The sequence below is a fragment of the Sphingomonas sp. 2SG genome (assembly GCF_005503285.1).
In the GTDB taxonomy this organism is placed as follows: domain Bacteria; phylum Pseudomonadota; class Alphaproteobacteria; order Sphingomonadales; family Sphingomonadaceae; genus Sphingomonas; species Sphingomonas taxi.
The window spans coordinates 1-57,671 of the sequence record NZ_SCMZ01000009.1; the positions used below are offsets into that span (position 1 = coordinate 1).

The following is a 57,671-nucleotide window of genomic DNA, read 5'->3' on the forward strand; positions in this document are numbered from 1 at the left end:
ATTCTTCGCCATTGCCGCCTCCCCCGCCGCCACCGCCACCGCCGCCCCCGCCAGCGCCGATGGCTCAGGAAATCGTCGTTACTGGCGCCAGAATCGCGATGCAGGAGGAACTTGGCGACCTCAAGCTCTACCGCTTCCCCGACCGGGTCACCGTCGCGGCGAAAGCGCAGAAGCAGGTGGCATTCCTCGCCCGGCAAGGCGTGGCGATGCGCGCGGTGTATGTCAGCGACGTCTTCGACGCCGATGCGAGCGCCCCCCGCCTGATCCTGCGCGCCCGCAACACCACCACCGGTGGCCTCGGAGCGCCATTGCCGGCGGGGCAAGTCGAAGTGTTTCAGGAGATGGGCGGTCGACGGTTGTTGATCGGCTCCACGAGGACCGACGACAAAGCGGTGGGCGAGGACATCGAGTATCGGCTCGATGCCGGCCCCGGTGTTTCGGTGGAGATCGCCGATCGGCCGGCGCGCCGTCACGCGGGCGGTCATCTGCTGACGGTCACCAACGCCAACCCATGGCCGATCGAGTTCGAGGCCAGGCTCGGGACCAACGGTGACGACCAGCATCTGCGATTCCGGCAGCCGCTCCGTCGGCGCAACGACCGCTACGTCTGGGCGACGACGGTGCCGGCGAACGGGCTGGCGACGTTCGATTACGAGATGCTCGGTTCTGATTAGAATGCCGGACGTGCTGACCCAGAAACCGAGCTGATCGCGGTGTCCCCCCTACTCGCCCCAGCCGCAAACATCGCGACCTCCAAATACATGCGCCGAATGGCGAGCGACGCCAGCCCGGCGCTGAAGCCGGGCGGAGGAGCGCTTACCTCATCCAATCGTGCCATCTGTTCGTGGTCGAGCGTCAGCGGGGCAGCGGTCAAGTTGCCGGTCAGCTGCTCGACGGTCCGCGCACCGATCAGTGGCGAGGTGACGCCCGGCTTCGCCATCGCCCAGGCGAGCGCCACCTGCGCGACGACGCCAGCCACGGCCCCGGCTATTGAATGCGGGGACGACGGGCGGCGTCGGGAAGCGCATAGTTCGCGAACGAGCCGAGTCGACGGCCGTCGCTACGATGGAGAGGACCTCAACCATGCCCAAGATGATCTTCGTCAACCTGCCGGTCGCCGATGTCGCGGCATCGACCGCTTTCTACGAGGCGATCGGCTTCGCGAAGAACGCGCGGTTCAGCAATGCGCAGTCGTCGTCGATGGTGTGGTCGGACGCGATCTACGTCATGCTTCTCGCCAAGCCCTTCTTCGCGACATTCACGGAGAAGACGATCGTCGATGCGGCGACGCACTCGACCGGCCATTACGCGCTGTCGTTCGACAGTCGCGAAGACGTCGACGCGGTCACGCGCGCGGCGGTCGAGGCGGGTGGACGCGAACTGTACGAACCACAAGACATGGGTTTCATGTACAGCCGCGCGTTCGAGGACCTCGATGGCCACGGATTCGGGCCGTTCTGGATGGATCCCGCCGCCGTCGAGGCGGGGCCGCCGGATCAGGCTTAGGCATCAGCCCCCGGGTGGCGGCCGGACATCCGGTACGGACGGCGCGCGGCGTCATCCGTCGCCAGTGAACACCGACGGGCCGGGCGGGGCGACGTCGGTCGGCGACAGCAGCCGGCCGGTGTCGGGATCGTAGCGGAAGGTCTCGCGGATCGCGTCGGTGTCGACGGTCAGCAGGCCGCGCGCGAGGTCGTCGGCGACGGTGATCCGCCGTGGCGGCTGCCCCGGACAGGCGACGATCGCACCACCCGCGAAGCCGCCGGCGCCGGCCGGGCGGATATGGCAGGGCGGCCCGTCCGCCGCGCCGAGATCGAGCCAGCCTTCGGCGGTGATGCGGTGGGTGTAGACGGCACGCCCGTCCGCACCGATCGTCGTAAAGGCCTCGCCGCGGCCGAAGTGCCGCTGCGGCGCTCCCAGCCCTTTCACCCCAACGACATTGTGGCTCAGCAAGCCGTCCGGCCCGATATAATAATGGCCGATCTGCGTGCCGATATTGTCCGGCCAGCGCAGATGCATGTGGACGTGCGGCGGGGAGTCGCGATGGTCGTGGGGGGCGTTGGTGTCGAAGCCCATGATCTGGATCGTCCCCAGCCCCGCCCGCCCGACATGCGCGCCCAGCCCGAGTTCGCGCACCACCTCGCGCTGCGCGAATTCGAGCGTGTCGGCCGCGGCACGCTCGACCGAGGGGAAGCGACCGCCGGCATAGTCGCCCGCGCGCCGTGCCGGGTCGGCATGTTCGAAGCGCAGCACCATGCCCGGCTCGACGATATGCGTCGCGACCTCGCCGGCGGTGATCGCATCCGCCGGCACCGGCGGCAGCGCCACGACCAGCCGCGCACCCGCGCGCCGGAACGGCAGGTCGCCGCCCTCGAGGATCACCCGCCGGATCGTCGCGGCCTGGCCGGCGAAGCGGAGCTCCAGCGACCGCATCCGCGGCACCGACACGGCGACGACGGTCTCGCGGGCGTTGTCGGCGTTCCAATTGGCGTCGGTGACGATCCGGCACGCCGGACAGCTCGCCGGATCGAAGCGGACGCCCCCGCCCGCGCCGCGCTTGACGAATTTGAGCACGACGCGGACCATCGGTTCGGCCGGCACCCGACCGGCCTCCTGCGCCGCAGCCGCGGTGGCGGCGAGCATCAGGGCCGCCACCATCACCCCCGGCAGCGGCCTCATAGCTTCGGCGTCCACGACAGGCCGAGCCAGATCGTCCGCCCGACCGGGAAGAAGTAATTGACGTCCTCGCGTCGGCGCCCCTGGCGGACGACGAACGCCTCCTTGGTCAGATTCTGCACCTGCCCGACGAGGTCGAGCCCGTCGCGCACCGCGAAACGCGCCTGCACGTCGAATTGCTGGCGCGGCTCCTGATAGAGGTCGCGCAGCGGCGTATCGCCGTCCGCCGATTGCAGCGCGCGACCGATGCGATTGTACGAACCGCGCAGCTCGACCGGGCCGGTGGCATAGAAGACGGTGAGGTTGGCGATATAATCGGGCTGCTGGATCAATCCGCTGGTCCGCCGCGTCGCGGGCAGGCCCGTCTTGATCCCCGCCGCGCTGACCGGCTGGCGATACGATCCGTCGAGCAGCGTGACGTTGGCGTTGAAGCCGAGGCCCGGCACCGTGGCGATCCGGTCGATCGTATAGCCGATCTCCAGCCCCTTCACCCGCGCCGACGCGGCGTTGCGCGGCGTGGTGACGAAGACATTCTGGTAGGTGACGCCTTGGAACAGCGTCGCCGGCCCCTGCTGGCTGCTGGTGAAGATCTCGTTGCGGATATCCTTGGTGAAGGCGGCGACCGAGATCATGCCCGCGCCGAGATACCATTCGTAGGACAGGTCGTAATTCCACGCCTCGCGCGGTTTCAGGTCGGGGTTGCCGGTGCTGATCGTCAGCGTGCCGTCGGTGCCGATCCCGAACGTGTTGCGCACCGCATATTGATTGTAATCGGGCCGGCCGATCGTCTTCGACACGCCGGCGCGCAACCGCATGCCGTCGCCGAGCTGATAGGTGGCGAGCGCCGAGGGCAGCCAATAGGCATAGCCGGTGGTACGCCGGATCGCGCGATAGGCGGCCGCCGCGGCGCTGGTCAGCTGGTTGGTGTCGACGACGACATGCGTATCGTCGTAGCGCACCCCGGCCTGCACGTCGAAGCGATCGGTCCGGAACAGCGCCTGCGCATAGGCGGCCTTGGCCGTCTCCAGATCGCGGAAATCGTCGGCGGCATTGTTGGCCACCTGGTTGGTCGCGACGAAGGCGCTGCGCGTCGCCGCGAACCGCTGCCACGCCGCCTGCCGGTCGATCAGCAGATAGGCGACGTCGGGCGTCATATAGGCGCCGGGGCGCCGGTCGTAGAGGATGCCGCGCATCGACCCGATCGTCGTCTGCCCGGCGGCATTGGCCGGGACATATTCGGCGTAGCGCTGATCATAGGCGAGATCGGTGCGCGTCACCGCCGCGCCGACCCTCGCGCCGAAGCCACGATCGGCCGCCGCGGCGTTGAGGCCGAGATCGACCCTGGCGAAATCCACCGTCGAATCGAGATCGCGATCGATGCTGCGATAGTAGAGCGCGCGATAGCTGTCGGGGTTGTTGGCCGCGGCGGTATCGTTGAGCGTCAGCCGCGGCCGCGCTTTGACGACGCGATAGGCATAGCCGAATGCCGGCAGATAGCCTGCCGTGGCGCTGCCCGCCTGCGGATTGGTGTCGTATTTGATCATCTCGCGCAGCTCGCGATAGGTCGCCTGCGAGCGCGCGAGCGTCGTGTCGAGCACCACGCCACCGCCGAAGTCGTGATGCCCCTTGGCATCGACCAGCCAGGTGTCGCGCGTCACCGGCTGATAGGTCAGCCCCTGTTGGAGGTCGCCGCGCGCGAAGCGGCCGCTGGTCGGCGTGACGTCGGTCGGCGCGCCGGTCGGGACGGTCAGCATCTCGTACCGGGTCTCGGTATCGGTGTCGTGATAATAGCCGCCGAACAGCGCCAGCGCGGTCGCATCGTCGGGTCGCCATTCCAGCTTCAGGTTGCCGCTGAGCCGGGTGCGCATATTCTCGAAGAAATAGTCCTGGTTGCGCACCGGCACCGGATAACCGGTCGACAGCGTGGCGAACGGCGTGCGCGCCCCCGCGGCGGTGAAATAGGACCAGCCCGCGCCATTGCTGTCGCCGGGCAGCTCGGCGCGCGCGGTCGACGGCAGGCGCTGGTACTCCGCCGAGGCGACCACGCCGAAATCCCGGTTGGCGCCGAACCGCGCCGCGGCGGTCGCATCGGTACGGATCGTCACGCCACCGCTGCGGACGAGCTTGCCGGCGGTGTCGTTGTCGCCGGCATTGGCGTTGAGCACGAGGCTGCGGTCGCCGCGGCCGTCGAAGGCGCTTTTCGACACGATGTTGATCTGGCCGCCCAGCGCGTGCGGATCATATTGCGCGCTGACGCTCTTGATCGCCTCGATCCGCGAGACGAGCGATGCCGGCAGCATCTCGAGCCGCGCACCGCGATAGACCCAGTCGGGCGAGGCGAGCGGAATGCCGTCGATCGTGACGAGATTGTAGCGCGGATCGAGGCCGCGGATCGTCGCGCGCTGGTAGATGTCGCGGTTCTTGGTCGCGTCCGCCCCGCCGACCACCGACACGCCGGTGATCCGCCGGCTCGCCTCGACGATGTTGAGGTCGGGCAGCCGGCCGACATCATCCTGCGCGACGGAATCGAGGATCACCGCCGCCTCGCGCTTCGCCTTGGTCGCCGAGCGCTGCGACGCGCGGAAGCCGGTGACGACGATGTCCGGCTGGTCGCCGTCGCTGTTCGCGTCCGGCGCGACGGCCGCGCCGTCCCTCACCTGCGCCTGCGCCTGCGCCGGCATTCCCGCCAGCATCGTGGCAGCCGCCAGCGTCAACAGCATGGAATGCCTCGATAGATATGTCATGAGCCCCCTCGACTTCGTCTAATACATATCATCCTGTACGATATATATTTGACAGTCTGAAGACGCCGGGGCTAACGCCAGGTAGGTCGTCCTGTGCGTGAGGTTAGTGAAGATGAACCGCCTCTCCCTGACCCCGCGTGCACGCCGCGTGCTGACCCTCGTCAGGCGGCACGGCAGCCTGTCGCGATCGACGCTGATCCGCGACACCGGCCTGTCGGGCACCGCGATCTTCCGCGCCACCGAGGAGCTGGAGGCGGCGGGGCTGGTCCGCGCCGGCGAGGCGGTGGCGCAGGGCCGCGGCCAGCCGAGCGCGACGATCCACATCGTCCCCGATGCCGCCTTCAGCCTCGGCCTGTCGGTGATGACCGACCGCGCGGACGTGCTGCTGCTCGACCTCGCCGGGGCGGTGCGCGCGCGCCGCGAGATCAGCCTGCCGGGGATGCCGCGCGACGGGCTGCTCGACGCGGTCGTGCGGTTCCGTGACGAACAGTCCCTGCCCGACCGGATCGTCGGCATCGGCGTGGCGATCGCCGGCTTCTTCACCGCCCCGCGCACCGTCAACCCCGCCCCCGAGCTCGACGACTGGGCGCTGATCGATCTCGAGGCGCTCGTCAGCCGCCGCCTCGCCTTGCCCGCGATGGTCGAGAACATCGCCGCGGCCACCGCGATCGGCGAGCACCTGCTCGGCGTCGGTGCCGACTTCGGCAGCTTCTGCTACGTCAACGTCGCGGCCGGCTTCCGCGCCGCGACGGTCGTCGACGGCCAGCTGCTGCGCGGCCATCACGGCAATGCTGGCGAGATCGCCGGACTGTTCCCCTTCGCCGGCCGCGCCACGCCGAATCTCGGCGACCTTCGTGCGATGCTCGCGGCCCACGGCACCGAGTGCGACGGCATCGGCGATCTGGTGGCGCGGTTCGATCCGCGCTGGCCCGGTGTCGAGCCATGGCTCGACGCGCGCCAGGAGTCCTTCACCTGGCTGTTCCAGACGCTGCGCTACGCCTTCGACTGCGAGGCGATCGTGCTCGGCGGCCGGCTGCCGCGCGCGCTTGCCCGCCGGATCGTCGACGGCGTGCAATGGCCGGAACTCACCCTGCCGGAACGGCGCGGCGTTCGCGAACCGCCGGCAAAGCTCGCGGTAGCGACGCTGGCGCCCGATCTGGCGGCACCGCTGGGGGCCGCGGCGCTGATCCTCCACCACCGGATGTTCGACTGATCGAACCGCCGTCGCAAGATCGCCCTCCCGCATGACGTACGATGCCGTCCGCTCGATTGGGACGATGCCGCAGATCCTCCCAGTCTTACGGCGTGCAAGACGGTCGATCCACATTCCACTCCCGACCGCTCTCAAAAACCGATCGCCGGCGAATGACTTACTATGTGACGGCCCTCGACGCGGGCGTTGTCGATCATTATATACCGAGCGTTATGCAATCTGCTCCTGCCGTTGCGACGCGTGGCCGGCCGCGCGAATTCTGCACCGAAGCGGCGCTGGCCGCGGCGCTCGGCGTGTTCTGGGCGAAGGGCTATGACGGCGCGTCGATGGCGGATCTGACCGCGGCGATGGGCATCACCAAACCCAGCCTCTACGCCGCGTTCGGCAACAAGGAGCAGCTGTTCCATCGTGCGCTCGATCTCTACGGCGCCGAGAAGATGGCCTATACCCGCGATGCCCTCAAACAGCCGACCGCCCGCGCGGTCGCCGAGCATCTCATGCGCGGCGCGGTCGTGGCGCAGACCAGCACATCCGATCCCAAGGGCTGTCTGGGCGTCATCAGCGCCACCGCCTGCGGCGCCGAGGCCGAGTCGATCAGAGGCCATATCATCGAGCGTCGCGCCGCCGCGCATGCAGCGCTGGTCGAGCGCTTCCGCGCGGCGCAGCGCGATGGCGACCTCGCCCCCGGCGCCGATCCGGAAGGACTCGCGCAATATCTCTACGCGATGCTGCAGGGCATGGCGGTGCAGGCCGGCTCCGGCGCGACCCGCACCGATCTGGACCGCGTCGTCGACATTGGGCTGATGATGTGGCCCAGCCGCTGAACGCGAAATAAATTACCGCCCGGTACAGAAAGACGTTGATCTTCGCGGAAGCGGTTAATATACCATGCGGTACGGAATGAAACGCCACGCCGGCGGTTCACGATCGAAGGAGCCGACATGGATCCTGGACTGACCGGACGACCCGACGCGACCTGACGGTCGCGCCCGCCACTTCTCATCACGACCTGCCGCAACGGGCCGCCAGCGCCCGCCGGCTCCGTGCGCCCGCCACCGATCGATCGGTGTGCCCCGTCGTCGTCCGCGATGCCGGGCGGTGTTCGCGCACGTCCAATTCAGGGATCTCGCATGGCCTATCTGATGCTCGACGCCGACCGCCTCCCCGCCCTTCCCCCTGCCACACCGGCCGCGGTGCCGGCGATCGACGACCAACCTGCCGCCCGACTCACCGGGCTGGAATGGTCGGTCGTCGCCCTGGCACGCAAGGACGCCTTGTCGTCGCTCCGCCGCCCCGGCCGCATGGCCAGCGCGCTCGGCGCGCTGTTCCGGCAGCCGCACAACCCGATGCTCGCGGACGAGCGTCTGGAGGCGCTGCGCCGGATCGCGGTCTTCGCGTGGCATTACGGTTATACGATACCGAGCGCCGAGCTGACCCGCTTCCTCAACGCCGGTTTCTCGCCGGCGCAATATGAGCTGATGACGGACAGTATCGGCGTCGCCCGCCGCAAGACGATGGGAGCGCGTCGATGACCGTGCACGCCCCCGTGGACACGACCCACGCGACGCCGCTCGCCCCGCCAGCCGCGTCGTCGCCGCTGCTGCGCCGGTCGCTGTGGATCGGCGTCCCCGCCTTGCTCGCGATCGCCGCCGGTGTGGCGGTCAATCGCAGCGAGCCGGCGATTGCCTCGGCCGCCCCCGCACCGACCGTCACGGTCGCCGCGCCGCTACAGCGCGACGTCGCGCAATGGGACGATTTCGTCGGCCGCTTCGAACCGAGCCGCACCGTCGAGGTGCGCGCGCGCGTGTCCGGCGCGGTGACCGCGCTGCACTTCACCGACGGCGCGACCGTGCGACCGGGCCAGTTGCTGTTCACGATCGATCGGCGCCCGTTCGCCGCCGCGCTGGCCGAGGCCCGCGCCGGGCTGGCAAGCGCGCGCAGCGACCTCGCGCTGGCCCGCGCCAACCTCGACCGCGCCAACCGGCTGGAGGCGGAGGATGCGGTGTCGAAGGGCGAGCTCGACCAACTGAGCGCCCGCGTCCGCGCCGCCACTGCGGCGATCGCCGCCGCGGAGGCGCGCGTGCGCGCCCGCGCGCTCGACGTCGAGTTCACGCAGGTCCGCGCGCCGATCGGCGGGCGGATCTCAAGCCGCCGCGTCGACCCCGGCAACCTCGTCGCGGGTGGCGACACCAGCGGCACGCTGCTCACGACGATCAACGCGCTCGATCCGATCTATTTCACCTTCGACGGATCGGAGGCGCTGTTCCTCAAGGGCAAGCGCGCGCGCGTCGCCGGCAATGTCGCCCCGGCGGTCGACGTACGGTTGCAGGACGAGAGCGATTATCGCTGGCACGGCAAGCTCGACTTCACCGACAACGGCTTCGATCCGCGTTCCGGCACGATCCGCAGCCGTGCCGTGCTCGCCAACCCGGATATGTTCCTGACCCCCGGTCTGTTCGGCAACATGCGGCTGGCCAGCGGCGGCACCACGCATGCGCTGCTGGTGCCGGATGCGGCGGTGCAGACCGATCAGGCGCGCAAGACGCTGCTGACCGTCGCGCGCGATGGCACGGTGGTGGTCAAGCCGGTGACGCTCGGCCCGGTCCTCGACGGGCTGCGGATCGTCAGCGGCGGGCTGTCGCGCGGCGATCGCGTCGTGATCGGCGGCACGCAAATGGCGATGCCGGGGACGAAAGTGCAGGTGCGCGCAGGCCGCATCGCGCCGGTCGTTGCCGCCCCCGCCCCCGGCGGCCTGTCGCCGACCACCGGCGAGGCGACCTTCACCTCCTGACGCTTCGCCGACCCACGTCCCGGCCGTCTTCATCCTCGTAAAGGGGGAGCCTATCATGCGCCTGTCGCGCTTCTTCATCACCCGCCCGATCTTCGCGGGCGTCATCGCGGTCATCATCACATTGGTTGGCGCCATCGCTTACTGGGGGCTGCCGGTCGCGCAATATCCCGACATCGTGCCGCCGACCGTGACGGTCTCCGCCAGCTACCCCGGCGCCTCTGCCGAAACCGTCGCGGAGACGGTCGCCGCGCCGATCGAGCAGGAGATCAACGGCGTCGACAACATGCTGTACCAGTCGAGCCAGTCAACCGGCGACGGCAACGTCATGATCACGGTCACGTTCAAGATCGGCACCGATCTGGATGCGGCGCAGGTGCTGGTGCAGAACCGGGTCGCGATCGCGGTTCCCCGCCTGCCCGAAGAGGTGCAGCGGCTGGGCGTCGTCACGCGCAAGACCAGCCCCGACTTCCTGATGGTCGTCAATTTGATCTCGCCCGACAATTCGCTCGATCGCGGCTATATCTCCAATTACGCGCTGACCCAGGTCCGCGACCGGCTCGCGCGGATCGACGGGGTCGGCGACGTTCGCCTGTTCGGCAGCCGCGACTATGCGATGCGCGTCTGGATCGATCCCGGCCGCGCCGCCGCGCTGAACCTCACCGCCGGCGATATCGTCGCGGCGCTGCGCGCGCAGAACGTGCAGGTCGCCGCCGGTTCGCTCGGCCAACCGCCCTATTCGCACGGCAGCGCCTTCCAGCTCAACGTCGAGACGCAGGGCCGCCTGCTCGAACCGGGGCAATTCGCCGACGTCGTAATCCGTACCGACGCCGACGGACGGCAGGTGCGCGTCCGCGACATCGCGCGCGTCGAACTGGGTGCGCAGGACTATAATTCCAACACCTATCTGTCCGGCCAGCCGACCGTGATCGCGGCGGTGTTCCAGCGTCCCGGCTCCAACGCGCTCGCCGCCGCGGAGAAGGTCGAGGCCGAGATGCAGGCGATGTCGAAATCCTTCCCCAAGGGACTGGAATATCGCGTCATCTACAATCCCACCGAATTCATCGCGCAATCGGTGGATGCCGTGATCCACACCCTGTTCGAGGCGATGGTGCTGGTCGTGCTCGTCATCCTGGTGTTCCTCCAGAAATGGCGCGCGGCGATCATCCCGATCGTGGCGATCCCGGTGTCGCTGGTCGGCACGTTCGCGGTGCTCGCGGCGGTCGGCTATTCGCTCAACACGCTGTCGCTGTTCGGGCTGGTTCTGGCGATCGGCATCGTCGTCGACGATGCGATCGTGGTGGTCGAGAATGTCGAGCGCAATCTGGCGCGCGGCCTGCCGCCGCTGGAGGCGGCGATGGTGTCGATGGACGAGGTGTCCGGCGCGCTGGTCGCGATCGTGCTGGTGCTCTGTGCGGTGTTCGTGCCGACCTTGTTCCTCACCGGCCTCTCCGGCGCCTTCTATCAGCAGTTCGCGGTGACGATCGCGACGGCGACGGTGATCTCGCTGATCGTCTCGCTGACGCTGTCGCCCGCGCTCGCCGCGATCCTGCTGCGCGCGCACGACACGCACGAGGGCGGCAACCGCGCGACGCGGCTCGTCCGCGCCGCCGGCGACCGCTTCAACACCACGTTCGAGCGGCTCAGCCAGCGTTACGGTGCGCTGACAGCGCGGCTGGTGCGACGGCCGAAGCGGATGATGGCGGTCTATGCCGGGCTGATCGTCGCCACGGTCGGTCTGTTCTGGGCGACGCCGACCGGCTTCATCCCGGCGCAGGATCAGGGTTATTTCCTGACCATCGTCCAGCTCCCCGCCGGCGCCTCGGTCGAGCGTACCGACGCGGTGGTGCAGAAGGTCGCCAAGCGCATCCTGCCGCTCGCCGGCGTCAAGGGCGTGGTGATGCTGGCGGGCTTCGACGGCCCGTCGCAGACGCTCGCCCCCAACACCGCCGCCGCCTATGTGCCCCTGAAATCGTTCGCCGAGCGCGAGAAGCTGGGCGTCACCTTCGCGGGGCTGATGGACGCGACCCGCAAGGCGACCGCCGACATCGACGAGGCACGCATTCTCGTCGTCCCGCCCCCGCTGATCCAGGGGATCGGATCGGCGGGCGGCTATCGGCTGATGGTGCAGGACCGGCAGGGTGCCGGCTACAAGCAGCTCGACGCCACCGCGGGCGCATTGATCGCCAAGGCCAACCAGACCGAGGGGCTGGCGCAGGTCTATACCTTCTTCAACACCGCGACGCCGCGCATCTTCGCCGATGTCGATCGCCCCAAGGCCAATATGCTCGGCGTGCCGCCGGCGCGCGTGTTCGAGGCGTTGCAGGTCTATTTGGGCAGCGCGTTCGTCAACGACTTCAACCTGATCGGCCGCACCTATCGCGTCACCGCACAGGCCGACGCGCCGTTCCGCTCGACCCCCGCCGACATCGCCGACCTCAAGACGCGATCCGACAAGGGCGGGATGGTGCCGCTTGGGTCGGTCGCGACCTTCCAGGACCGCACCGGACCGTATCGCGTCACGCGCTACAATCTCTATCCGGCGGTCGAGGTCGATGGCGACACCGCGCCCGGCTATTCCTCGGGACGGTCGCTGATCGCGATGGAGAAGCTCGCCGCCGACACGCTGCCGCGCGGTTATGGCAGCGAATGGACCGGCATCGCCTATCAGCAGAAAGCGGCGGGCAGCACCGCGGGGATCGTCTTCGCGCTGGCAGTGGTGTTCGTCTTCCTGGTGCTGGCGGCGCAATATGAGAGCCTGCTGCTGCCGCTGTCGATCGTGCTGATCGTGCCGATGTGCCTGCTGGCGGCGATGATCGGGGTCAATCTGCGCGGGCTCGACAACAACGTCCTGACGCAGATCGGGCTGGTCGTGCTGATCGCGCTCGCCGCCAAGAATGCGATCCTCGTCGTCGAATTCGCCAAACAGGCCGAGGAGCAGGACGGCCTCTCGCCGGTCGAGGCGGCGGTACAGGCCGCGCAGGTGCGGCTGCGCCCGATTCTGATGACCAGCTTCGCGTTCATCCTCGGCACGGTGCCGCTGCTGGTCGCCAGCGGTGCGGGCGCGGAGCTGCGACAGGCGCTGGGGACGGCGGTGTTCTTCGGGATGATCGGCGTCACCGGTTTCGGGCTGATCTTCACGCCGACCTTCTACGTCGTTTGCCGCGCGCTCGGCCTGCGGCTCGCCGCGCGCCGCACCCGCCATGGTGCCGCCGATCCCGCGCTCCAGCCTGCCGAATGAGGAGGGCCAAGATGCTCAAATCCCTGACCGCCGCCGTCTCGCTGCTCGCGCTCGCCGCCTGTGCTACCGGACCGGACTATCGCCTGCCGGTGACACCGCCGACCGCCGCCGCGCCGTTCGTCGCGACGAGTGCCGCGACCAGCGTCGCCGCACCCGACGATCATTGGTGGCGGCTCTACGACGACCCCGTGCTCGACGGGTTGGTGACACAGGCGCTGGCCGCCAACACCGATCTGCGTGTCGCGGTCGCCCGCCTCGCCCGAGCGCGCGCCACGCTGCGCGAGGTGCGTACCGACCGCACCCCGCGCGCCACGCTGGGCGCTGGCGCCGGCTACAACCGTTTTTCACAGGCGCAGCGCCCGCCCGGCGTCGGCAGCGAGACGTGGCTGATCGACGGCGGACTCGACCTGTCCTACGAAGTCGACCTGTTCGGCCGCATCGCGCGCAACGTCGCGGCCGCGCGCGGTGACGTCGCGGCCGCCGATGGCGACGCCGATGCGGTCCGCGTCGCCATCGTCGCGGACACGACCCGCGCCTATGCCGACGCCGCGGCCGCGGCCGAGCGGATCGCGGTGGCCGAGCGCATCGTCGCTTTGCTCGACCGGCAGGTGCGCACCACCGAACGCCGCGTCGACGTCGGCATGACCACCCCGCTCGACACTGCGCGGATCGCCGCGCTCCGCGACCAGCGCAGCGCCGACATCCCGCTGTTGCAGGCCGAGCGGCAGGCGGCCTTGTTCCGCCTTGCGACGCTGACCGGCCGCACGCCGCAGGAGCTGCCCGCGATCGCCGCGCAGCGCACCGCGACGCTGCGCCTGACGCAGCCGATCCCGGTCGGCGACGGCGCCACGATGCTGGCGCGGCGCCCCGACGTGCGCGCCGCCGAGCGCCGGCTGGCAGCGGCGACCGCGCGCATCGGCGTGGCGACCGCCGACCTCTATCCGCGGATCACCCTGGGCGGGTCGATCGGGCAGACCAGTACCGGGCTGGGCAATCTGTTCGGCGCCGAACCGCTCAACTTCCTGCTTGGCCCATTGCTCAATTGGACGGTCAACCGCGACCGCGCGCGGGCGCGGATCGCCGGGGCGGAGGCCGATACGCAGGCGGCGCTGGCAACCTTCGACGGCACCGTCCTTTCCGCGCTCGGCGAAACGGAGACGGCCTTGTCCAATTATGCCCGCGCCCTCGACCGCCGCACCGCGCTGCAACGTGCGTTCGAACAGGCCGACCGCGCCACTCGCATCACCCGCGCGCAACGCCGCGAAGGGCGGATCGACAGCCTGTCGCAGCTCGACGCCGAACGTACGCTCGCCGATGCGCAGGCCGCGCTCGCCGGGCAGGACGCTGCGATCGCGACCGCGCAGATCGACCTGTTCCGCGCCCTGGGCGGCCGCTGGGCGCGCGAGACGGCGGGAGGCGGGCGGCAATCCTAGACGATCGGTCTAGCCGATGATACGTCAGGTCCATGTCACCTCCGCCTCCCGATACCAGTACGCGTGCCACGATCCTCGCGACGGGCCAGACGATCATGAGCCGCAAGGGGTTTTCGGCCGTCGGTCTGACCGAGATCCTGAAGGACGCCGGCGTGCCCAAGGGCTCCTTCTACCACTATTTCGCATCGAAGGACGCGTTCGGCGAGGCGATGCTCGCCGCCTATTTCGACGAGTATCTCGCCGAGATGGATGCGCTGGTCGCGCGGCCCGGCCTGACCGGTGCCGAGCGGCTCAGCGCCTATTTCGCGGCCTGGCGCGACAATCAGGGCGCGTTCGACTGTCAGGGGCGCTGCCTGGCGGTCAAGCTCGGGGCCGAGGTCGCCGATCTGTCCGAGCCGATGCGGCTGACGTTGAAGACGGGTACCGCCGCGATCATCGCGCGTATGACCCGCATGGTTGGAGATGGCGTCGCCGATGGCTCGGTCGGCGTGACCGGGGCGGCCGAAGACGTGGCCGCGTCGCTCTATCAGCTCTGGCTCGGCGCCAGCGTGATGGCGAAGATCGTGAGGACGCACGCGCCCTTCGACATCGCGCTGCACTCGACCCGGCAGCTTCTCGGCCTGACGCCGTGACGAAAGCGAGCCGGCACCCTGCACCATCAATCCACGAAGTTGTAGACGACCGGTCTAGTACAAGCTATGTCAGGCTTCGTCACAGCGAAGGAATCCCTACATGAAGATCCTGATCGTCCTCACCTCGCACGACCAGCTCGGCGATACCGGCAAGAAGACCGGCTTCTGGCTCGAGGAGCTGGCCGCGCCTTATTATGTCTTCAAGGATGCCGGCGCCGAGATCACGCTCGCTTCGCCAAAGGGTGGCCAGCCGCCGCTCGATCCCAAGAGCGACGAACCGTCGTCGCAGACCGATGCCACCCGCCGCTTTGCCGCCGACCCGGAGGCGCAGGCCGCCTTGGCCGACACGCACGTACTGGCCGAGCAATCGGCGGCGGATTTCGACGCGATCTTCTATCCCGGCGGCCACGGCCCGCTGTGGGACCTCGCCGAAGACCCGCGGTCGATCGGCCTGATCGAGACGGCCATCGCGGCGGACAAGCCGGTCGCGCTGGTCTGCCACGCGCCGGGTGTCCTGCGCCACGTCAAGGCTGCCGATGGCACGTCGCTGGTCGCCGGCAAGACCGTAACCGGCTTCACCAACAGCGAGGAAGCCGCGGTCGGCCTGACCGACGTGGTACCCTTCCTCGTCGAGGACATTCTGAAGGCGAATGGCGGCAAATTCACCCGCGGAGACGATTGGGCGTCGCACGTCGTGGCGGATGGCCTGCTCATCACGGGGCAGAACCCCGGCTCGTCGGCAGATGCCGCACAACGGCTGCTTGACCTGCTCGCCGAGCGCAGCACGGACTGACGCTCCGTTACGCGGCCCGGCATGGGGCGATGCCGGGCTGCGATCTGGATAGGCGTTTGTGAAACTCCCATCGGTAAGGGGATTGTCACGACTTATATCGATAATATTGATTATTTCTTGTTCATACAGTATTATAATTGTTTCAAGAAAGCTGGCGTCCGAAAATAAACAAACCATTTTAAAGATGGCTAACACCTCATTGAAATTATATTAGAGGTTCACGCGCGCTTCGGCATACAATACCCGTCCACGTATGTCGTAGCGGGATGCGTCGAAGGGCCGGCGGTCGATCATCGCGAACGGCGGCTTGGCGTTGAAGATGTTGCGGCCGCCAGCGCTCAACGTCAGCTTCGGCGTCGCTTGCCACCGCGTGGTGAAATCATAGGTGGTCAGACTGGCAATGTGCATCGGCTGATCCTTCACACCGTCAAAATCGGAATCCCAGAATTCACCGTCTTCCCGCGTCAGGTCATAGGTATTCTCATAGGGCGGTATGTATCGCACGGTCAGCCGGGCCATCAGATCGGGGCGGGTGAAATCCAGATTGCCGACGATCCGGTATTTGTCGATACCAGTCGATGTACCGAGATTGTTGATCGTCGAAACGCGCCCAGCATAGGAAACCTGTTGTTTGAAGTTCCGCGAATAGAGGATCGATGGCGTGATCAGGCCGATACCGGTCGGAATCGCGTAGCTGAATTGTACATCCAGCGACTCGCTTTTGTCCCAGCCAATGTTGATCGGCTTGATGATCTGGCGAACGATATATCCGCTGGCATCCCGTACAAAAAATTCCGGTATCGCAAAATATTCCGTTGCGGGGATCAGGTCGAACAACTCGGTTGAATCGCTGATCCGGTCGCGGATGCGGGTCCGGTAATAGTTCACTTCGAGATTGAGGTTATGCAGCGCGCGTGGCGGCGTGATCACTAATCCGAGGTTGTAGCTGCGCGCCACCGACGGACGTAGCGTCGGATTGGCTTGCGTTTGCGCCGGGATCGGACCGTTCCAGGTGTAATAAGGGTCGTCAGCCGGAGCGAGGGGATCGGAGAAGATGTATTTCTCGAAGTTCGTCTGACCCGCAAGGACATCGTAAAGCGCTGTGAAGGGTGGAGGCGTGAAGTTTGACGACACGCTGCCCCTCAACAGCAGGCCACCGATCGGCGTCCAGGCCAGACCGATATCAGGACTGAGCCGGTCGAAGGTGGACTTGCCGCGGATGAGCGTGCCGCCGTCAGCGTACGGGATATTGTCGACGGTGCCGATCGGCCCGTGGGAATCATATCGATCGTAGCGCGCCTTCAGCGACAGATCGAGGGTGTGGAAAAGCGGTATTCCCATCGTCTCCGCGATCAACGGTACGCGCAGCTCCGCATAGGCCGCCCATAACCGCGTATTCAGCCGTTCTGCGGTTCGCTGGACGATGCGGGGGCTCTTCACCGAATTGGTCCGTGTTTCCCCGCCGATCGCCAGGCGCACCTTGCCGGCCGGCAGCGTGATCGGCGCAGCGGTGAACAGGATGTCGGCATCCTGCGCGCCCGCCGACGTCGCCAGCCGATGGGTGGTGACGAAGAAGACGCTGGCGGGGACGCCGAGTTTGCCGGTTCCATCATCAAGGAAGTTGAACGCCAGCGCCGGATCGCTGCTGTTAATTGCCGCGCATTGTGCCGCGACGATCGCATCGAGATTGGGCGCGGTCACGGTGCCGGTGCTGGCGACGCAATGGCCGTACCGGGTGCTGGTCAGGTTTTGGATGCCCTGCTGCGTCCCGGTCGCGGTGTTGCGCGAATAGGAGTAATTGCCCGAAAGCGCCGTTTCCGGATCGAATTCGTAGCGAAGCCCGCCGTTGACCGTATGCGAGCGGATCGTTGTTTCCTGAAATCCTCGGCGCATGCGCCCATTGGCGTAATCGGCACTGGGATAATAATAGACGCCGAACGTGTTCGCGATCACCGCCTCGGCGGGAAAGTCGCTGCGCTTGAGCGGACTATATGCCTGGGTGAACGGCACGACGATATCGATAGTCTGCCACAGTTCGCGCAGGTTCGCCTTGTTGATCGAGCCGAGATAGTCGAGGGTGACGCGCAACCGATCGGTGATTTTCTGCTCGATATTCAGGGACAGGCCACCACTACGCTGATGCTCGCCGGCGTCGACCGGAATGTTCGGCGCGATCGTCTCGCGATCGATCGGGCCCAACCCGGCGAAGGTCGGATGCGCCATGTCCCCGCCCGGCTTCCACTGGTAGGTCTCATCGACGTCCTTTGCCCTCTGCCCCTTTGACGCCAGGATTTTGTAATCCAGCACGATGGCCCCGGGCTGTGCGCCATCTCTCGAGGATCGTTGGTCGAGAGCATATCTCGACCGCCCCAAAGCCACGAGTTGTTCTCGCGTAATGTACTGGCGGTAGTCGTGCGTGACATAACCGAGCTTGACGTTTTGCGCCGGATCGATCTGCGTCAGCGACAGCGTCCCGGTGATCGATCCACTGCCCCATGAGGTCGCGGCAAGATAGGTCGCCTGGGTCGTGCGCGCGCCGGTGCTGGAGTTCTCGTGCCGTACCGTCGCAGCATAGCCATTATAATGCTTTTTCAGAATGAAGTTGACCACGCCGGCCATCGCGTCTGCCCCATAGACCGCGCTGTTGCCGCCCAGACTAACCTCGACCCGATCCACGGCCGCGAGCGGTATGGTGTTGATGTTGGCGAAGCCATCCTCCACTCCCGCCGCACCGGCGATGCGCCGGCCGTTGACCAGCACCAGCGTGTTCTTGGTGCCGAGTCCGCGCAGATTGACCCCGGCGACGCCGAGGCCGCCCAATCCGTGAGCATCCTGGTTCGCGGCCTTGGTGCGATTGTTCAGGCCATAGCCTACCGATGCCTGGTTCTGCGGCAGGCTACGAATGAAATCCTGCACGTTGGAGACGCCGAGCGCCTTGATGTCGTCCTGCGTATAGACCTTGACGTCGCTGGTCGGATCATAACCGCCGATACGCGACCCGGTGACGACAATGGATCCATCCGCCGCGGTGTCCGCCTTGCGTCGATCGGACGTCGGCCGCGCGGTTTGCGATTCGCCGGGCGCGGCCTCGTCTACCGTCTGATCGCCTTGCTTCCGTTCGGAGGCCTTCCGATCGTCGGCGGCCTGAGCAGGTGGAGCTGCGTCCGCATCCTCGGCGCTGGTCGCAGGCGCGTCCTCCACCGCAGGGGTCGCCGTCGATGCCTCCGAGGCAGGGCGCGCCTGCGCAAGTGCATGCCCTTGAAACAAAAACGCCGGCGGCAGCAGCATCGTACCGACAAGCAGAATCGTCTTTGTTTTTACATATTTCGAATGCACTGACTTCCCCCGACTTTATCAAGTCACTGCATAGCCAAGATAATGTTCGAATATGCCCCGAACGATACTTGGCAATGGCGTGATGCCCGGTTTCTGGCCGGATGCAGAACAAAGCCGAAGCAAGCATTTTTACATACCGATATAGTAGGAATTTCATGGAGTGGTGATCAGGACGGACTATTGGTTGCAGCAGGGATGTGTACTCATCAACAGCCAAGTCTTGAGCGAGTTTTATCTATGAAGGTTCGGAAGACGCTGATTTTGTGCTTTTTCATGGTGTCCTGCGCGCTACCGGCATTGACCGTACAAGCGGCGGCGACCCGGCCACATCGCACGGCGGCAGCGGTCGCGGCCGCCCGGCACGACGCTCCGGATCTGATTGAACAGATCAAGCTGCCGTTCGAGCGCTTCACCCTGCCCAACGGGCTGACCGTGATCGTCTACCCCGACCACAGCGTGCCAAAGGTGCTGGTATCGGTAACCTACCGCGTCGGCTCGAAGGATGAACCCCAGGGCAAGACGGGATTTGCCCATCTGTTCGAACATATGATGTTCCAGGAGACGGAAAATCGGAAAGGCGAGTATTTCAAGAAGTTGCTCGATGACGGTGCGATCGACGTCAACGGCAACACCACCACCGACCGGACGCGATACTATGAGGTCGTGCCGACGCGCGAGCTGGACCTGGCGCTGTGGATGGAAAGCGACCGGATGCAATATCTGCCCGGTGCGATCGACCTCAAGGCACTCGACGGCCAGCGCGCCGTGGTCAAGAACGAGAAGCGGCAACGCGAGACGCCGGAATCCGCCGCACGCAGCGCAGCCTATACCACCGCTCTCTATCCAAAAGGCCATCCGTACGATCACGCGCCGATCGGATCGATGCAGGATCTCGACAACGCCAGCGTCGCCGATGCACGGAGCTGGTTCGACAATTATTATGGCGCCGGCAACGCCATCCTGCTGCTTGCCGGCGATATCGACCCCGTGACGGCACGCGAGAAGGTCGCGCGCTATTTCAAGGATGTGCGACCGGGCAAGCGCGTCCAGGAGATCAAACGCTGGGTGCCGGTGCTCGGCGAGGGCAAGCAGCTCCACTTCTTCGGCAAAAGCGGCACGATCCAGCTCGAGCGCACCTGGCCGGTGCCGACCGGGGACGAACGCGAGGGGACGCTGCTCCAAATGTTCGCCTCCGCGATCGCCGGTGCGCCGCAGCTCGCGCTCAATCAGGCGCTGGTCGAAAACGACGGCCCGGCCCTCGGCGTATCGGCGAGCTTCGGCGACGCTTCGGTCAACGGCACCTTCTCGATCGGGGTCGACGTCAAACCGGGCGCGGAGATCGCCGAGATCGACCGGCGCATCGACGCGGTGATGGCGAAGCTGCTGCGCGACGGGCCGGACCCGGTGGTGCTGCGCCAGAATTTCGCGATCAAGGACAAGTCGCTGCTCGCCTCGCTGGAGAATCCGCAATCGGTCGGCGGCCTGCTGGAGGCGGGCGAACTGATCGCCGGCGATCCCTTGCTGTTCAAGGTCGGCCGCCGTTGGGAGAAGGAAGCGACACCGTTCGAAATTGCGGCGGTGGCGCGCAAATGGCTCTCGCGTCCCTATCTCGCGGTCCGCACCGACCCGGAACCGAAGACACAGCCGGCAATTGCCGGATCGGTCGACCGGCATCAACCACCGGTAGCCACGGCGGTGACATCATCGTCGCGCCCCTTCCCGACGATCGAGCGCGCGACGCTCGCCAACGGCGCCAGACTGGTCGTCGTGCACCGGCCGCGGCTCCCGCTGGTCAGTGTCGCACTCCAATTCGCCACCGGCCAGATGATCGACCATCGCTATCCGCGGGGGCTGTCGACCCATACGTTCGGCAGCCTGTTCGAGGGCAGTCAGCGTTATCCCCACGGCGCGTTGGAAGCGCGGATGCGTGATCTGGGGATATTTCCCGGCACCGGCAGCGGCGACCGGCGCTGCACTTTGAGCTTCGCGAGCGACACGGCCGGGCTGGGCGCGGGGATCGACCTCGTCACCGAGGTGCTGCGCGAACCGTTATTCCCACAGAAGAAGATCGACGAATATATCGCCCGCGTCGATCAGACGTTCGATGCCTATGAGAGCAATCCCGCCAATGCGCAGAGCGCGTTGTTCAACTCGGCATTATGGGGTCGAGACCATCCTTACGGCTGGATCGACACGCGCGCCGAGGCGAAGAAGGTGTCGCGCGACGAGATGCTCGCTTTCTATCGCAACGAACTCGCGCCGGCCAATCTGACCGCCTATTTCGTCGGCGACATCACGCTCGAAAAGGCCCGTACGCTCCTCGAACAGCATCTCGGCAACTGGCATGTCGATGCCAAGCCCGCCGCGACGATCGCCACCGCGCCGGCCCGTCCGACCGGCGTCCGCGTCGTGCTGATCGACGTGCCCGGTGCCGAGCAGAGCAACATCCTCGCCGGCCGCCTGATCGAGCCTTGGGAGGCGCGACGGACGATGGCCGAACAGCTCGCCAATTCCGCACTCGGCGAAAGCTTCACCAGCCGCATCAACATGACCGTGCGCGAGGAGAAGGGTTGGTCGTACGGCATGTATTCGCACCTCGGCGGCTCGGTCCAGTCGCAGCGCACCTTCTACGTCAGCGGCGCGGTGCAGACCGACAATACCGCCGACGCGATCCGCGAAATCGTCAAGGAGATCGGCGCGTTCACCCACGACCGGCCGCTGACGTCGGCAGAGCTGGACGGACAGAAGACCGCCGTGCTCAACCGGATGGAAACCGGATTGAGCTCCAACGCGGCCTATCTCGGCGCGATGCTCGACGCGGACACGCGCGGCATGCCGCTCGATTATGTCACCGGCGTACCGGATATCGTCCGCGGCATCTCACTGGACGAGGCGCGCAAGGTTGCCGCGGAAACGTTCCGCACCGACGATTTCGTCTGGAGCATTTCCGGCGACCTCCGCCGGATCGAACCCGCTATCCGGGCGCTCGGACTTGGGCCGGTGGAGGTACAGGACGTCTATGGGCGGCGGTTGCGATGAACGCCGGCCCAAATGCCAGATCGCTGGCGCCCCTCCCCAATCAACGCGTTAGGTGAAGAACGCGGCGCGCATCGGCAGCATCGTAGCGCCGATGACGGGGGCGTCGTTGCCGATCGCGGAGCCGACGATCCGGGGGGCGGGACGATGATGCCCGCGACGCTCGGGGTTGGTGAAGCGGATACGGGCAGCGATCCGGTCCGCCAGTGCGGGCGGCAGTCTGCCGCCGAGTACGATCAGTTCGGGATCGAGGATCGCGGAGATCGCCGAGGCAATGAGGTTGAGTGAGGGCGCGCACGTGTCGAGCCAGCCGTCGATTGCCGGATCGTACGCATCGAAGCCAGAGAGCATGGCATGCAGGTCGGGCCACGATTGGCCATGCGCCGCAAGCCAGAGCCGCAGCGTCTCCAGATTCGGTTGCGCCCAGCCTTCGGGCAGGATCGAGGCGAATTCGCCGGCGTTGCGATGCGCACCGCGCATCGGCGCACCGCCCGCGACCACACCGCCGCCGAAGCCTGCCGCGAAATAGAGATAGGCGAAGTCGCTTACCGTCCGCCCGACCCCCAGCATCGCCTCGCCCACCGCCGCGACATTGCCGTCATTGTCGACCCATAACGGCCCGCCGAGCCGATCCGCCAGCAATGTATCGAGCGGAATCAACGCCCAGGGATCGAGCTGCGCAGGCGGATTGAGTCGCGCTCCGTCGCCGACGAAATAGCCGGTCACTCCCACGCCGATGCCGATCCGCCGCGCTGGATCGAGCCCGGCGGTCCGGACGGCATCGTCGATCAGGCGCGCGAGCTGATCGGCCGCTGCCGGGAAATCCGCGCTCTCGAGCGGCGCCGAGGCGCGTGCCCGGATCGCACCGGTGATATCCATCAGCGCGAGCGAGACCGCATCGGTCATCACCGAGATGCCGACGGCGAAGGCGGCGTCGGCGAGCAGGCGCAGCGGCGCGCTCGGCTTGCCCCGGCCGCTGATCTCCGGCGCCCCCTCCACCACCAGACCGCGTTCGAGCAGCGGCTCGACCAGGCGGGTGATCGAATGCGGAGCGAGGCCGGTCGCCCGCGAGAGATCGGCCCGCGAAGCAGCCCCCCGCTTCGACAGCAGCGTCATCACCACGCGCTCGTTGGCAGTCGCTGTCCGACGGCCATCGTCGCGCAGGAAGGATGCCGGGAAGGCGCCGGCGAAGGGATCGGTCATCGCTCCTCGACACCGCGCCCGCCGCGCCGTGTCAACCAGCCAAGGGCAAAGACGCCGCCGAAAAAGGTGCGGCGGCGGTTCATCGTACCCAGCGCACCTTGTAGAGGTGCAGATCGGGCACCGGCACATGCCGCCGGTCGCTGCCGTCCGGGCGCATCACCGTGAAGCCGTGCGCCCACCGGCTCGCCTCGGCCTGCACCCAGGCGATACGATCGTCGACCGCACTCACCGCCTTGACCTGCCGGCCGGGATTGAGCGGCGCATAGGCTGCAAAGCTGCCGCCATCGGGATCGAAGCGCCATACGCCGTCGTCGGTCGTGACAAAATAGCCGCCGTCCGGAGCAGGCGACAGATCATGGCCGTCGTGCCGCCCCGGCAGCGACCAGCGCGCGCTTTCGACCAGCCGCGGCCCGGCCGCGCCGCGGTCGAGGCGGAAGGCCTGAACGAGATCGTGCGACAAGGCGAACAGCCGTTGCCGGCGCTCGTCCCACACCGCGCCATGACCGGAGGGCAGCGGCAGGGTCTGGATGACCCGCTCGCTGTGCCGGAGATCGTACAGGTCAAGCCGGTCGCCGGCGGGATCGATCGACAGCGCGATCACGACCAGGCCGCCGGGCAGCAGTGCCGCCGAATGCGCCATCGGCACGCGGGCCCGGAACTGGACCTTCCCCGTCGCCCGATCGATCAGCACCGCGCCGCCGGTCGATGCGGTGACGAGGATCGCACGGCCGTCCTCGACCGGTTTGCATTCGTCGATATGGCCGAGCAGGCGGTCGCGATAGTCGCGCGGCAGATCGGCTGCGGCCTTGGCCGACCAGCGCCACGACTCGGTGGCGGCTTTGCTGTCGATCTTCAGCTCACGCACCTGATCGTCGCCGCAGGCATAGACCAGACCGGACACCTCCACCGACGCGGCGGCGAGCAGCATGCCGAGCAATATCATAGTCATAGGTCCCTTCGTCTGCGCGGCTACGCCAAATCGCGCCGCGTCACCGATATGTCACCTATAGTTATTAAATGACGCTCCCAAGTCAGACCTAGGGGGAAATGTCATGTTGCTGCGTACCACCTGCCGTGTGCTGTTGATGCTGTCCGGCGCGGTCCCTGCGATCACCGCCGCGCAAAGCGACACGCTTCCATCGGCGTCGCGCGAGAATGCGTCGGCCACCGCCGAACCGGAGGCGGAGGGGGATATCGTCGTCACCGGCGCCCGGTTGCAGGCGAAGAAGGACATCGCTGCGAAGCGCGAGATCGCCGTCATCTCCGACAGCATCAGTTCCGACGAGGTCGGTACGCTGCCGGACTTCGGGCTAGGCGAGGCGCTGACCCGCGTGCCGGGCGTCTCGACGATCCAGAACAACGGCCGTGGCGAGGCGCAATTCCTCTCGATCCGCGGGCTCAACGCCGATTACAATCTTGTCGAGATCGACGGCGTGCCGCTGCCCGCCAACGAGATTTCGCGCCGCAACGTCTCGCTTGACGTGATCCCGTCGTCGCTGGCGAGCCGGGTCGAGGTCTATAAGTCGATAACCGCGGCGATGAACGGCAACGCGATCGGCGGCATCGCCAACCTGCGCACGCGCAGCGCGTTCGACAATGGCGGCAAGAGCTTCGTCGGCGGTCGCATCGATATCGGCCGCTGGGACTTCCGACGCACGCGCGGCGGCAACCCGCCATCGGGCCAGGCCGAACTGGTCGGTGCGACGACCTTCGGTTCCGAGCGGCAATTCGGCATCGTCGTCGCCGGCAGCTATTTCCGCCGGGTCAGCGCGTCGCTCGACAGCGCGAGCACGACACCGCTCTACGTCGATCCCGCGAGCGGGCGGCGGCTGAACCCGGCGGGCAGCGACGCCAATTATGCCGCCGTCGTGCCGTCGGTCCGCCGCTGGCTGCACTATGACAATCTTCGCCAGCGCTACGGCGGCTTCGCCAAGCTGGAGTTCGACGATCATGCGATGTTCAACGGCGCGTTGACCGTCGCCGAATTCCATCACACCAACGACGAGGATCGTCAGGCGAACAGCGTCACACCGAACACGGCGTTGACCGCGGCGACCAACACCTACACCTATATCACCGATGTCACGCCGTCGGGCGGCAAGGTCACCAGCGGCAATTACGCCCAGGCCGACGCGTCCCGCTTCTTCCAGAAGCGCGGCATCAAATATGCCGACCTGCATGGCGAACTGACGCCCGGCGACCATATCCGTGCCGACCTCGGGGTCAATTATGCGGTCGCCACCTATCGTCAGGATGCGACGACGTCGGTCTTCCGTATTCCCGCCGGCACACGTCTCGCTTACGCTTATGCACTCACGCCGGGTGGCTTCCCGCAATTCACCTTCGCGGAGCCGGCCTATGTGACCGATCCGATCAAATACAATTTCTACGACTATCAGACCACGCCCGACGATCAGAAGGAGAAGGCGCTGACCGCGCGCGCCAATCTGGCGGTCAACATGGCGAATGAGGATGACGGGCTCGGCTTTGCGACGGGCGCCTATGCCCGCTTCCTCGACCGCCGCTACGACCGCACCGTCATCGATTACACCCCGATTGCCGGGGCCGCACCGCTCTCCAGCTTCATCGCGCCGCAACGGTATACGCCCTATAACGGCAGCGGACAGCGCGTGATGTTCTTCGATCCGGCCGCGGTCACCGCCTATTTCCATACCAATCCCGGCAGGTTCACGGCGAACGCGACCAACGGCCAGGCCAGCCTGCAATCCGACTATACGCTGACCGAGGAAATCAAGGCCGGCTATCTGATGGGGCGCTACGCCCGCGACGCGGTGCGGCTGACCGCCGGCATCCGCTACGAAGACACCGGATTGTCGACGGGCTCGTACAATTTCACCACGCTCGGCAAGACGACGCGTCTCGGCTACGGGCAGCAGCGCCAGCATTATCACGACTGGCTGCCGTCCGCGCAGCTCGATTGGACCGTCACCGCGGACCTGCGCGCCCGCGCCGCCTTCAGCCGGACGCTTGCCCGACCCAATTACAACGATCTGGCGGGACGGCAGTCCATCGCGATCAACACCGGGACCAACTTCGTCACCATCACGACCGGCAACGCGCAGCTCCGCCCCCGCCGCAGTGACAATTACGACGTCAGCCTCGAATATTACGCCAGCCGCGATGTCCTGTTCTCGGCGGCGGGCTTCATCAAGACGGTCCGCGACGAGATCCTGACGGTGAGCGACGCCGCGCTGCAACCGTATAACGGCGTCGTCACGCAGGTCACCACCACGCGACCGGTCAATGCCAGCGGCACGGTGATCCACGGCGTCGAACTCAATGCGGTGGTCACCCGCATGGCCTTCCTGCCGCAGCCGCTCGCCGGCCTCGGTCTCGCCGCCAACGTCACCCTGCTGCAACCGACGCCGCCGACGGTGATGATGACCAACGGCACCCGCCGCCGCCTGTCCAGCCTGGTCGAAAGCGCGAACGTCGTCGCCAATGTCCGTGCGTTCTACACCGTCGGCCCGGTGACGGTGCAGGGCGCATGGAACCACCTCTCGCCGCTGTTGCTGACCATCTCGACCACCGACCCGACGCAAGACGTGCGCTACAAGGCGAGCGACACCTTCGATGCGCAGGTGCGTATACGCCTGTCGCGCGCGATCACCGTGGTGGCACAGGGCAAGAACCTGTCCAACAATCGCCCGACGCGTATGGCCGGTCCCGGCTTCGACCTGCTCAGCGAAGAGCTCGAGAATGGTCGTGCCTATTATCTCGGCACGTTGTTCCGCTTCTGAACGGACGGGGATGCCGCGGGCGGCGCGCGCGACGGCGGTACTGGACATATCGGCCGCGCCATGGTTTCGGCGACGCATGACCCGCAGCCCGTACCGCCGGTGATCGCAGACCTCGACCTTCTGTTTCGCGGCGGTGCGATCGGGTTGCTGATGCTGGCGGCGGTGGTGTTCGCCCGTGCGCCGGCCTCGCTGCCGAGCCGGTTCGGCGTGGCGCTGACATCGTGTACGATCGTCGGAACGCTGGCCGGCCTGCCCCATCCAACGGGCGTGTTCGATCCGCTGCTGGATCTGAGCGCGAGCGCGGCGATACCGTTGTTCTGGCTGTTCGCGCGCGCGTGGTTCGACGATGCGTTTCGCCCCACGCCCGCCGCCCTGGGCCTGTCGGCGGCGTTTCTGGGCTGTACGCTGTACGCCAGCCTGGCAGCACGCGGCTGGGCGCCGCCGATCGTCGGGCTGGAGGTGGCGGTCTATCTCGGCGGGATGGCGTTCGCCGTCCATGCGCAATGGCTGGTCTGGCGCAACCGGTCGGGCGATCTGGTCGAGGCGCGACGGACTGCGCGGACGATCTTCGTCGCGTCGATCGGGCTCATCATCCTGTGGCTGCTGGGCAGCGAAATCGTCGGCCGCGTCACGGGCGAGCGCGCGCTGTCCGGCATGGCGGCCGCGGCCGGACTGTTCCTCGGGGCGTTCGCGATCACCGCGTTGCTGTTCGGATTGCGGCATCCCGAGGTCTTCCCCAGCACGATTGCGGGCGCAACGGGCGACGAGGCGGCGCCGGAGCCCATGCCGGAACCGCTCGACGCGGCCCTCGAACACCGGCTCGCGGTGATGATGACGCAGGAGCGCGCCTATCGCGATCCCGAACTGACGATCGGCACGATCGCCGCCCGCGTCGAGACGCCGGAATATCGCGTGCGCCGGCATATCAATCGCGGCCTCGGCTATCGCAACGTCAGCGACTATCTCAACGAACATCGGATCGCCGAGGTTCGCGACGCGCTTGCCGACCCGGCGCAGGCGGACGTGCCGATCCTGACGATCGCGATGGACGCGGGCTTCGGGAGCCTCGTGATGTTCAACCGCGTCTTCAAGCAGCGCTTGGGCGAGACGCCGAGCGCATTCCGGCGGCGGCATATCGGCGGCTAACCCGGTCGCGGACCGGTCCTTTCCGAAAATGACCGGTCGGTTTCGAGGAATTGCAGGCCCGCACCGGTCCGGACCGGCAGGGCGACCGCGTTCACCAACAGGACGCGTCGATGCCGAATATTTTCCCTTTCCCGGTCGGGCTGATCGCCACCGGTCTGACCCTCGCCTGCGCCGGCTGTTCCCCCGAGCCGATCGCATCGCCGCGGCCCGACACCACGCTGGTCGATACCGTCACGATCCATCATGCCGGCGGGCGCACCGCCTCGTTCGACGGCATCGTGCGTCCACGCCGCGATCTCGCGCTCGGCTTCAAGACGGGGGGTCGGGTGTTCGCATTGACGGTCCAGGTCGGCGACCATGTCCGCGCCGGGCAGGTGCTCGCCCGTCTGTCGCGCAGCGCGGCGATCGCCGATAGCGGACAGGCGCGCGCCGAACTGGCGGCGGCGAGTGCCGAGGCGGTGCGGGCCGACGAGGCGGCACGACGCGCGGCGGGGCTGGACGGAATCGGTGCGCTGTCGACCGCCGAGGTGCGCGACCGCGCGCTGGCCGCCAGCGCTGCCACGGCGAAGCGCGCGGCGGCCGCGGCGGCGTTCGCGCATAGCCGCGCGACGCTCGCCGACGCTTTGCTGGTCGCGCCGGAGGACGGGGTGGTGACCGAACGCACGGTGGAGCCCGGCATCGTCGTCGAGGCCGGCAGCCCCGTCGTCCGGCTCGCGGCGGGCGCTCCCGAAATCGAGGTGCGCCTGCCCGAGCGGGCGCATCCGGCCGTCGGCACGCTGGCGGAGGCGAGCTTCTGGTCGGCGCCCGATACGATCGCCGAGGTACGGCTGCGGCTGGTCGGACCGGCGGCGGACGGCGCGCTGCGCCTCCGCACCGCGCGGTTCGCGTTGCTCCACGACGTCGCGTCGATCCCGTTCAACAGTTCGGCCACCGTCACGCTGCGAACGCCCGATGCCGATGCGACCGTCCGCGTGCCGCTGACCGCGCTCGGCGCGCGCGGCGGCCGGCCGCACGTCTGGTCGCTGGCGATGGCCGGCGACCGCGTCCATCGCCGGCCGGTGCGTCTCGTCGATCTGCGCGGCGACGACGCGATCGTGGCCGGACTGCGCGACGGCGAACGGATCGTCGCGAGCGGCGGCGATACGCTGTCCGAGGGGCAGCGCGTCGTCATGACCGGCGTCGTCCCGGGCGGCAATTGAGCGATGGACCGGTTCAACCTGTCGCGCTGGGGGATCCGTCACCCGGCGCTCGTCGGCTTCCTGATCGCGCTGCTGTTCGCGGCGGGCGCCGCCCAGTTCTTCGCGCTCGGCCGCGACGAGGATCCGGGCTTCACGCTGAAGGAGATGATCGTCGCCGCCGCCTGGCCTGGCGCGACGCCCGCGCAGATGCAGGCGCAGGTCGGCGATCCGATCGAGCGCCGGCTGCGCGCCACCGAGCAGCTCGATTTCCTCCAGACCTATTGCGTCGACGGCCATTGCGTCATCCGCGTCTCGCTGAAGGACGGTGCGCCCAGCAGTCGCGTACCGGCGATCTGGCAACAGGTGCGCAATCGGCTGAAGGATATCGAGCCCGATCTGCCCGCGGGGGCGTCGGTCGTCGCCGATGACGATTATGCCGATGTCTACGGCTATGTCTTCACGCTGACCGGCGCGGACAATGCCCGGCTGGTGACGCTTGCCGAACGCGCGCGCGAGGCGATGCTGCGCGTCCCCGGCGCGGGCAAGGCGCGGATCATCGGCGAAATCCCGCGCCGCGTGTTCGTCGATCTCGACGGCCGCCGGCTCGCCGCAATGGGCCTGTCGCCGGATGCCGTCGTGCAGGCGCTGGCGAACCGCAGCAGCATCGCGCCGTCGGGCTCCGCCGAACGTTCGATGCGCGTGCCGGTCCGGATCGGCGGTGCGATCGACGGCGTCGATACGGTCGCGGCCACGGCAGTCCCCGCCGCGACCGGCTCCATCTCCGTCGGCGATCTCGGCGTGGTGAGCAACGGCTCTGCGGATCCGCCCGACGGGCTGGTCCGCCATGGCGCGCGACCCGCGGTGGTGCTGGCGATCGCGATGGCGCCCGGTGCGGACGGGCTCGGCTTCGGCCGGCAACTGGCGCAGGCCGCCGCGGATTTCACCCGGACTCTGCCCGCCGGGGTCCGGATGACGCAGGTCCAGGACCAGAGCCGCAACATCCGCGAGGCGGTCGATGCGTTCCTCATCAAGTTCTTCTGCGCGCTGTCGGTGGTGCTGCTGGTCGCGTTCGTCACGCTGGGGTGGCGCACCGGCGTGGTGGTCGCGCTGTCGGTGCCGCTGACGCTGGCGATCGTCGCGCTGTTCATGGGGGTGAGCGGGATCGGGCTCGAGCGGATCTCGCTCGGCGCGCTGATACTGTCGCTCGGCCTGCTCGTCGACGATGCGATCATCAGCGTCGAGGCGATGGTCGTCCAGCTCGAACAGGGTGCAACGCGATCCGATGCCGCCGCTTATGCATGGACGCACACCGCCTTCCCGATGCTGACTGGAACGCTGCTGACGATCGTCGGCTTCCTGCCGGTTGGCTTCGCGCAATCGACGACCAGCGAATATGCCGGCGGCATCTTCTGGGTGACCGGGTCGGCGTTGCTGGTCAGCTGGGTCGTCGCCGTCGTGTTCACCCCTTACCTTGGCGTGCGCCTGCTCCCCGAGGCACACGCCCGGCACGATGCCGCCGCGCGATACGACACGCCGCTCTATCGCCGGCTCCGCAGCGTGGTCGAGGGGTGCATGACCCACCGCAAGGCGGTGGTCGTTGCCACCGCCTTGCTGCTCGCAGCGAGCCTCGCCGGCGCGCTGTTGGTCCGCCAGCAGTTCTTCCCCATCTCCGACCGGCCCGAGATCATCGTCGACGTTAGCCTGCGGCCCGGAGCCTCGCTGACCGCCACCGCGGCGGCGGTGAAACGGATCGAGGCGGGCATCGTCGCGGATCGCGACGTCGCGCAGGTCGACAGCTATGTCGGCGAGGGCGCTCCGCGCTTCTATCTGCCCTACGGCCCCGCCCTGCCCGATCCGGCGACCGCGACGATGGTCCTCGTCGCGACCGATCTCGGCGCGCGCGAACGCGTCATCGCGCGGCTTACCGCGAACCGCGCCGCGCCCGAAGCCAGGCTGCATATCCGTCGCCTGTCGCTCGGACCGAGTGCGGGCTTCCCGGTACAATATCGCGTGACCGGCCCCGATCCCGAGACGTTGCGACGCCTGTCGGCGCGGATCGCGACGGTACTGCGCGCGACGCCGGGTACGACCGCGGTGCAGGTGGACTGGGGAACGCCGTCGGTCGCGATGCGGCTCGATCTCGATGGCGCGCGGGTGGCGCGGCTCGGGCTCGACCGGGCACGGCTGGCGGGTGAGGTCGCGACGATGATGTCGGGTCGGCCGGCCGGCGAGCTGCTGCGCGGGACCAAGCGGATCGGCATCGTCGTCCGCGGCAGCGCGGCGGAGCGTAACGATCCGGGGCGGCTCGCCGATCTGGCAGTGAGCACCCCCGGCGGTCCGGTCCCGCTCGGCGAGATCGCGCGGATCGGCGTGACCACCGAACAGCCGATCATCTGGAAACGCGACAATATGCTCTGCATGACGGTGCAGGCGGATATGACGGGCGACGTCCAGGCGTCGGACATCGCCGCGGCCGCCGAGGACCGCATCGCCGCCATCGCGCGATCGCTACCCGCCGGCTACCGGATCGAGGCGGGCGGCGACGGCGAATTGTCCGCCAAGGCGAACGACGCGATCTACCGGCTGCTGCCGATCACCGTCGCGCTGATGCTCCTGCTGCTGATGATCCAGTTGCAGAGCATCGGTCGCACGCTGCTGGTGCTCGCCACCGCGCCGCTCGGCGTGATCGGCGCGGTGGCGGCGCTGATCCTGACCGGGGCGCCGTTCGGCTTCGTCGCGCTGCTCGGGCTGATCGCGCTTGCGGGCATGATTATGCGCAATTCGATCATTCTAGTCGATCAGGTGACGCACAACCAGGCCGGGGGCATGGCGCTCCACGCGGCGATCGCCGCGGCGACGATCGGTCGCGCCCGGCCGGTGGTGCTGACCGCGCTGGCGGCGGTGCTCGCGTTCATTCCGCTGTGCTTCAACATCTTCTGGGGACCGATGGCGATCGTCATGATCGGCGGGCTGATCGGCGCGACCGCGCTGACCCTGGTGGCGCTGCCGGCGCTCTATACGCTGGCGTTCGATCGCCCGTCGCCCCTCACCGAGCAGGACAATCGACATGCGTGATCGCAAATGGCCGCTGATGCTCGCCGTCGCACTGGCGGGCTGCACCGTCGGGCCGGATTTCACGCCGCCCGCACCGATCCTGCCGCCGGTCTGGCAAGCGGCGGATACCGCCGCGTCGCCGACCCCCGGCGATGCGCCTTGGTGGCGCAGCTTCGACGATCCGGTGCTCGACGCGCTGGAGGTGCGCGCCGGCACCGCCAATCTCGATATCGCAGCGGCGATCGAACGGATCACCGCCGCGCGGATCGAACGCGGCCAAGCGCGCGCCGCCGGCGCACCGCAGGTCGAGGGGCAAGCGGGCTATAGCCGCGAGCGTCTCGGCACGGCAGGCATCGCTTCGGTCACGCAGACGCTGCTCGGGATCACGCCGGCGGCGACACCGCCCAAAGGCGTCGACTTCGATCTCTACAGCGTCGGCGTCGGCGCGAGCTGGGAGCTCGACCTGTGGGGCGGCCACCGCCGGCAGGCCGAGGCGGCACAGGCCGCGGTCGAGGCCAGCGACGCCGCCGCGCGCGGCGTGCGCCTGTCGGTCGAGGCGGAGGTGGCGCGTACCTACTTCCAGTTGCGCGGCCTGTGGGACGAGCGTCGCATCGCGCAGGACGGCGCCGGCCTCGCCGAGCGCAACGTCGGGATCGCCCGCACGCTGCTGGCGCGCGGTCTCGCCACGCCGATCGACGTCGCCGCGCGCGAGGAGGCCTTGCGGACCCTGCGCGGCGAGATCGTCGATCTCGACCATCAGGCGGCGATGGCGATGCGCGCGCTGGCGATCCTGATCGGCGCAACCCCGGATAGCGTGCCGATCGACCCGGCGACGCCGCCGCCGCCACGACCGTTGCCGCCGGTGGCGGCGCGCCTGCCCTCGGCGGTCGCGCGCCTGCGCCCCGACATCATCGAGGCCGAAGCACGGCTCCACGCGGCCACCGCGCAGATCGGCGTCGCGCAAGCGGATTTCTATCCGAAGATCAGCCTGACCGGGCTCTTCGACATCGACGTGCTCCATCTCGCCGATTTCGGCTGGGACGCGCGCAGCACCAGCATCGGGCCGGGCCTGTCGCTGCCGATCTTCTCCGGCGGACGATTGCAGCAACAGCTCGACCTGCGCCGCTCCGAAGCGCGCAGCGCCGCGCTCGCCTATCGCCAGACCGTCGTCACCGCATGGCGCGAAGTGGATGACGCCCTGTCGGCCAGCCGCGCGGCGACGGCGCGCCTCAATCTGTCCGACCGCGACCTCGCGTCGCGGCGGCGGACGGCGGCGATGGTCGAGGCGCGTCATGCGCGCGGCGATCTGGCGGCGGGGCCGGTGACCGAGGCACGGCAGGCGGCCCTGTCGGCGGAACGCGCGGCCATACGACAGCGGGTCGCCGCCACTCTCGCGCGTATCCAGCTTCATCGCGCGCTCGGCGGCTAGGTTCGCGCGGCCGTTCCTGCATCATGCCACGGACCAGAAAGGAGACAGGACCCATGGCCATTCGTGATCTGATCCCCTGGAGCCGCACCGACGATCGCGTCCCGGCGCCGTTCGCGGTCGAGCAGAACCGGCGCGATCCGTTGCTGTCGCTGCACCGCGAGGTGAACCGCCTGTTCGACGATGTTGTGCGCGGCTTCGGCGTTCCCGCCTTCGCCGGCACGGAGCCCGCGTTGCTTTCGCCCAGACTCGAACTCGGCGAGACCGATGCGGAGATACGCGTCACCGCCAAACTGCCCGGGCTCGACGAGAAGGACGTCGAGATCGTCGCCGAGGCCGGCGTGCTGACGCTGCGCGGCGAAAAGAAGTCGGAGGTCGAGGACAAGGACCGCGGCTATTCCGAACGCAGCTATGGCCGATACGAACGGCGGATCGCCTTGCCGCACACCGTCGAGACGGACAAGGCAAGCGCACGCTTCCGCAACGGCGTGCTGACCGTCACACTGCCGAAATCGGCCGCCGCTACCGACAATGTCCGCCGCATCCCGATCCACAGCGATGCGGCCTGATCGGCGCGTTCAAACGCGCCGACCGATCGAGCCAGCCCCACGCGACGCCCCGGCCGCAGCCGTGAGCGTCGCGTGCGGCGGCGCGTTATTGCGCCTCGCGTGTCGTCGTGATCTTGCCGTAGATCGGCGCCTTGAAGGTCGTCAGGCGATCGGTGGCGTCGCCGAGTAGGTCGAAGGCGACGATGCGGTTGGCGCCGGCCTGCATCCACGGCGCGGGCGCATAGAGCGTGTGCACCGGACCGATCGACCAGAAGCGGCCGAGATTGTGCGCGCCGAGCCAGAGCTGTCCCTTATACACGCCGCGCATGTCTAAATAGGTGTCGCCCGGCCGGTCGACAGTCATCTCCGCCTCGTAGAAACACGGGCCGGTGCAGGGCGCGGCGGTGAAGCGCAGCCCCGACAGATCGTCCATCGGCAGGCGGTACATCCGCCAGTCCTCCAGCACGGTGCCGTCGAGCGTCACCGCGCCGGTCAGCCCGGTCTGCTCGGTGCGGATGGCGCGCGAATAGTTCACGCGGCCGGTGTTCTCGACCAGCACGTCGAGCGTCGCGGCACCGGCGCGGGCGGGCAGCGTCACCGTCTCCTGTCCCAGCCGGCGGTCGAGCGCGCCGACCAGCTTGCGGTCGACATAGACCTGCGCGTAGCTGTGCATCCCCTTAAGCGTCAGCGTCTTGCGCGCGCCCGCCGGCAGCGCGACGCGATACAGGACATAGCCGTAATTCTGATCGAGTTCCTCGAAGGTCATCGGCAATTTGGCGCGGACCGGTTCGGGCAGATGGTCCCAGAGCGACGCGCTGCGTCGGATCGGCGAGACCGGGAAGGTGACCGCGACCGTCGGCGCCGGGGTCGGCGCGGCGGGCTTGCCGGTGACCGCAGCGATAGCATTGGCGATCAGCGCATATTTGTAGCGCGGATTGCCCGCCTCATCGATCGGCGCGTCGTAATCGTAGCTGGTCGTATCGGGGTGGTAATCGGTGCCGGTGTGCGAATCGGCGCCGTTCATCCAGCCGAACGTCGTGCCGCCGTGGACCATATACAGCGAGATCGAATAGCCACGCTGCAGCATGAAGCGCATCTCCTCGGCTTCCTTGCGGCCGTCCGTCTCGTGATGGTCCTCGCCCCATTTGTCGAACCAGCCCGCCCAATATTCGCCGACCATGCGCAGGCCCGCGGGCCGATACGCCTCGAGCTTGGCGACCGCATTGGCCGCGCCGCCCGAGCCGAAATTGACCACCGAGGGCAGATGCGGCAGCGAGCCCCTGGCGAGGTCCGACGCCTGGTTCGAGGTGAACAGGATGCCGTCGGCGAGGCCGGCACGGCGATAGGTCGCCTCCAGTCCCTGCAGATACGCCTTGTCGTCGCCGAACGCGCCATATTCGTTCTCGAGCTGCACCGCGACGATCGGCCCGCCGTTGGCGAGCAGCAGCGGCTTCACCTCCTGCCCGAGCCGGACGATCCAGCGCTCGACCGCGGCGGTATATTCGGGGTCGGTCGAGCGCAGGACGAGCTTTCGATCCTTGAGCAGCCACGCCGGATAGCCGCCCAATTCCCATTCGGCACAGACATAGGGGCCGGGGCGCAGGATGACGTTCAGCCCCTCCGCCTGCGCGTCGCGGATGAAGGCGGCGATGTCGTTCTGGCCGCTGAAATCATAGACGCCGGGCCGCGGCTCGTGGACGTTCCAGAAGGCGTAGGTGGTGATCGTATTGAGCCCCATCGCCTTCGCCTTGCGCAGGCGGTCGCGCCAATAGGCGCGCGGGATGCGGACGTAGTGGATCTCGCCCGAGATGACCTGATACGGCTTGCCGTCCTTGACGAAGCCGGCGCCGGCCACTGCGAAACCGCGCGCCGGGGCCTCCGGTTGCGCGCCCGCCGCCGTCGTCGCCATGGCGAGCGCTGCCGCCAATACCGATCGCTTCGCCAAGGTCATTCGTCGTTTCCCCTTTTATGGATTGGCCGTCGCCGCCAGCGCCGCGTCGATATCCGCCGCCTCGTGCCGTTCGCGCAGGATGCTGCCCGGCTCGCCGATGATGCGGTTGACGATGCGACCGCGCCGTACCGGTTCGCGCGCGGCGATCCGGTCGGTCCAGCGTTGCAGATTGGGATAGTCGCCGGCGCTCAGGAACGTGCTCGCGCCATAGGTGCCCGTCAGCAGCCCGCCATACCACGGCCAGACCGCCATATCGGCGATCGAATATTCGTCGCCCGCCAGATAGCTGTGCTCCGCCAGATGCGTGTCGAGCACGTGGAGCTGGCGCTTGGCCTCCATCGCATAGCGGTTGATCGCATATTGGATCTTGATCGGCGCATAAGCGTAGAAATGGCCGAAGCCGCCGCCGACGAACGGTGCCGAGCCCATCTGCCACATCAGCCAGTTGATCGCCTGCACCCGCGCCGCCGGATCGGTCGGCAGGAAGGCGCCGAATTTCTCGGCGAGATAGAGCAGGATCGATCCGCTCTCGAACACCCGCGTCGGCGGGGTCGTGCCGTGATCGGCGAGCGCCGGGATCTTGGAATTGGGATTGAGCGCGACGAAGCCGCTGCCGAACTGGTCGCCCTTGCCGATCTCGATCAGCCACGCGTCATATTCGGCGCCGGCATGGCCCGCCGCGAGCAGCTCCTCAAGCAGGATCGTCACCTTCTGCCCGTTGGGCGTGCCGAGCGAATAGAGCTGGAGCGGATGGCGGCCGACCGGCAGCGGCGCATCATGCGTCGCGCCCGAGACGGGGCGGTTGATGCTGGCGAACTGGCCGCCGTTCGCCTGATTCCACGTCCACACCTCGGGCGGTACGTAGCCGGCGGGCAGATTGTTCGCGCTATCCTGATCGGCCATGGTCGGTCCTTTCGTCGTTGGTCTATCGCCGGGTCCGGCGGCCGCCAAGCTCGCCGGCCTAGCAGGCTGTTCGGCAAGGGTTTTGTCGATCGGCCGGCTGACTAGACCGCGGCGCGGTCGAGCGCCTGGCGCAGGTCGGCGAGGATGTCCTCCTCATGCTCCAGACCGACCGACAGGCGGACGTAGCCGTCGGAGACGCCGGTCGCTTGCCGTTCCCCGGACGACAGCTGCGAATGGGTCGTCGACGCCGGATGGATCGCGAGGCTGCGCGCGTCGCCGATGTTTGCGACATGATAGAAGAGCTTCAGCGCGTTGATGAAGGCGCGCCCCGCCGCCTCGCCGCCGGCCAGTTCGAAGCCGACGAGACCACCCTGCCCGCCGGTCAGATAGCGCGCGGCCCGTTCCGCCTGCACGCCGGTCTGCACCGAGGGGTGGATGACGCGGATCACCTCGGGCCGCGACTGGAGGAAGGCGACGACCGCCGCGGCATTGGCGCAATGGCGCGGCATGCGCAGCGGCAGCGTCTCGAGCCCCTGCAGGATCTGAAAGGCGTTGAACGGCGACAATGCGGCGCCGAGATCGCGGAGCAGCACGGTACGTGCGCGCAGGATATAGGCGATGGGACCCAGCGGTTTCGCCGCCTGGCTCCACACCGCGCCATGGTAGCTGGCGTCGGGCGTGTTGAGCAGCGGCTGGCGCTCGGGAAACGCCTCCCAATCGAAATTGCCGCCGTCGACGATGATGCCGCCGATCGACGTGCCGTGGCCGCCGATATATTTGGTGGTGGAATAGACGACGATCGCCGCGCCGTGATCGAACGGCCGGGTGAGCAGCGGCGCCGCGGTATTGTCGACGATCAGCGGGATGCCGAGCGGCCGGCCCAGCGCTGCGATCTCGGCGATCGGCCCGACGATCAGCTTGGGATTGGGCAGGGTCTCGACATACCAGGCGCGCGTCCGCTCGTCGCTCGCGCGCGCGAAGGCGTCGGGATCGGCGGGATCGACGAAGCGCACCTCGATCCCCTGGTCCTTCAGCGTGTTGGCGAAGAGATTCCACGTGCCGCCGTACAGATCGGTGCCGCTGACGATATTGTCGCCGGCACGCGCGAGATTCTGCACCGCATAAGCGGACGCCGCCTGCCCCGACGCCACCGCCAGCGCCGCCGCGCCACCCTCGATCGCGGCGATCCGCCGCTCGAGCACGTCGGTCGTCGGATTGCCCAGCCGGGTATAGATATTGCCGAGTTCGCGCAGCGCGAACAGGTCGGCGGCGTGATCGGTGTCGCGGAACTGGTAGGAGGTGGTCTGGTAGACCGGCGGCGCCACCGCGCCGGTCGCCGGATCGGCGCGCCAGCCGGCATGCAGCGCGAGCGTTTCGGGGTGCAGCGTATGATCGACCATGGCCATCGTCCTCTTCGAGCGGGTGCTGTGTCGACCGCGATGCTAGCCACGCGCCGTTCGAAGGGGAGATACTTTTGCTTGCCGCCGCCCAGCCGGCGCCATGGCCGTGGGCCGCGTCGCGGGATCAGCCGGACGTCACGTCGACGGCAAAATCGGCGCGCATCGCGCTCCGCTCGATGAGGACGGCATTGGGCTCGTCGGTACGATCGATCCAGTCGAGCGCCTCGGCGCGGCTGCGTCCGAATGCCATGTGCCTCGCGAGCAGCCACTCGCGGCGTTGTGCCGACGGGGTGCGGACGTAGCAGCAGCGATCCAGCAGACCGCGCACCGGCGACCACGGCCCGTCGAGGAGCAGGTAATTGCCCTCCACCACGACCAGCGGTGTGCCTGCCGGCACCGGGATCGCGCCGGCGATCGCCTCTTCGATCGCGCGTTCGAACCGGGGGGCGTAGACGGTTTCGCCGGCGACCGGATGCCGCAGGCGATCGAGCAATGCGACGAACCCGGCGACGTCGAACGTGTCGGGCGCGCCCTTGCGATCGCGGCGGCCGAGCCGGTCGAGCTCCGCATTGGCGAGATGGAAACCGTCCATCGGCACGACGACCGACCGGTCGGCGAACTGCCGCGCAATCCGGTCGGCGAGCGTCGACTTGCCCGCGCCGGGCGGACCGACGACGCCGAGCAGCGCGCGGCCGCGGCGGGCGAGCAAGGCGTGGATCGCGTCGCCGAGCGGTGCGGGTAGCGCCTCCGTCATCGCGCCGACGCGAAGGTGCCGTTCTGCAGGCTCGCCTCGATCTCCTCGAGCGATCGGCCCTTCGTCTCGGGGACAAAGCGCCAGACGAACCCCCAGGCGAGCAGGTTCATCCCCGCGAACAGCCAGAAGGTCGCAGCGGTGCCCAGCCCCTCGACGAGGCTGAGCGTGGTCAGCGTCACCAGCAAGTCGAAGCTCCAGTGCGACAGAGCGACGAGGCTCATCCCCTTGCCGCGCACCGACAGCGGAAACACCTCCGCGCCAACCAGCCAGATCGCCGCCGAGATGCTGCCGACGTTGAACACCTCGTAGCCGAGCAGCCCCGCCGCGGCGACCCAGCGCATCCCGCCGGTCGGCGCGCCGTTTGCGAAGGCGACCGCGATCATCGCCAGCCCGATCACCGCCCCCGGCAGGAACCGCAGCATCAGTCTACGCCGCCCCCAATGATCCACGGCCCAGGTGCCGAAGATCGTCGTCAGCACGATCGTCACGCCGACGACGAGCGCGGTCAGCAGCGCCGCATTCTGGCCGAGCCCGGCGTTGGTCGCGATCGTGGGCGCGTAATAGATCACCGCGTTGGTGCCGGTGATCTGCGAGAACATCGCGACGCCGGCGCCGGCGATCAGTGCCGGGCGCATGCGGCCGGACAGCAACGTCCGCCAGCGCCCCTCGACGTGCACCGTCTCGCCGATCGCGGCGAGTTCGGTCTCGACCTCCGCCGCGCTCGGCCGCAGCCGTGCGAGGATGGCGCGCGCCTTCGCAACGTCGCCCTTGAGCGCGAGATAGCGCGGGCTTTCCGGCAGCACGATCATGCCGATCAGCAGGATCGCCGCCGGCACGACGCCGAGCAGGAACATCAGCCGCCAGTCGCCGCCCTCGCCCAGCAGACCGTCGGCGACGTGGCTGCCGCCGAGCAGCCAGCCGACGATCGTCGACACCAGGATGCCGCCGACGACCGCGAGTTGGAACATCACCACCATCGCGCCGCGCCGTGCCGCCGGCGCCAGTTCGGCGATATAGACCGGGATGATCTGGCTCGCCGCGCCGACCGCGAGACCGAGGACGAGACGCGCGGCGGTCAACGACGCCACCGAGCCGGCGACGGTCGACGCCACGGAGGCGATCATGAAGACGATGGCGGCGACCATGACGGTGGGCCGTCGGCCGATCCGGTCCGACAGCGGCCCGGCGCCCATGCATCCGACGAGCGCGCCGGCGACGATCGCGGCGGTGACGATCTGCTTGCCGACGACCGAGATCGGGAAGCTGTCGCCGATGAACAGCAACGCCGCCGAGATGATGCCGGTATCGTAGCCGAACAGCAGGCCGCCCAGCGCGGCGATGCCGGCGATCAACAGGACATGAGCACGCATCCGCAATCCTTCGTTCCGGCCGATCGACGGCTGACACTCGGCCGTAATCCGCAATCGCCGTTCGTGCCAGAGGGGCGGTATTGGAAGGATCGATGCGGCTTCGCTGACCAAGTGGCTGCCAGCTTATCCCAGCGTGTAGCGCAAGGTCGCGAATACCGTGCGGGGACTGCCGTAATAATTCCCGCGGGCGGTCGAGAAGATGCGTGCGTAATAGGTGCGATCGAGCACGTTGTTGACGTTGATCGACACGCCGAGCTGCTCGGTGAGCTTGTAGCCCGCGCGGAGGTCGAGCACGGCGTATCTGCCCTGTCGAACCAGGGTGGACAGCACACGCGTGCCGTTGGCGGCGATCGACGACCGCGTGCCGCCGGAGGTCGCCCCGAAGACGGTCAGGCCGCCGCCGATGCTGGCGCCGGCCAACACCCCGTTCGTCGGCGCGTAATTGGTGAACACCTTGCCCATGTGGCGGGGGATGACCGGGACCAGCGATGTGCCCTCCAGCGCCGGGTTGATGTCCTCCAGCAACTTGGTGCGCGTGTAGCTGTAGCCGCCGTTGATCCGCCAGCCGGGCAGGATCTCGCCCGTCGCCTCCAGCTCGATGCCGCGCGCGCGTACCTTGCCGAGCTGGTAGTAGAGATTCGCGTCGACGGGGTCGTTGAACAGCCGGTTGCGCTGCGTGATCTGATAGGCCGCGGCGGAGAGCAACAGCCGGTCGTGCATCAGCGAGACCTTGCCGCCTGCCTCGAACTGCTCGCCGACCATCGGCTCGATTCTGCCGCCGTCGCCGCGCTGGCGACCGACCGGCTGCGCCTGCGGCGTGAAACTGTCGGCGTAGCTGGCGTAGAGGTTGAGGTGGCGGGTCACGTCCCAGACCAATCCGGCATAAGGCGTGAAGCGGTTGTCGATCGTATAGCCGGTGCGGGCCCCCGGGGTCGGCAACACCGTGCGCGTGTCGGTATCGAACCAGGTCAGCCTTCCGCCGCCGATCAGCGTCAGCCCGGCGAGCGGGCTGAGCCGCATCTGGCCGTACAGGCCATATTGTTCGAGGTGGGTGACCGATCCGCCATAGACTTGCGTGACGCATTGCGCCGGCGTCTGCACCGGCGCGCAGATCCCCGCGGTGCCCTGCACCGGATAGGGCGGCAGCGGGCCATAGGGATCGAGCGGCGGCTCGGCCGGCGAGACGGGATTGAAGACGTCGATCCGCGCATAGTTGGACAGGCGGGTGAAATAGGAGGTGCCGGCACTCGCCTGGTGATCGGCGCCGAGGATCAGCGTCTGGTCGCGCCCAAACAGCGGGAAGCTGCCGATGCCGTTGACGTCGAACGACCGCGTCTGCTGCTTGCTGTCGCCGCGATAGGCGATCTGGTTGGTGAGGCCGCGGTTGGCCGGCGTCACCGGCTGCGCGCCGATATAGCTGTAGACGTCGACCCGGTCGACATCGGTGTAGAGCCCGGTCGCGCGCAACGTCCAGCGATCGGAGACGCGATGCGCCAGCTCGACGAAGCCCGACCAGGTCTTCGCATCGAAGCGGTTCCAGTCGGCGCCCAGATAGGTCGATCGCCGCACGTCGAGCAGCCGCCCGTCGCTGCCGTCGGCACCGCCGGCATAGCCGGGCAGGCCGGACTGGACCGCCGGGCGGAAGCGATCATAATTCGCGCCCGCGGTCAGCGTCGTCCGCGAACCGATCTCCAGCGTACCGACGGCGAAGGCGTCGAGCCGGTTGCGATGCGCCGTGTCGAAGAACTGGTTTTGATCCTGCGCCATGACGCCGGCGCGGAGCGCGGCGACGCCGCCGACCGGGGTCGAGACGTCGAGTTCCAGGCGGAGATTGTCGTAGCTGCCGTAGCCGGCGCTCGCCTGCATCCGGGCGGTATCGAGCGGCCGCTTGCGCACGAGATTGATGCTGCCGGCGGGATTGCCCGAGCCGCTGAACAGCCCCGCCGGCCCCCGCAGCACCTCGAGCCGGTCGTAGAAGAACAGGTCGGGCACCGCCGAGGGGAAGTTGACCGACAGCGTCGGGACGCCGTCGATCAGATAGTTGTTGATCGCGAAGCCGCGCGAGAGGAACGACGGGTCCTCGCTGCCGACGCCGTTGACGGTGATGCCGTTGGTCGCGGTCAGCGCGTCTTCGAGCGTGAAGAGGTTCTGCGCCTCGATCTGTTCGCGGTCGACGACGGTGATCGTGTTGGGCGTGTCCTTGAGCGGCGTGACGGTCTTGCCGACGCCGCGGCCATAGCTCTTGCCGACGACGAGGATTTCGTCCTCGCGCTGCGAATCGGCGGCGCCAGCCGCGACGGGTTCGGCCTTGGCCGACGAGGCCGGCATGGGCGCGGCACCATTCACCGAAGCCACGCCTGCGAGTAGAACGCCCAGATAGATCACTTCACTTCCCCTTCGATGCCGGCGACCTAACGGCATCGTTGTTGCGAGTCACTAGCAATATCAATTGCTGGACCATGTCTTATTGTTAACGGCTTGTGGCCGGAGCGTATGGGCGTCCCCCGTCGTGGCGATTGCCTGTGAAAGAACCCCACGCTACCCGAAGGGATGGATCGCACCCGCCCGCCCGTCTCCTGCCGCGTTGCGGATACGCCCGCGGCCGATGACGACGCCTGTCAGGCCGCCGACGGTGTGGCCTTCGATGCCGCCGCGCCGATGACGCGCGCGTTCAACCATGTCATCGCCGGTCCGCATTTCCGGCGCCGCTTCGGCCGATGGCCCCTGCCCGCCGCCGACCCACGCTCGACGATTAACGACGTGATCTTCGACCGGATGATCGATCCGCGCTGGACGCCGCTCGAACGCGCCTTCGTCGACAAGGAGACCGCGAAACGGGAAGCGCAGCGGCTGTCACCGGGCCTGCGCGTGCCGGAGACGCGGCTGGTGGTGGCGATGGACGACGTACCGTCGCCGGAGGCGCTGTTCGGACGGCTGCGCCCCTTCGTCGGCACCGCGACGATAGCCAAGCCGACGCATGCCAGCGGCGGCACCGTCTTTCTGCGCGACGTCACCGGGCCGGAGGACCTGCGGCGCTTGTTCTGGCTGGCGCGGGCCGACTACGCGTCGATCCTGCGGGAGATGCAATATTGGCGGCTGCCGCGGAAGATCATCGTCGAGGCGCTGGTCCCGAGCGCCGCGGGGACATCGCCCGACGATTACAAATTCCATTGCGTGCGCGGACAGCCGCTGGTCTGCCAGGTCGATCACAGCCGCTTCGGCCGGCCGTGGAGCCGGCTCTATCGCGTCCCGAGCTTCGAGCCGATGGACCGCGAGGACGGGCTGGCGCCGCCCGCCGGCCATGCGCTGCCCACCGCCGAGCGGATCGCGGCGATGATGGCGGCGGCCCGCGCCCTGTCCGCGCCGTTCGAATTCGTCCGCGTCGATCTCTACGACGGCAGCGACGGCATCTATTTCGGCGAACTGACCTTCACCCCGGCGGCGTCGCTCGGCATCGCGCCGGCGGCGGCGGGCGATCATGCCGAGAACGCGACGCACCGCGTCTATAGCGGGATCGTGATGGCGGCGCTGGCCGGCGACGGGCAGGCCTGACCACTCGACCGCCCTCTCGGCGCCGACGCGCGCGTCAGAACAGCCCGATCTTCGCCCCCAACGCGTAGATCATGCCGCCGAAGCCCACCAAGAAGAGCACGGTGGCGACCGTCGCGCCGAGATCGATCCCGGCGTGGCGCCGCTTCACAGGCCCGGTGCCGCCTTCACGATGCCGTGGACCTGCTCCAGCGTGTCGAGGATCAGGCGGAGGTCGGCGGCGGTCAGCGCGCTCGCCTCGTCGACATACGCGCCCGCGTCGAAGGTCGCGGCGAACGCGTGGAGATGGTTCAGGGCTTCGCCCAACCGGTGGGTCGCTGCATCTTCGGTCATGCCGCCAGCCTAGCCACCCGCCGACGATTCGCACAAGCGCAGCGCGGCCGGCACGCGACTCCGCCAACCTGGGGCCGTAACTTTGGTTTGACAGCGGCCACCGCCGCCTCGCAGGACCGAGCATCGGGAGACGAGCGTGGCCAGCGTCGAAATATCAGGACTGACCAAGGGCTTCGGCGGCGTGACCGTGCTGCAGCCGACCGACCTCGTCGTCGAGGACGGCGAATTCCTCGTGCTGGTCGGCCCGTCGGGATGCGGCAAGTCGACGCTGCTGCGGATGATCGCCGGGCTCGAAGACCCCAGCGGTGGGCACGTCGCGATCGGCGGGCGCGACGTCACCCATGCGCCACCGTCCGAACGCGGCGTCGCGATGGTCTTCCAATCCTATGCGCTCTATCCGCAGATGACGGTCGCGCAGAATATCGCCTTTCCGCTGAGGGTCGCCGGCGTCGCCAAGCGCGAGATCGCCGAGCGGGTGGCGGCGGTGGCGGCGATGCTCGATCTTTCCGACCTGCTCGACCGGCGCCCCCGCGCGCTGTCCGGCGGCCAGCGCCAGCGCGTGTCGATCGCGCGGGCGGTGGTGCGTCGGCCGCGCGTGCTGTTGCTCGACGAGCCGCTGTCCAACCTCGACACCGCGCTGCGCGCGCGGATGCGGCACGAATTCGCCCGGCTGCACCAGCAGCTCGGCGCGACGATGATCTACGTGACGCACGACCAACTGGAGGCGATGACGCTCGCCAACCGCATCGTCGTGATGAGCGAGGGGCGCGTCGAGCAGGTCGGCGCGCCGCTCGACGTCTATCGCCTCCCCGCCAGCCTCGCCGTCGCCGCGGCGATCGGCTCGCCGGGGATGAACCTGCTGCCGGTGACGATCGCGCAGGCCGGCGGGGACGGCGCCGCGGTTCGTCTGGCCGGGGGCGACACGGTGCGCACTGCCGCTCATGTTCCCGCCGATGCCGTGGGTGCCGCCGCGACGCTGGGCGTCCGGCCCGAGCATCTCGTCGCGGCCGCGGATGGCGCCTTCGCCGGCGTGGTCGAGCTGTTCGAGCGGCTCGGGCCGCTGTCGTTCGCGCATCTCGGCGCGCAGGGGGCGATCGGTACGATCGTCGCGCAACTGCCCGGGGATCGCGCGGTGACGCTCGGCGAGACTTTGCGCTTCGACGTCGCCGCGGCGGACACGCATCTGTTCGCCGCGGACGGCCGCGCCTATCCCTTGACGCTGCCGCCGAGCAGTCCGGTCAGATAATAACGCTGGAGCGCAAGGAACAGCAGCAGCACCGGCATCGTCGTCACCACCGCCGCCGCCATCATCAATTCGCCGTCCGCGGCATGCTCCCGCCCGATCGCGGCGATCGCCACCGGCAGGGTGTAGAGATGCTGGTCGGCGAGCACGATCAGCGGCCACAGGAAATCGTTCCAGCTCCCCAGGAACAAGAACAGCGCCAGCGTGACGACGATCGGAGTGAGCAGCGGCAGCACGATGCTGACGAAGATCCGCGTCTCGCCCGCGCCGTCGATCCGCGCCGCGTCGATCATCTCGTCGGGGATGGCGAGCGTCGCCTGACGAACGAACAGGATCGCGAAGATGCCGGCGAGGCTGGGCAGGATCACGCCGGCATAGCTGTTGACCAGCCCCAGCTCCCTGAAGATCAGGAACAAGGGCAGCATCGCCACCTGCCCCGGCACGACCAGCGACGCGATCAGCAGCTGGAGCAGTCGCGCTCGCCCGCGGAAGCGCAGCTTGGCGAAGGCATAGCCCGCCGGAACGGTCAGCAACAGCCCGAGCAGCGTCGAGACCGCCGCGATCCCCAGACTGTTCACCAGCGCCGGCACGATGCGATAGTCGAACCAGGCGCCGTCGATCGATCGCCGGACCAGCAGCTCGTAATAATTCTCGCCCGACCAATGCGACGGCCACAGCGGCGTCGGCAGGGTGGTCGATTCGCCGCGCGGCATGAACGAGACGACGACCATATAGGCCAGCGGCGCGATGGTGAGCGCGGTCAGCACCGCCACCGCGCCGGTCGAGACGATCGTGCGCAGCCGCGTCACAGCCATTCGTGGCGCCTTCCGATCCGCGTCTGCACGATCGTCACCGCGAGGATCATCAGGAACAGCACGAACGCGACCGCGCTCGCCTGCCCGAGGTTCCACCATTTGAAACCCTCGTCGAACATGAAGTAGAGCACCGTCGTCGTGCTCTGCGCCGGGCCGCCGAGCGTCATCACATAGGGTTCGGCGAAGATCTGCAGGAAGCCGGCGACGCTCATCACCGTCGCCAGCAGCAGCGTCGGGCCGATCGCCGGCAGGGTGACGTGCCGGAAGCGGCCCCACCGCCCCGCCCCGTCGAGCCGCGCCGCCTCGATCAGCTCGCCCGGCACCGCTGACAGCGCGGCGGTGAAGACGATCATGTTGTAGCCGAAGATCTTCCAGGTCACGAACAGCAGGATCGCGGGGATCGACACATGCGGGTCGCCGAGCCAGTCGACCGGCGCGATGCCGACGGCGGCGAGCGCGCGGTTGATCAGGCCGAAGCGCTGGTTGAACAGGATCCGCCACACCACTGCGGTCGCGACGACGCTGGTCACATAAGGCGCGAACAGCAGCACGCGCCACAGCGGCTTCCACCGTACCGTCGCATCGTTGAGCAGCAAGGCGACGAACAGCGAGGTGCCGATCGCCATCGGCACGCCGAGCACGGCGAACAGCAGGGTGTTGCCGAGCGCGCGCCAGAACAGCGGCGTCGACAGCAGGCCGGTGAAATTGCCGAGGCCGACGAAATGCAGGTTCGACCAGTCGGCGAGCGCGTAGATCGAATAATCGGTGACCGACAACGCCAGCGCGAGCGCGGTCGGCAGTACGAAGACGAGCGCGATGATCGCAAGCACCGGCGCGGTGAACAGCCAGCCGGTTCGCTCCTGCCGGGTCATGCGATCCGACCCGCCTCGACTAGTGCGCGGCGTTTGGCGAGCAGCCCGTCGACCCTGCGGTCGAGCGCCGCCAACGCCTCGTCCATCGTCTGGACGCCGCGGACGATCCGCTCGGCGGCGAACTGCACCTCGGTCTGGATCTGCTCCCATTCGATCACCGGCGGGGCGGCGGCGGGCTGGCGCATCTGATCGGCGAACGGGCGCAGCACCGGCGCGGCGAGTTGCGGTGCGGTCCAGGCGCCGACGCGCGCGGGCAAATTGCCGATCAGCCGCTGGTAGCGCAATTCGCTCTCGATCGAGGTCAGATGGCGGACCAGGGCCCAGGCTTCGCGCGGGCGCTTGCTCTGCGTCGAGACGCACAGGCTGGCGCTCAGTCCCGACACCGGACCGGCGCCGTGCGGTCCCGGCAGCCGCGCGGTCGCCCAGCGCGTGCGCGGGAGCAGATCGGCACGGCGGGCGAAATCCTTGAGCGTCGTCGGACCGCTCGGCCAGACCGCGCAATAGCCGGTGGCGAAGGCGGCGACGGGGTCCTGCACCTCGGTTGACAACGCCATCGGCGCATATCCGTCCGTGTAGAGCGAGACGTAATAGGCGAAGGCGGCGCGTGCCTCGGGGGTCTGGAAGGCGCCGCGCGTGTTGCGATCGCGCAACATCGTCGCGCCGGCTTGCGACAGCATCGTGATGAGCCCGTTGGGCCAGTTGAGCAGCATGAGGAAGACGTAATCGTCCGGCCGGCGGCGCTTGATCGCGCGCGCCATCGCCCGCCAGCCATCCCAGTCCTCGGGCGGGCTGTCATAGCCCGCTTCGCCGAGAATATCGCGGCGGTAGAATTGCACCTGTGGCGCGACCGACCACGGCACCGCATAATCCCGCCCCGCGAAGCGCGTCGCCGCCAGCACGCCGGGAAACATGTCGGCGACGAGGTCGGACGACGGCAGTGGCGCGATCGCGCCGATCGTGGCGAACTCCTGCACCCAGCCGTTGAACAGCATCAACACGTCGGGCATCGCCCCGCCAGCGAAGGCGGTGAGCAGCTTTTCGTGGCTCGCGGTGGTCGGGAGCGACTGGACCTCGACCGGGACGCCCGTCGCGGCGGTGAAGGCGGGCATCAGCAGCGGCGAATAGTCGCCTTCATAGCTCATCGCCCACATCGACAGCGGCGCTTCTGTCCCGCCCGGTCCCGCACAGCCGGCGAGCGCCAGCGCCGGGATCAGCCCGAGGGCGGACCTGCGCGTCCATGCGACGTCCGTGCTGCCCTCTCCCATCGCGGCGACGATGCCGCATCCGTTGCCGAGGCACCACCCATACGATCGATTAAATCGTTCATATGTCGACTGTTTTATCTACTACGTGGCCGCTGCGGCGATTGAACCGCCGGGCGATGCCGGTAAGGATTGCGACAACAGAACGCCGGCCGAAACCGAGCCGGCACACAGGGGGATCATCATGTCGCGCCGCATTCACCGCAGCCGCTGCCTATTGTCAGGTGCGGCGCTCTTCCTTGCGCCGCTTGCGCAGGCCCAAACCGCCGCACCCCAGGCCGAGCCTGCCGCCGACGCACCGGCCGACGACATCATCGTCACCGGATCGCGCATCCAGCGCCCCGATTATGCCGCGCCCAATCCGATCGTGTCGTTCGGCGCTGCCGACCTGCAGCAATCGGGCAACACCAACGTCACCACCTTCCTTCAGCGCGTGCCGGCGCTGACCAACTCGCTCGACAGCACGCGGACCGCGGGCAGCAACCAGGCGGACGGCAGCTTCGGCCAGGTCGGCCTCAACCTGCTCGACCTGCGCGGGCTCGGCCCCAACCGCACGTTGGTACTGGTCAACGGCCGCCGCCACGTCGCGGGCCAGCCCGACACCGCCGCGGTCGACATCAACGCGATCCCGACCGACCTGATCGACCGCGTCGACGTGCTGACCGGCGCCGCTTCGGCCGTCTACGGTGCCGACGGCGTGTCCGGCGTGGTCAATTTCGTGATGAAGCGCGACTTCGACGGGATATCGGCGCGTTCGCAATTCGGCATCTCCGACCGCGGCGACGCCGCCAACCGCTTCGCGTCGATCGTCGCGGGGCACAATTTCGCCGATGGCCGTGGCAACGTCACGCTCGCCTACGAATATAACGCCGACGAACCGCTCGCCAACGACGACCGTTCCTACCTCACCGCCGCGCAGCGCCAATATTTCGTCAATGTCGACGGCTATGTCCCCGGCCAGGCGGGCAGCTACCAGAAGGCGCCGCTCGGCGACCTGCGCTATCCGTATAGTTCGAACCAGGGCATCATCTACATCGGCGACCAGACGTTCCGCGGCGACGGCGCGATCTACACGCCGGGCCGCGTCCTGCAGAACGACGGCTACAGCATCGGCGGCGACGATACGCCGGTGGCGGGCTATATCGGCGACATCTTCCCGCGCACCCGTCGCCACGCGGTCAACGCGCTCGCGCATTACGACGCGTCGGACGCGTTCAAGGTCAGCCTCGAAGGCAAGTTCGTCCAGTCGACGATCACCAGCTTCAGCGGCTATGGCGGCAATTATCCGGCGACGATCGCGCTCGACAATCCGTTCATCCCCGCGACCATCCTCACCGCGGCGCGCGCGGCCGGCCTGACCTCGATCGACGTCAACCGCAACAATTTCGACATCCCCCGTCGCGGCGAGACCGATCGCCGGCGCACCTATCGCGGTGTCGTCGACGTCGCCGGGCGGTTGAACGACCACGCCAGCTACGACGTCTCCTACACCTACGGCCAGACCGACGTCCGCGCGACCAAGCTCAACGACCGGGTGAACACGCGCTTCCTCGAAGCGCTCGACGCGGTACGCGGCCCCGGCGGCACGATCATCTGCCGATCGGCGGCGGCGCAGGCGGCGGGCTGCATACCGGTCAACACCTTCGGCGGTGCCACCGTCGATCCCGCCTCCTACGCTTATTATCTCGACAATCCGGTGAGCAACGCGCGGATCACCCAGCATGTCGTCAATGCCGCGCTGACCGGCGACTTCGGCCGGTTCTTCGAGCTGCCGGGCGGCCCGATCGCCTTCGCCGTGGGCGGCGAGTACCGGCGCGAGTCGAGCCGCTTCACGCCCGCGCAGTCGCTCGTCGACAATGCCTTCTACCAATATGACGAATATATCATCCCGACCGCGTCGCGCGGCCGTTTCGATGTGTGGGAGGCGTTCGGCGAGCTCAACGCGCCGCTGCTCAAGGACCGGCCGTTCTTCCACCTGCTCTCGGTCGGCGCGGCGGGACGCTATTCCGACTATTCGACGGTCGGATCGACGAAGGCCTATCAGTTCAACGGCATCTGGGCGCCGATTCGCGCGATCAGCTTCCGCGGCTCCTATGGACGCTCGGTGCGCGCGCCCAATATCGGCGAGTTGTTCCGCCCGACGACGGGGTCGAGCGCCTTTTTCTCCGACCCGTGCTACGTCGGCAACCGCAATCTCGGCAGCGCGTCGCGCGCCGCCAATTGCGTCGCGCTGATCAGCGGGCTGGGCGGCAATCCGGCGACCTTCACCGCGGCCAACAATCCCGATGCCGCGATCTTCATCCCCGGTTCGGTGTCGGGCAATCCCGATCTGAAGGCGGAGGTGGCGCGGACGTGGACCGCGGGCGTCGTGCTGCGCCCCGATGACGTCCCCGGCCTGTCGATCGGCGTCGACTGGTACGACATCCGCCTGCGCGACGCGATCAACAACCCCAATGGCGATGCCGCCAACAGCATCGCTGCGCTCTGCGTCGACCAGCCGACGCTCGCCAATCCGTTCTGCGGGCAGATCAGCCGGCGCACCGGCACCGGCTTCATCAACGGCTATACGATCACGCCGCAGAACGTCTCCGCCTTCCGCACCTCGGGCGCCGAGCTCAACGTCGCCTATCGCTTCCGCACCACCGGCGCCGGGACCTTCGACGTGCGGCTGGTCGGCGGCTATCTCAACACGCTCGAACAGGTCGCGACGCCGGGCGCCGAGGTCGAGAACAACGTCGACCAGATCTTCCGCCCGCGCTGGAACGCGACGCTGTCGCCGACGTGGAGCGACGGGCCGCTGACGCTCAACTACAATCTGCGCTGGCAGAACGGCGTGCGCCGCTTCAGCCGCTTCGAGAGCGACGGCAACGCCAATCTCGTCGACCCCCGTTATTTCCGCTACAAGGCGCTGTGGCAGCACGACGTGCAGGCGCAGATCGAGGTCGCCCGCGATTTCGCCTTTTACGGCGGGGTCAACAATCTGACCGACCAGAAGCCGGATATCGGATTCCAGACCAACGTGCCGATCTCGCCGGTCGGCCGCTATCTCTACGCGGGTGCGAAGGTGCGGTTCGGCGGCAGCTGAGCCGCCCGGCGCTTGATCGCGCGGCGGAAACTGGCATGGAGCGGCGATGCTCCATGTTCCGCTGCTGTTCGCGCCCCTCGCGACCTATGACGTCGTCATTCCCTGCCACAACCGTGCCCATGTCGTGGCCGATGCCGTCGCCAGCGTGCTGGCGCAGGACCATCCGCCCGCCCGCGTGATCGTCGTCGACGACGGCTCGTCCGACGACAGTGCGGCGGTGATCCGCGGCCTCGCCGCTGCGCATCCGTCGGTCGAGGCGATCGTGCTGCCGCGCAACGTCGGCGCCTCGCAGGCGCGCAACACCGGCGCAGGCGCCGCAGGATCCGACTGGATCGCCTTCCTCGACAGCGACGACGTCTGGCTGCCCGGCGCGGCGCGGGCGCTGCTCGATGGCACCGCGGGCGGGCTGCACGACATCGTCGTCGGTCATTTCGCCCGCGTCGAGGGCGACGGCGCGCCGCAAGCGCCCGAATGCGGCTGGGACGGCGGCTGCATCCGTCGCGGCCTGGCCAGCGGCGGCGTCATCGGGCCGAGCTGGTCGATCGTCCGCCGCGCGATGGTGGCGCAGGTCGGGGGATTCGACCCCAGCTTCCATAATTGCAACGACTGGGACTTCTACACCCGGACCGCCGCGGCGGGCGCGCGCTTCGCCCGGATCGACGCCTGCGTGGCGCTCTATCGCACCGTCGCGGGCAGCCGGCTGGTCAACGACACCGCGATCGGCGCACGCAACGCCGACCGCGTCCTCGCCCACCCCTATCTGATGGCGCTGACCGCCTGATCAAGCCGTCACGGCGGGGATCGGCAAGGCGCGGAACAGCGGCGCCGGCGCCTCGACCAGCGTGTCCGCCGGCACGTCCTGGCGCAGCCAGACGCCGCCGCCGATGCGCGAGCGCGCGCCGATCGTCACCCGGCCGACGATCGTCGCATTGGCGTGGATCACCACATCGTCCGCGACGATCGGATGGCGCGGCGCGCCCGATTTGTCGCCGAACAGATCGGGGTCGCCACCCAGCGTGACACCCTGGTACAGGCGGACGCGATCGCCAAGGATCGCGGTCTCGCCGATCACCACGCCGGTGCCGTGATCGATGAAGAACCGCCGGCCGATGCGCGCGGCGGGATGGATGTCGATGCCGGTGCCGGCGTGCGCGATCTCGGCGATCAGGCGCGCGACCAGCGGCGCGCCGAGGCCGTACAGCAAATGCGCGATGCGATGATGGATGATCGCAGTGAACGACGGATAGGCGACCAGCACCTCGTCGACGCTGCGCGCCGCGGGATCGGCGGCATAAGCGGCTTCCACGTCGCTATCGAGGATGCGGCGGATCTCGGGCAGGCCGGCGGCGAAGGCACCGATCAGCCGCTCGGCGCGCAGCGCCGTCGCACGGACGTCGCCCTCGCTGCCGCTATAGCCCAGTTCGAGATCGATCTGCGCGGCGAGCTGCGCCAGCGTCGATTCGAGCGAGGCGGCGATGAACGCATTTTCGTTGGCGGCGGTCAGCTCCGACGGGCCGAGCCGCAACGGGAACAAGGCGGTGCCCAGCTCTCCGGTGATCCGCTTGAGCGCCTGACGTGAGGGAAAGCGGCTGCCGCGTTCGTCGTTGTGCGGGTGCGCGGTGCGCCAGGCGATGCGGGCGCGCTGCAATTGCTCGACGACGACGTCGATCTCCTGCGGGAAAGCGATCGACGGATATTCGTCGGCGCTGAGCTCAACCATGATTTCGATCCTTGCTGCGGCCCGTCATCTCGGCGGAGCGCAGCAGCTTGGCAAAGCAGCTTGATTTGCCGCGCGCAAAGGCTGGATATCAGCGCCCGCCGGGGTCAGTGCAGCTTGAGCCGCGGCCGGACGATGCGGTTGACGTGGCCGATCACGATCAGCGCGCAGCCCTTGATCCAGCCGTGGATGGCGATCAGATGCATGCGGTAGAGCGACAGATAGACGAACCGCGCCAGCCGCCCCTCGATCGCCAGCTTGCCACCGACCAGATTGCCCATCAGCGTGCCGACGGTAGAAAAGCGGCTCAGTGACACCAGCGAGCCGTGATCCCGGTAGACGAACGGGCGCAACGGCCTGCCCGCCATCTGCCGCTTGAGGTTGACGAACACCGCCGCGGCCATCTGATGCGCCGCCTGCGCACGTGGCGGCACCGGGCGGTCGCTGCCCGGCAGCCGGCACGCCGCACAATCGCCGATCGCGAAGATGCGATCATCGCTGACACTCTGCAACGTCGGCGTCACTACCACCTGCCCGCCGCGGGCGAGATCGAGCCCGTCGAGCCCGTCGGCGATCGGCACCGCCTTCACCCCCGCCGCCCAGACCATCAGGTCGGCGTCGATCCGGTCGCCGCTGCCGGTGGTCAGGCCGTCGCGGTCCGCCGCGGTCACCGGCGTGTCGATGAGCACGCGGACGCCGAGCGCCTCCAGCTCGCCGCGCGCGGCATCGGCGAGCCGCTCGGGCAAAGCGGGAAGGATGCGCGGACCCGCCTCGATCAGCGTCACCGCGAGCCGGCTCTCGTCGAACACCTCCAGCCCGTAATGGCCGAGCGCCGCGGCGGCGTTGAACAATTCCGCGGCCAGCTCGACCCCGGTGGCACCGCCGCCGACGATGGCGATGCGGACGTGCGCGTCGCTGGCGGGATCGGCGGTCATCGTCCGCGAGACGCGCAGGCAATGATCGAGCAGCCGGTCGCGGAAGCGGTCGGCCTGCGCCCGGCTGTCGAGGAAGGTGCAATTCTCCGCCACGCCGGGCGTGCCGAAATCGTTGGTCACCGAACCATAGGCGAGCACCAGATAATCGTAGCGGATCGCATGCGCGGCGATCACCTCGCGACCCTGATCGTCGTACACCGGTGCCAGATGAACCTGCCGCGCGGTCCGGTCGATCGCGCGCAGCGTGCCGTAGAAGTAGCGATAGCCCCAGCGATGGCAATGGCTGCGATAGCCGACTTCGTCCATGTTGGCGTCGAGCGAGCCGGTCGCCACCTCGTGCAGCAGCGGCTTCCAGATATGCGTGCGGTTGCGATCGGCGACGATGATGTCGTGCGCCTTGCGGCCATAGCGTGCGCCGAGCCGGGTGGCGAGTTCGAGGCCCGCCGCACCACCGCCGACGATGACGATCTGGGTCTTGGACGTCATGGCTTCGTCTCCGCATCTAACACGCGGGCGGGCGCCGCTCGCGCGTTGGTTACGGCATCCCCTCGTTTCCGATCGGCGGACCTAGCGGCAGCCGATCTGATCGTCTTGCGGCACAGTATACCGTGCCGGGACCTATTGGGTAAATTTCGGCCGCCCGGCCCACTCTTTGCGTTAGGCCCTCACCCATGCCGTCATCACGGGAAGCGAAAGGTCTCAATGGAGCGTCGCTGTACCCCGGCGGAGGCCGGGGCCCAGTTGGGATGACTGTCGTAAGTCATCGCAAACCTTCGCCCAACTGGGCCCCGGCCTCCGCCGGGGTACAGCTCTTGCGTACCTTGGCGACTATCGCAGGACTGCCGCGCCAACCGCCGGCACCCCCGCGGATCACGCCGCGCGGAACATTTCCGGCGGCAGCGCCATCAGGCTCTCCGCGCCACCCTCGATCTTGCGGCGCAGCGCGCCCGCGTCGGGCGCGATCCGCTCGGCGAAGAAGCGGGCGGTGACCAGCTTGGCGTCGAGGAACGCCGGGTCGCCCTCGCCCGCGGCCTTCAGCTCGGCGGCGGCCTTCGCTATGCGCAGCCACATCAGGCCGGTGGCCACGATCCCCATCAGATGCATGTACGGCACCGCGCCGGCACCGACATTCTCCGGGTTCTTCATGCCGTTCGCCATGAACCACATCGTCGCGGCCTGCAGCTCGCCGAGCGCCTTCTTGAGCGCGGTGGCGATCCCCGCCGTCGCCTCAACGGCTTCGGCCGCCGCGGTTTCCTCGGCGACGATCTTGAACAGCGCCTGCACCGCACGACCACCCTTGAGCGCAAGCTTGCGGCCGACGAGGTCCATCGCCTGCACGCCGTTGGTGCCTTCGTAGATCATCGCGATCCGGGCATCGCGGACATATTGCTCCATGCCCCATTCGGCGATGTAGCCGTGTCCGCCATAGACCTGCTGCGCGTTGGTCGCGACCTCATAGCCCTTGTCGGTGCCGACGCCCTTGATGACCGGCGTGAGCAGGCCGATCAGGTCGCCCGCCATCTCGCGCTCGGCATCGGTGCCGGCATGATGCTCCAGATCGACCTGCAACGCACCCCACAGGCAGAGCGCACGCAGCCCCTCGGTCCACGCCTTGGCCTCCATCAGCATGCGGCGGATGTCGGGATGGACGAACAAGGTGTCCGCCTTTTCCTCGGGCTGCTTCGGCCCGGTCAGCGCGCGGCCCTGGCGACGATCCTCGGCGTACTGGACGGCATTCTGATATGCGACCTCGGCGATGCCGAGCCCTTGCAGGCCGACGCCGAGCCGCGCCGCGTTCATCATGATGAACATCGCGGCAAGGCCCTTCATCTCCTCGCCGACCAGCCAGCCCTTGGCGCCGTCATAGTTCATCACGCAGGTCGAATTGGCGTGGATGCCCATCTTGTGCTCGATCGAGCCGCAGGTGACGGCGTTGCGCTCGCCGAGGCTGCCGTCGTCGTTGACCAGCACCTTGGGCACCACGAACAGCGAGATGCCCTTCGAACTGTCGGGCGCGCCCGGCGTCTTGGCCAGCACGAGATGGATGATGTTGTCGGTGAGGTCGTGCTCGCCCGCCGAGATGAAGATCTTGGTGCCGGTGATCGCATAGGAGCCGTCCGCCTGCGGCTCCGCCTTGGTGCGGATCAGGCCGAGGTCGGTGCCGCATTGCGGCTCGGTGAGGTTCATCGTGCCGCCCCATTCGCCCGACACCATCTTGGGGACGTACATCTGCTGCTGCTCGGGGCTGCCCTTGGCGACCAAGGCGGCGATCGCGCCGTGGGTCAGGCCGGGATACATGGCGAAGGCCATGTTCGACGAGATCATATATTCCTGGAAGGCGATCGACACGACGTGCGGCATGCCCTGCCCGCCATATTCCGGCGCGTTGCCCAGCGTCGCCCAGCCGCTCTCGACGTACTGGTTATAGGCGTCCTTGAAGCCGGCGGGGGTGGTGACGCTGCCGTCCTCGTTCCGCGTGCAGCCTTCCAGATCGCCCGACTGGTTGAGCGGGAACAGCACCTCGGCGACGAAGCGGCCGCCCTCCTCAAGCACCGCCTCGACCACGTCGGGGGTGGCGGCGTCGAAGCCGGGCAGATTGGCGTATTTCTGCAGGCCGACGACATGCTCGAGGATGAAACGCGTGTCGCGGACGGGGGGCGTATACTGGGGCATCCGATTATCCTTGTGTGTCGGCGATATGGACGGCCTCGACGACCGCCACGAATTCGGTGAGCTCGGCGATCGCGGCGTCGATGTCGTGCTTCTGGCGTTCGAGCAGTTCGATCCGTGCGCGGCAGCGGTCGATCGACACCTGTCGCTGGAGACGGCGGCCGTCGTCGAGATCGTAGAGGTCGATCATCTCGCGGATCTCGCCGAGGCTGAAGCCGACGCGCTTGCCGCGCAGGATCCAGGCGAGCCGCGCGCGGTCGCGATGCGAATAGATGCGCTGGGTGCCGCGCCGCTCGGGCGCGATCAGCCCTTCGTCCTCGTAGAAGCGCAGCGCCCGCGCGGTGACGCCGAACTCTTCGCACAGATCGGAAATCGTGAAGGAGTCGCGATCGTGGCGATGTTCGATCACGGCATAAGCGGGTGACGAGGCCATGGCCGGATCGTTACGTCACGTTTACGTCAACGTCAACCTACTCACCCGCACTGCAGAGGCGTTTTCCAGACGGCGCGCGTAGCGTCGCCGCCTCGGCCACCGCGCCGCTGAGCCGCTCGACGGTCAGCGAATCGAGCGAGGCGCGGCCGGTGCAGTACCGATCGCAATCGG

42 protein-coding genes (1 of these 42 running past the window's edge) are annotated in these 57,671 nt (G+C 68.0%); 21 read left to right on the plus strand and 21 right to left on the minus strand.

Annotation, left to right across the window (positions count from 1 at the left end):
• Positions 1–59: 59 nt before the first annotated feature.
• Positions 60–674 (plus strand): hypothetical protein, encoded by a 615-nt coding sequence (locus FFS23_RS05595; RefSeq protein WP_137897804.1) that lies wholly within the window; start codon positions 60–62, stop codon positions 672–674.
• Here FFS23_RS05595 and FFS23_RS05600 read toward each other — a convergent pair.
• Positions 671–979, minus strand: a complete 309-nt coding sequence (locus tag FFS23_RS05600; protein WP_249340537.1) for an aldo/keto reductase — start codon at positions 977–979, stop codon at positions 671–673. The genes FFS23_RS05595 and FFS23_RS05600 overlap by 4 nt on opposite strands.
• Positions 980–1,083: 104 nt before the next feature.
• On the opposite strand from FFS23_RS05600, the gene FFS23_RS05605 reads away from it, so the two are divergent.
• On the plus strand, positions 1,084–1,506 hold the full coding sequence (locus tag FFS23_RS05605; protein ID WP_137897805.1) for a VOC family protein: 423 nt from the start codon (positions 1,084–1,086) through the stop codon (positions 1,504–1,506).
• 51 nt (positions 1,507–1,557) lie between these two features.
• Here FFS23_RS05605 and FFS23_RS05610 read toward each other — a convergent pair whose 3' ends face one another.
• Positions 1,558–2,679, minus strand: coding sequence for a hypothetical protein (locus tag FFS23_RS05610; RefSeq protein ID WP_212742915.1), 1,122 nt, complete (start codon positions 2,677–2,679; stop codon positions 1,558–1,560).
• Positions 2,676–5,396, minus strand: coding sequence for a TonB-dependent receptor (locus FFS23_RS05615; RefSeq protein ID WP_171009376.1), 2,721 nt, complete (start codon positions 5,394–5,396; stop codon positions 2,676–2,678). Before FFS23_RS05615 ends, FFS23_RS05610 begins: the two co-directional genes overlap by 4 nt.
• Positions 5,397–5,532: 136 nt before the next feature.
• Between FFS23_RS05615 and FFS23_RS05620 the strand changes: the two genes are divergently transcribed.
• The 8 genes from FFS23_RS05620 to FFS23_RS05655 all read left to right on the plus strand — a co-directional run bounded on the left by FFS23_RS05620 (position 5,533) and on the right by FFS23_RS05655 (position 15,520).
• Positions 5,533–6,633 carry an ROK family transcriptional regulator gene (locus FFS23_RS05620; protein WP_137897807.1) on the plus strand — a complete coding sequence of 367 codons (1,101 nt, stop codon included), beginning with the start codon at positions 5,533–5,535 and terminating at the stop codon, positions 6,631–6,633.
• A gap of 212 nt (positions 6,634–6,845) precedes the next feature.
• A complete protein-coding gene (locus FFS23_RS05625; protein ID WP_171009377.1) occupies positions 6,846–7,457 on the plus strand; it encodes a TetR/AcrR family transcriptional regulator in 612 nt (203 codons plus the stop codon).
• Between the two features lie 306 nt (positions 7,458–7,763).
• Positions 7,764–8,165 (plus strand): hypothetical protein, encoded by a 402-nt coding sequence (locus FFS23_RS05630; RefSeq protein ID WP_038659170.1) that lies wholly within the window; start codon positions 7,764–7,766, stop codon positions 8,163–8,165.
• Positions 8,162–9,424: an efflux RND transporter periplasmic adaptor subunit gene (locus tag FFS23_RS05635; RefSeq protein WP_137897808.1), complete on the plus strand. Its 1,263-nt coding sequence runs from the start codon at positions 8,162–8,164 to the stop codon at positions 9,422–9,424. Before FFS23_RS05630 ends, FFS23_RS05635 begins: the two co-directional genes overlap by 4 nt.
• A gap of 55 nt (positions 9,425–9,479) precedes the next feature.
• Entirely contained in the window at positions 9,480–12,662 is a 3,183-nt protein-coding gene (locus tag FFS23_RS05640; protein ID WP_137897809.1) for an efflux RND transporter permease subunit, read from the plus strand.
• Positions 12,663–12,673: 11 nt separating this feature from the next.
• On the plus strand, positions 12,674–14,095 hold the full coding sequence (locus FFS23_RS05645) for an efflux transporter outer membrane subunit (protein WP_137897810.1): 1,422 nt from the start codon (positions 12,674–12,676) through the stop codon (positions 14,093–14,095).
• 32 nt (positions 14,096–14,127) lie between these two features.
• Positions 14,128–14,727, plus strand: coding sequence for a TetR/AcrR family transcriptional regulator (locus FFS23_RS05650; protein ID WP_137897811.1), 600 nt, complete (start codon positions 14,128–14,130; stop codon positions 14,725–14,727).
• A 100-nt stretch (positions 14,728–14,827) separates the two neighbouring features.
• Positions 14,828–15,520, plus strand: coding sequence for a type 1 glutamine amidotransferase domain-containing protein (locus FFS23_RS05655; protein ID WP_137897812.1), 693 nt, complete (start codon positions 14,828–14,830; stop codon positions 15,518–15,520).
• Between the two features lie 210 nt (positions 15,521–15,730).
• Here FFS23_RS05655 and FFS23_RS05660 read toward each other — a convergent pair whose 3' ends face one another.
• Positions 15,731–18,808 carry a TonB-dependent receptor domain-containing protein gene (locus tag FFS23_RS05660; RefSeq protein ID WP_137897813.1) on the minus strand — a complete coding sequence of 1,026 codons (3,078 nt, stop codon included), beginning with the start codon at positions 18,806–18,808 and terminating at the stop codon, positions 15,731–15,733.
• A gap of 285 nt (positions 18,809–19,093) precedes the next feature.
• Between FFS23_RS05660 and FFS23_RS05665 the strand changes: the two genes are divergently transcribed.
• Positions 19,094–21,895, plus strand: coding sequence for a M16 family metallopeptidase (locus FFS23_RS05665; protein WP_171009378.1), 2,802 nt, complete (start codon positions 19,094–19,096; stop codon positions 21,893–21,895).
• 48 nt (positions 21,896–21,943) lie between these two features.
• On the opposite strand, the gene FFS23_RS05670 is transcribed toward FFS23_RS05665, so the two are convergent.
• A complete protein-coding gene (locus tag FFS23_RS05670) occupies positions 21,944–23,095 on the minus strand; it encodes an ROK family transcriptional regulator (protein WP_137897815.1) in 1,152 nt (383 codons plus the stop codon).
• 79 nt (positions 23,096–23,174) lie between these two features.
• Positions 23,175–24,044 (minus strand): DUF6528 family protein, encoded by an 870-nt coding sequence (locus tag FFS23_RS05675; RefSeq protein WP_249340538.1) that lies wholly within the window; start codon positions 24,042–24,044, stop codon positions 23,175–23,177.
• 103 nt (positions 24,045–24,147) lie between these two features.
• Here FFS23_RS05675 and FFS23_RS05680 point away from each other — a divergent pair, with 103 nt between their 5' ends.
• The 6 genes from FFS23_RS05680 to FFS23_RS05705 all read left to right on the plus strand — a co-directional run bounded on the left by FFS23_RS05680 (position 24,148) and on the right by FFS23_RS05705 (position 34,229).
• The gene (locus FFS23_RS05680; RefSeq protein WP_137897816.1) at positions 24,148–26,856 is read left to right on the plus strand and encodes a TonB-dependent receptor; all 2,709 of its coding nucleotides are present in this window, start codon (positions 24,148–24,150) and stop codon (positions 26,854–26,856) included.
• Positions 26,857–26,916: 60 nt separating this feature from the next.
• Entirely contained in the window at positions 26,917–28,002 is a 1,086-nt protein-coding gene (locus tag FFS23_RS05685; protein WP_137897817.1) for an AraC family transcriptional regulator, read from the plus strand.
• Positions 28,003–28,112: 110 nt separating this feature from the next.
• Positions 28,113–29,201 (plus strand): efflux RND transporter periplasmic adaptor subunit, encoded by a 1,089-nt coding sequence (locus FFS23_RS05690; protein WP_137897818.1) that lies wholly within the window; start codon positions 28,113–28,115, stop codon positions 29,199–29,201.
• A 3-nt stretch (positions 29,202–29,204) separates the two neighbouring features.
• The gene (locus FFS23_RS05695) at positions 29,205–32,255 is read left to right on the plus strand and encodes an efflux RND transporter permease subunit (RefSeq protein WP_137897819.1); all 3,051 of its coding nucleotides are present in this window, start codon (positions 29,205–29,207) and stop codon (positions 32,253–32,255) included.
• Positions 32,248–33,663, plus strand: a complete 1,416-nt coding sequence (locus tag FFS23_RS05700; RefSeq protein WP_137897820.1) for an efflux transporter outer membrane subunit — start codon at positions 32,248–32,250, stop codon at positions 33,661–33,663. Before FFS23_RS05695 ends, FFS23_RS05700 begins: the two co-directional genes overlap by 8 nt.
• A gap of 53 nt (positions 33,664–33,716) precedes the next feature.
• Entirely contained in the window at positions 33,717–34,229 is a 513-nt protein-coding gene (locus FFS23_RS05705; RefSeq protein WP_137897821.1) for an Hsp20/alpha crystallin family protein, read from the plus strand.
• Between the two features lie 85 nt (positions 34,230–34,314).
• On the opposite strand, the gene FFS23_RS05710 is transcribed toward FFS23_RS05705, so the two are convergent.
• The 6 genes from FFS23_RS05710 to FFS23_RS05735 form a co-directional block, all read right to left on the minus strand.
• Positions 34,315–36,159 (minus strand): glycoside hydrolase family 35 protein, encoded by a 1,845-nt coding sequence (locus FFS23_RS05710; protein ID WP_137897822.1) that lies wholly within the window; start codon positions 36,157–36,159, stop codon positions 34,315–34,317.
• 15 nt (positions 36,160–36,174) lie between these two features.
• Positions 36,175–37,062, minus strand: coding sequence for a glutathione-dependent disulfide-bond oxidoreductase (gene yghU, locus FFS23_RS05715; protein WP_137897823.1), 888 nt, complete (start codon positions 37,060–37,062; stop codon positions 36,175–36,177).
• 101 nt (positions 37,063–37,163) lie between these two features.
• The gene (locus tag FFS23_RS05720) at positions 37,164–38,462 is read right to left on the minus strand and encodes an O-acetylhomoserine aminocarboxypropyltransferase/cysteine synthase family protein (protein WP_137897824.1); all 1,299 of its coding nucleotides are present in this window, start codon (positions 38,460–38,462) and stop codon (positions 37,164–37,166) included.
• Positions 38,463–38,586: 124 nt separating this feature from the next.
• Positions 38,587–39,216: a nucleoside/nucleotide kinase family protein gene (locus FFS23_RS05725; protein ID WP_137897825.1), complete on the minus strand. Its 630-nt coding sequence runs from the start codon at positions 39,214–39,216 to the stop codon at positions 38,587–38,589.
• Entirely contained in the window at positions 39,213–40,586 is a 1,374-nt protein-coding gene (locus FFS23_RS05730) for a sugar porter family MFS transporter (RefSeq protein WP_038659129.1), read from the minus strand. Before FFS23_RS05730 ends, FFS23_RS05725 begins: the two co-directional genes overlap by 4 nt.
• Positions 40,587–40,709: 123 nt before the next feature.
• Positions 40,710–42,914 (minus strand): TonB-dependent siderophore receptor, encoded by a 2,205-nt coding sequence (locus FFS23_RS05735; protein ID WP_137897826.1) that lies wholly within the window; start codon positions 42,912–42,914, stop codon positions 40,710–40,712.
• A 222-nt stretch (positions 42,915–43,136) separates the two neighbouring features.
• On the opposite strand from FFS23_RS05735, the gene FFS23_RS05740 reads away from it, so the two are divergent.
• Positions 43,137–44,138, plus strand: coding sequence for an ATP-grasp fold amidoligase family protein (locus tag FFS23_RS05740; protein ID WP_137897827.1), 1,002 nt, complete (start codon positions 43,137–43,139; stop codon positions 44,136–44,138).
• A 144-nt stretch (positions 44,139–44,282) separates the two neighbouring features.
• On the opposite strand, the gene FFS23_RS05745 is transcribed toward FFS23_RS05740, so the two are convergent.
• A complete protein-coding gene (locus tag FFS23_RS05745; protein WP_137897828.1) occupies positions 44,283–44,468 on the minus strand; it encodes a hypothetical protein in 186 nt (61 codons plus the stop codon).
• A gap of 136 nt (positions 44,469–44,604) precedes the next feature.
• Between FFS23_RS05745 and FFS23_RS05750 the strand changes: the two genes are divergently transcribed.
• Positions 44,605–45,714, plus strand: a complete 1,110-nt coding sequence (locus FFS23_RS05750) for an ABC transporter ATP-binding protein (RefSeq protein ID WP_137897829.1) — start codon at positions 44,605–44,607, stop codon at positions 45,712–45,714.
• Here the strand turns inward: FFS23_RS05750 and FFS23_RS05755 are convergent.
• From FFS23_RS05755 to FFS23_RS05765, 3 genes are read right to left on the minus strand one after another with little or no spacing between them, the layout of a single operon-like run.
• Positions 45,675–46,526, minus strand: a complete 852-nt coding sequence (locus tag FFS23_RS05755; RefSeq protein ID WP_249340539.1) for a carbohydrate ABC transporter permease — start codon at positions 46,524–46,526, stop codon at positions 45,675–45,677. The two genes, FFS23_RS05750 and FFS23_RS05755, sit on opposite strands and share 40 nt — an antisense overlap.
• Positions 46,517–47,398: a carbohydrate ABC transporter permease gene (locus FFS23_RS05760; RefSeq protein ID WP_137897830.1), complete on the minus strand. Its 882-nt coding sequence runs from the start codon at positions 47,396–47,398 to the stop codon at positions 46,517–46,519. The genes FFS23_RS05755 and FFS23_RS05760 overlap by 10 nt, the downstream gene beginning before the upstream one ends.
• Positions 47,395–48,663 (minus strand): extracellular solute-binding protein, encoded by a 1,269-nt coding sequence (locus FFS23_RS05765; protein WP_137897831.1) that lies wholly within the window; start codon positions 48,661–48,663, stop codon positions 47,395–47,397. Before FFS23_RS05765 ends, FFS23_RS05760 begins: the two co-directional genes overlap by 4 nt.
• A 181-nt stretch (positions 48,664–48,844) precedes the next feature.
• On the opposite strand from FFS23_RS05765, the gene FFS23_RS05770 reads away from it, so the two are divergent.
• A complete protein-coding gene (locus FFS23_RS05770) occupies positions 48,845–51,745 on the plus strand; it encodes a TonB-dependent receptor plug domain-containing protein (protein ID WP_137897832.1) in 2,901 nt (966 codons plus the stop codon).
• 46 nt (positions 51,746–51,791) lie between these two features.
• On the plus strand, positions 51,792–52,526 hold the full coding sequence (locus tag FFS23_RS05775) for a glycosyltransferase family 2 protein (RefSeq protein ID WP_137897833.1): 735 nt from the start codon (positions 51,792–51,794) through the stop codon (positions 52,524–52,526).
• On the opposite strand, the gene epsC is transcribed toward FFS23_RS05775, so the two are convergent.
• The 5 genes from epsC to FFS23_RS05800 all read right to left on the minus strand — a co-directional run.
• Positions 52,527–53,465, minus strand: a complete 939-nt coding sequence (gene epsC, locus FFS23_RS05780; RefSeq protein ID WP_137897834.1) for a serine O-acetyltransferase EpsC — start codon at positions 53,463–53,465, stop codon at positions 52,527–52,529. It lies immediately after the preceding gene.
• Positions 53,466–53,569: 104 nt separating this feature from the next.
• On the minus strand, positions 53,570–54,883 hold the full coding sequence (locus FFS23_RS05785; protein ID WP_137897835.1) for an NAD(P)/FAD-dependent oxidoreductase: 1,314 nt from the start codon (positions 54,881–54,883) through the stop codon (positions 53,570–53,572).
• A 384-nt stretch (positions 54,884–55,267) separates the two neighbouring features.
• A complete protein-coding gene (locus tag FFS23_RS05790; protein WP_137897836.1) occupies positions 55,268–57,070 on the minus strand; it encodes an acyl-CoA dehydrogenase C-terminal domain-containing protein in 1,803 nt (600 codons plus the stop codon).
• 4 nt (positions 57,071–57,074) lie between these two features.
• Positions 57,075–57,500, minus strand: coding sequence for a MerR family transcriptional regulator (locus FFS23_RS05795; protein WP_038659092.1), 426 nt, complete (start codon positions 57,498–57,500; stop codon positions 57,075–57,077).
• A 37-nt stretch (positions 57,501–57,537) separates the two neighbouring features.
• Positions 57,538–57,671, minus strand: the 3' portion of a protein-coding gene (locus FFS23_RS05800) for a hypothetical protein (RefSeq protein ID WP_137897837.1). Its footprint extends 361 nt past the window's final position; 134 of the gene's 495 nt are visible here — the last part of the coding sequence; its start codon lies off the right edge, out of view; it ends in the stop codon at positions 57,538–57,540.

Bases quoted from the DNA above. Each gene is read 5' to 3' on its own strand.
- FFS23_RS05695 (WP_137897819.1), top strand. From the start codon at position 29,205: ATGGACCGGTTCAACCTGTCGCGCTGGGGGATCCGTCACCCGGCGCTC.
- FFS23_RS05760 (WP_137897830.1), bottom strand. From the start codon at position 47,398: ATGACCCGGCAGGAGCGAACCGGCTGGCTGTTCACCGCGCCGGTGCTT.
- FFS23_RS05665 (WP_171009378.1), top strand. From the start codon at position 19,094: ATGAAGGTTCGGAAGACGCTGATTTTGTGCTTTTTCATGGTGTCCTGC.
- FFS23_RS05770 (WP_137897832.1), top strand. From the start codon at position 48,845: ATGTCGCGCCGCATTCACCGCAGCCGCTGCCTATTGTCAGGTGCGGCG.
- FFS23_RS05635 (WP_137897808.1), top strand. From the start codon at position 8,162: ATGACCGTGCACGCCCCCGTGGACACGACCCACGCGACGCCGCTCGCC.
- FFS23_RS05730 (WP_038659129.1), bottom strand. From the start codon at position 40,586: ATGCGTGCTCATGTCCTGTTGATCGCCGGCATCGCCGCGCTGGGCGGC.
- FFS23_RS05595 (WP_137897804.1), top strand. From the start codon at position 60: ATGGCTCAGGAAATCGTCGTTACTGGCGCCAGAATCGCGATGCAGGAG.
- FFS23_RS05740 (WP_137897827.1), top strand. From the start codon at position 43,137: ATGGATCGCACCCGCCCGCCCGTCTCCTGCCGCGTTGCGGATACGCCC.
- epsC (WP_137897834.1), bottom strand. From the start codon at position 53,465: ATGGTTGAGCTCAGCGCCGACGAATATCCGTCGATCGCTTTCCCGCAG.
- FFS23_RS05700 (WP_137897820.1), top strand. From the start codon at position 32,248: ATGCGTGATCGCAAATGGCCGCTGATGCTCGCCGTCGCACTGGCGGGC.
- FFS23_RS05670 (WP_137897815.1), bottom strand. From the start codon at position 23,095: ATGACCGATCCCTTCGCCGGCGCCTTCCCGGCATCCTTCCTGCGCGAC.
- FFS23_RS05650 (WP_137897811.1), top strand. From the start codon at position 14,128: ATGTCACCTCCGCCTCCCGATACCAGTACGCGTGCCACGATCCTCGCG.
- FFS23_RS05710 (WP_137897822.1), bottom strand. From the start codon at position 36,159: ATGACCTTGGCGAAGCGATCGGTATTGGCGGCAGCGCTCGCCATGGCG.
- FFS23_RS05795 (WP_038659092.1), bottom strand. From the start codon at position 57,500: ATGGCCTCGTCACCCGCTTATGCCGTGATCGAACATCGCCACGATCGC.
- FFS23_RS05610 (WP_212742915.1), bottom strand. From the start codon at position 2,679: ATGAGGCCGCTGCCGGGGGTGATGGTGGCGGCCCTGATGCTCGCCGCC.
- FFS23_RS05775 (WP_137897833.1), top strand. From the start codon at position 51,792: ATGCTCCATGTTCCGCTGCTGTTCGCGCCCCTCGCGACCTATGACGTC.
- FFS23_RS05620 (WP_137897807.1), top strand. From the start codon at position 5,533: ATGAACCGCCTCTCCCTGACCCCGCGTGCACGCCGCGTGCTGACCCTC.
- FFS23_RS05605 (WP_137897805.1), top strand. From the start codon at position 1,084: ATGCCCAAGATGATCTTCGTCAACCTGCCGGTCGCCGATGTCGCGGCA.
- FFS23_RS05685 (WP_137897817.1), top strand. From the start codon at position 26,917: ATGGTTTCGGCGACGCATGACCCGCAGCCCGTACCGCCGGTGATCGCA.
- FFS23_RS05785 (WP_137897835.1), bottom strand. From the start codon at position 54,883: ATGACGTCCAAGACCCAGATCGTCATCGTCGGCGGTGGTGCGGCGGGC.
- FFS23_RS05735 (WP_137897826.1), bottom strand. From the start codon at position 42,914: ATGCCGGCCTCGTCGGCCAAGGCCGAACCCGTCGCGGCTGGCGCCGCC.
- FFS23_RS05645 (WP_137897810.1), top strand. From the start codon at position 12,674: ATGCTCAAATCCCTGACCGCCGCCGTCTCGCTGCTCGCGCTCGCCGCC.
- FFS23_RS05790 (WP_137897836.1), bottom strand. From the start codon at position 57,070: ATGCCCCAGTATACGCCCCCCGTCCGCGACACGCGTTTCATCCTCGAG.
- FFS23_RS05660 (WP_137897813.1), bottom strand. From the start codon at position 18,808: ATGCTGCTGCCGCCGGCGTTTTTGTTTCAAGGGCATGCACTTGCGCAG.
- FFS23_RS05680 (WP_137897816.1), top strand. From the start codon at position 24,148: ATGTTGCTGCGTACCACCTGCCGTGTGCTGTTGATGCTGTCCGGCGCG.
- FFS23_RS05625 (WP_171009377.1), top strand. From the start codon at position 6,846: ATGCAATCTGCTCCTGCCGTTGCGACGCGTGGCCGGCCGCGCGAATTC.
- FFS23_RS05630 (WP_038659170.1), top strand. From the start codon at position 7,764: ATGGCCTATCTGATGCTCGACGCCGACCGCCTCCCCGCCCTTCCCCCT.
- FFS23_RS05615 (WP_171009376.1), bottom strand. From the start codon at position 5,396: ATGCTGTTGACGCTGGCGGCTGCCACGATGCTGGCGGGAATGCCGGCG.
- FFS23_RS05655 (WP_137897812.1), top strand. From the start codon at position 14,828: ATGAAGATCCTGATCGTCCTCACCTCGCACGACCAGCTCGGCGATACC.
- FFS23_RS05755 (WP_249340539.1), bottom strand. From the start codon at position 46,526: ATGGCTGTGACGCGGCTGCGCACGATCGTCTCGACCGGCGCGGTGGCG.
- yghU (WP_137897823.1), bottom strand. From the start codon at position 37,062: ATGGCCGATCAGGATAGCGCGAACAATCTGCCCGCCGGCTACGTACCG.
- FFS23_RS05690 (WP_137897818.1), top strand. From the start codon at position 28,113: ATGCCGAATATTTTCCCTTTCCCGGTCGGGCTGATCGCCACCGGTCTG.
- FFS23_RS05640 (WP_137897809.1), top strand. From the start codon at position 9,480: ATGCGCCTGTCGCGCTTCTTCATCACCCGCCCGATCTTCGCGGGCGTC.
- FFS23_RS05725 (WP_137897825.1), bottom strand. From the start codon at position 39,216: ATGACGGAGGCGCTACCCGCACCGCTCGGCGACGCGATCCACGCCTTG.
- FFS23_RS05720 (WP_137897824.1), bottom strand. From the start codon at position 38,462: ATGGTCGATCATACGCTGCACCCCGAAACGCTCGCGCTGCATGCCGGC.
- FFS23_RS05705 (WP_137897821.1), top strand. From the start codon at position 33,717: ATGGCCATTCGTGATCTGATCCCCTGGAGCCGCACCGACGATCGCGTC.
- FFS23_RS05765 (WP_137897831.1), bottom strand. From the start codon at position 48,663: ATGGGAGAGGGCAGCACGGACGTCGCATGGACGCGCAGGTCCGCCCTC.
- FFS23_RS05675 (WP_249340538.1), bottom strand. From the start codon at position 24,044: ATGACTATGATATTGCTCGGCATGCTGCTCGCCGCCGCGTCGGTGGAG.
- FFS23_RS05745 (WP_137897828.1), bottom strand. From the start codon at position 44,468: ATGACCGAAGATGCAGCGACCCACCGGTTGGGCGAAGCCCTGAACCAT.